At 73.2% G+C, this 56802-nt stretch carries 54 protein-coding genes (1 of these 54 only partly in view); 25 read left to right on the forward strand and 29 right to left on the reverse strand.

Going from position 1 to position 56802, the window contains the following annotated elements; all coding sequences use genetic code 11:
* Positions 1–200: 200 nt before the first annotated feature.
* The 5 genes from ACFF45_RS10315 to ACFF45_RS10335 are packed head-to-tail and all read right to left on the reverse strand — an operon-like array spanning position 201 to position 5656.
* Positions 201–998 (reverse strand): type III pantothenate kinase, encoded by a 798-nt coding sequence (locus ACFF45_RS10315; protein WP_381344912.1) that lies wholly within the window; start codon positions 996–998, stop codon positions 201–203.
* 11 nt (positions 999–1009) lie between these two features.
* Positions 1010–1981: a carboxylating nicotinate-nucleotide diphosphorylase gene (gene nadC, locus ACFF45_RS10320; protein ID WP_381344914.1), complete on the reverse strand. Its 972-nt coding sequence runs from the start codon at positions 1979–1981 to the stop codon at positions 1010–1012.
* Positions 1982–1986: 5 nt separating this feature from the next.
* Complete coding sequence (locus ACFF45_RS10325) at positions 1987–3717, reverse strand: L-aspartate oxidase (protein WP_381344917.1); 1731 nt, start codon at positions 3715–3717, stop codon at positions 1987–1989.
* The gene (gene panC, locus ACFF45_RS10330) at positions 3714–4727 is read right to left on the reverse strand and encodes a pantoate--beta-alanine ligase (RefSeq protein ID WP_381344919.1); all 1014 of its coding nucleotides are present in this window, start codon (positions 4725–4727) and stop codon (positions 3714–3716) included. The genes ACFF45_RS10325 and panC overlap by 4 nt, the downstream gene beginning before the upstream one ends.
* Entirely contained in the window at positions 4724–5656 is a 933-nt protein-coding gene (locus ACFF45_RS10335) for a Rossmann-like and DUF2520 domain-containing protein (protein ID WP_381344922.1), read from the reverse strand. Before ACFF45_RS10335 ends, panC begins: the two co-directional genes overlap by 4 nt.
* 153 nt (positions 5657–5809) lie before the next feature.
* Here ACFF45_RS10335 and ACFF45_RS10340 point away from each other — a divergent pair, with 153 nt between their 5' ends.
* Entirely contained in the window at positions 5810–6988 is a 1179-nt protein-coding gene (locus tag ACFF45_RS10340; RefSeq protein WP_381344925.1) for a threonine aldolase family protein, read from the forward strand.
* A 198-nt stretch (positions 6989–7186) separates the two neighbouring features.
* Here ACFF45_RS10340 and ACFF45_RS10345 read toward each other — a convergent pair whose 3' ends face one another.
* Together ACFF45_RS10345 and ACFF45_RS10350 are read right to left on the reverse strand one after the other, a co-directional pair.
* Positions 7187–7858: a response regulator transcription factor gene (locus ACFF45_RS10345; protein ID WP_381344928.1), complete on the reverse strand. Its 672-nt coding sequence runs from the start codon at positions 7856–7858 to the stop codon at positions 7187–7189.
* Between the two features lie 93 nt (positions 7859–7951).
* Positions 7952–9154 (reverse strand): sensor histidine kinase, encoded by a 1203-nt coding sequence (locus ACFF45_RS10350; protein ID WP_381344931.1) that lies wholly within the window; start codon positions 9152–9154, stop codon positions 7952–7954.
* Between the two features lie 320 nt (positions 9155–9474).
* Here ACFF45_RS10350 and ACFF45_RS10355 point away from each other — a divergent pair, with 320 nt between their 5' ends.
* Complete coding sequence (locus ACFF45_RS10355; RefSeq protein ID WP_381345153.1) at positions 9475–10413, forward strand: SAM-dependent methyltransferase; 939 nt, start codon at positions 9475–9477, stop codon at positions 10411–10413.
* 122 nt (positions 10414–10535) lie between these two features.
* On the opposite strand, the gene ACFF45_RS10360 is transcribed toward ACFF45_RS10355, so the two are convergent.
* Positions 10536–11687 (reverse strand): NADH-quinone oxidoreductase subunit D, encoded by a 1152-nt coding sequence (locus ACFF45_RS10360; RefSeq protein ID WP_381344934.1) that lies wholly within the window; start codon positions 11685–11687, stop codon positions 10536–10538.
* A 283-nt stretch (positions 11688–11970) separates the two neighbouring features.
* On the opposite strand from ACFF45_RS10360, the gene ACFF45_RS10365 reads away from it, so the two are divergent.
* Positions 11971–12465, forward strand: a complete 495-nt coding sequence (locus ACFF45_RS10365) for a PH domain-containing protein (protein ID WP_381344937.1) — start codon at positions 11971–11973, stop codon at positions 12463–12465.
* Positions 12462–13796 carry a PH domain-containing protein gene (locus ACFF45_RS10370; RefSeq protein ID WP_381344940.1) on the forward strand — a complete coding sequence of 445 codons (1335 nt, stop codon included), beginning with the start codon at positions 12462–12464 and terminating at the stop codon, positions 13794–13796. Before ACFF45_RS10365 ends, ACFF45_RS10370 begins: the two co-directional genes overlap by 4 nt.
* A gap of 78 nt (positions 13797–13874) precedes the next feature.
* On the opposite strand, the gene ACFF45_RS10375 is transcribed toward ACFF45_RS10370, so the two are convergent.
* A complete protein-coding gene (locus tag ACFF45_RS10375) occupies positions 13875–15107 on the reverse strand; it encodes a hypothetical protein (RefSeq protein WP_381344943.1) in 1233 nt (410 codons plus the stop codon).
* Between the two features lie 538 nt (positions 15108–15645).
* Here ACFF45_RS10375 and folP point away from each other — a divergent pair.
* The 5 genes from folP (at position 15646) to ACFF45_RS10400 (ending at position 18871) form a co-directional block, all read left to right on the forward strand.
* Positions 15646–16581 carry a dihydropteroate synthase gene (gene folP / locus ACFF45_RS10380; RefSeq protein ID WP_381344945.1) on the forward strand — a complete coding sequence of 312 codons (936 nt, stop codon included), beginning with the start codon at positions 15646–15648 and terminating at the stop codon, positions 16579–16581.
* A complete protein-coding gene (locus tag ACFF45_RS10385; RefSeq protein ID WP_381344948.1) occupies positions 16578–17081 on the forward strand; it encodes a nuclear transport factor 2 family protein in 504 nt (167 codons plus the stop codon). Before folP ends, ACFF45_RS10385 begins: the two co-directional genes overlap by 4 nt.
* Positions 17082–17359: 278 nt before the next feature.
* Positions 17360–17719 (forward strand): dihydroneopterin aldolase, encoded by a 360-nt coding sequence (gene folB, locus ACFF45_RS10390; RefSeq protein ID WP_381344951.1) that lies wholly within the window; start codon positions 17360–17362, stop codon positions 17717–17719.
* Positions 17716–18327 (forward strand): 2-amino-4-hydroxy-6-hydroxymethyldihydropteridine diphosphokinase, encoded by a 612-nt coding sequence (gene folK / locus ACFF45_RS10395; protein ID WP_381344953.1) that lies wholly within the window; start codon positions 17716–17718, stop codon positions 18325–18327. Before folB ends, folK begins: the two co-directional genes overlap by 4 nt.
* 55 nt (positions 18328–18382) lie before the next feature.
* Positions 18383–18871: a DUF3180 domain-containing protein gene (locus ACFF45_RS10400; RefSeq protein ID WP_381344956.1), complete on the forward strand. Its 489-nt coding sequence runs from the start codon at positions 18383–18385 to the stop codon at positions 18869–18871.
* Positions 18872–18914: 43 nt separating this feature from the next.
* On the opposite strand, the gene folE is transcribed toward ACFF45_RS10400, so the two are convergent.
* The 6 genes from folE to dacB form a co-directional block, all read right to left on the reverse strand.
* On the reverse strand, positions 18915–19520 hold the full coding sequence (gene folE, locus ACFF45_RS10405) for a GTP cyclohydrolase I FolE (RefSeq protein ID WP_381344958.1): 606 nt from the start codon (positions 19518–19520) through the stop codon (positions 18915–18917).
* 140 nt (positions 19521–19660) lie between these two features.
* A complete protein-coding gene (ftsH, locus tag ACFF45_RS10410) occupies positions 19661–21700 on the reverse strand; it encodes an ATP-dependent zinc metalloprotease FtsH (RefSeq protein WP_381344960.1) in 2040 nt (679 codons plus the stop codon).
* Positions 21701–21906: 206 nt separating this feature from the next.
* A complete protein-coding gene (gene hpt, locus ACFF45_RS10415) occupies positions 21907–22467 on the reverse strand; it encodes a hypoxanthine phosphoribosyltransferase (RefSeq protein WP_381345155.1) in 561 nt (186 codons plus the stop codon).
* A 97-nt stretch (positions 22468–22564) separates the two neighbouring features.
* Positions 22565–23611, reverse strand: coding sequence for a tRNA lysidine(34) synthetase TilS (gene tilS / locus ACFF45_RS10420; protein ID WP_381344963.1), 1047 nt, complete (start codon positions 23609–23611; stop codon positions 22565–22567).
* Between the two features lie 194 nt (positions 23612–23805).
* Positions 23806–24933 carry an Rv3626c family coenzyme F420 biosynthesis-associated protein gene (locus ACFF45_RS10425; RefSeq protein WP_381344965.1) on the reverse strand — a complete coding sequence of 376 codons (1128 nt, stop codon included), beginning with the start codon at positions 24931–24933 and terminating at the stop codon, positions 23806–23808.
* A gap of 82 nt (positions 24934–25015) precedes the next feature.
* Positions 25016–26590: a D-alanyl-D-alanine carboxypeptidase/D-alanyl-D-alanine endopeptidase gene (dacB, locus tag ACFF45_RS10430; protein ID WP_381344968.1), complete on the reverse strand. Its 1575-nt coding sequence runs from the start codon at positions 26588–26590 to the stop codon at positions 25016–25018.
* 79 nt (positions 26591–26669) lie between these two features.
* Between dacB and ACFF45_RS10435 the strand changes: the two genes are divergently transcribed.
* Both ACFF45_RS10435 and ACFF45_RS10440 read left to right on the forward strand, forming a co-directional pair.
* The gene (locus ACFF45_RS10435; RefSeq protein ID WP_381344971.1) at positions 26670–27161 is read left to right on the forward strand and encodes an inorganic diphosphatase; all 492 of its coding nucleotides are present in this window, start codon (positions 26670–26672) and stop codon (positions 27159–27161) included.
* Positions 27162–27270: 109 nt separating this feature from the next.
* Complete coding sequence (locus ACFF45_RS10440; RefSeq protein ID WP_381344973.1) at positions 27271–28941, forward strand: threonine/serine exporter family protein; 1671 nt, start codon at positions 27271–27273, stop codon at positions 28939–28941.
* Between the two features lie 39 nt (positions 28942–28980).
* On the opposite strand, the gene ACFF45_RS10445 is transcribed toward ACFF45_RS10440, so the two are convergent.
* From ACFF45_RS10445 to ACFF45_RS10465, 5 genes are all read right to left on the reverse strand, one after another.
* Positions 28981–29925, reverse strand: coding sequence for a DedA family protein (locus ACFF45_RS10445; protein ID WP_381344976.1), 945 nt, complete (start codon positions 29923–29925; stop codon positions 28981–28983).
* Between the two features lie 204 nt (positions 29926–30129).
* Complete coding sequence (locus ACFF45_RS10450) at positions 30130–30891, reverse strand: MerR family transcriptional regulator (RefSeq protein ID WP_381344978.1); 762 nt, start codon at positions 30889–30891, stop codon at positions 30130–30132.
* 99 nt (positions 30892–30990) lie between these two features.
* Complete coding sequence (locus ACFF45_RS10455; protein ID WP_381344980.1) at positions 30991–31632, reverse strand: PadR family transcriptional regulator; 642 nt, start codon at positions 31630–31632, stop codon at positions 30991–30993.
* Positions 31633–31715: 83 nt separating this feature from the next.
* Positions 31716–33176 carry an aldehyde dehydrogenase family protein gene (locus ACFF45_RS10460; RefSeq protein ID WP_381344983.1) on the reverse strand — a complete coding sequence of 487 codons (1461 nt, stop codon included), beginning with the start codon at positions 33174–33176 and terminating at the stop codon, positions 31716–31718.
* A 92-nt stretch (positions 33177–33268) separates the two neighbouring features.
* Entirely contained in the window at positions 33269–34105 is an 837-nt protein-coding gene (locus tag ACFF45_RS10465) for a Sco1979 family transcriptional regulator (protein WP_512701185.1), read from the reverse strand.
* Between the two features lie 353 nt (positions 34106–34458).
* Here ACFF45_RS10465 and ACFF45_RS10470 point away from each other — a divergent pair, with 353 nt between their 5' ends.
* Positions 34459–34965, forward strand: a complete 507-nt coding sequence (locus tag ACFF45_RS10470; protein ID WP_381344986.1) for an ATP-binding protein — start codon at positions 34459–34461, stop codon at positions 34963–34965.
* 94 nt (positions 34966–35059) lie between these two features.
* On the opposite strand, the gene ACFF45_RS10475 is transcribed toward ACFF45_RS10470, so the two are convergent.
* From ACFF45_RS10475 to rpmG, 6 genes are all read right to left on the reverse strand, one after another.
* Positions 35060–35359, reverse strand: coding sequence for a DUF397 domain-containing protein (locus ACFF45_RS10475; protein WP_381344989.1), 300 nt, complete (start codon positions 35357–35359; stop codon positions 35060–35062).
* Positions 35360–35505: 146 nt separating this feature from the next.
* Positions 35506–35937, reverse strand: coding sequence for an SRPBCC family protein (locus tag ACFF45_RS10480; protein WP_381345161.1), 432 nt, complete (start codon positions 35935–35937; stop codon positions 35506–35508).
* 412 nt (positions 35938–36349) lie between these two features.
* Positions 36350–36736, reverse strand: coding sequence for a VOC family protein (locus ACFF45_RS10485; protein ID WP_381344992.1), 387 nt, complete (start codon positions 36734–36736; stop codon positions 36350–36352).
* A gap of 121 nt (positions 36737–36857) precedes the next feature.
* Entirely contained in the window at positions 36858–38108 is a 1251-nt protein-coding gene (locus ACFF45_RS10490; protein ID WP_381344994.1) for a CobW family GTP-binding protein, read from the reverse strand.
* Between the two features lie 3 nt (positions 38109–38111).
* Positions 38112–38360, reverse strand: coding sequence for a type B 50S ribosomal protein L31 (locus ACFF45_RS10495; protein ID WP_381344996.1), 249 nt, complete (start codon positions 38358–38360; stop codon positions 38112–38114).
* A 9-nt stretch (positions 38361–38369) separates the two neighbouring features.
* Positions 38370–38534, reverse strand: coding sequence for a 50S ribosomal protein L33 (rpmG, locus tag ACFF45_RS10500; protein WP_381344999.1), 165 nt, complete (start codon positions 38532–38534; stop codon positions 38370–38372).
* Positions 38535–38595: 61 nt separating this feature from the next.
* Between rpmG and rpmB the strand changes: the two genes are divergently transcribed.
* The 4 genes from rpmB (at position 38596) to ACFF45_RS10520 (ending at position 40710) form a co-directional block, all read left to right on the forward strand.
* On the forward strand, positions 38596–38832 hold the full coding sequence (gene rpmB / locus ACFF45_RS10505; RefSeq protein ID WP_381345002.1) for a 50S ribosomal protein L28: 237 nt from the start codon (positions 38596–38598) through the stop codon (positions 38830–38832).
* A 50-nt stretch (positions 38833–38882) separates the two neighbouring features.
* Positions 38883–39188: a 30S ribosomal protein S14 gene (rpsN, locus tag ACFF45_RS10510; RefSeq protein WP_381345004.1), complete on the forward strand. Its 306-nt coding sequence runs from the start codon at positions 38883–38885 to the stop codon at positions 39186–39188.
* A gap of 391 nt (positions 39189–39579) precedes the next feature.
* On the forward strand, positions 39580–40086 hold the full coding sequence (locus tag ACFF45_RS10515) for a hypothetical protein (protein WP_381345007.1): 507 nt from the start codon (positions 39580–39582) through the stop codon (positions 40084–40086).
* A gap of 90 nt (positions 40087–40176) precedes the next feature.
* Complete coding sequence (locus ACFF45_RS10520; protein ID WP_381345009.1) at positions 40177–40710, forward strand: DUF4232 domain-containing protein; 534 nt, start codon at positions 40177–40179, stop codon at positions 40708–40710.
* A 3-nt stretch (positions 40711–40713) separates the two neighbouring features.
* Here the strand turns inward: ACFF45_RS10520 and ACFF45_RS10525 are convergent, their stop codons facing one another.
* Positions 40714–41886 carry a DUF2786 domain-containing protein gene (locus ACFF45_RS10525; protein WP_381345012.1) on the reverse strand — a complete coding sequence of 391 codons (1173 nt, stop codon included), beginning with the start codon at positions 41884–41886 and terminating at the stop codon, positions 40714–40716.
* A gap of 80 nt (positions 41887–41966) precedes the next feature.
* On the opposite strand from ACFF45_RS10525, the gene ACFF45_RS10530 reads away from it, so the two are divergent.
* Entirely contained in the window at positions 41967–42725 is a 759-nt protein-coding gene (locus tag ACFF45_RS10530; protein WP_381345014.1) for a Clp protease N-terminal domain-containing protein, read from the forward strand.
* Positions 42726–42922: 197 nt separating this feature from the next.
* Positions 42923–44614 (forward strand): bifunctional 3'-5' exonuclease/DNA polymerase, encoded by a 1692-nt coding sequence (locus ACFF45_RS10535; RefSeq protein ID WP_381345017.1) that lies wholly within the window; start codon positions 42923–42925, stop codon positions 44612–44614.
* Between the two features lie 351 nt (positions 44615–44965).
* Here ACFF45_RS10535 and ACFF45_RS10540 read toward each other — a convergent pair whose 3' ends face one another.
* Positions 44966–45511 (reverse strand): pyridoxamine 5'-phosphate oxidase family protein, encoded by a 546-nt coding sequence (locus ACFF45_RS10540; RefSeq protein ID WP_381345020.1) that lies wholly within the window; start codon positions 45509–45511, stop codon positions 44966–44968.
* A gap of 132 nt (positions 45512–45643) precedes the next feature.
* Positions 45644–47110 carry an MFS transporter gene (locus ACFF45_RS10545; RefSeq protein WP_381345022.1) on the reverse strand — a complete coding sequence of 489 codons (1467 nt, stop codon included), beginning with the start codon at positions 47108–47110 and terminating at the stop codon, positions 45644–45646.
* A 194-nt stretch (positions 47111–47304) separates the two neighbouring features.
* Between ACFF45_RS10545 and ACFF45_RS10550 the strand changes: the two genes are divergently transcribed.
* From ACFF45_RS10550 to ACFF45_RS10580, 7 genes are all read left to right on the forward strand, one after another.
* Positions 47305–48246, forward strand: a complete 942-nt coding sequence (locus tag ACFF45_RS10550) for a LysR family transcriptional regulator (RefSeq protein WP_381345025.1) — start codon at positions 47305–47307, stop codon at positions 48244–48246.
* A 1508-nt stretch (positions 48247–49754) separates the two neighbouring features.
* The gene (locus tag ACFF45_RS10555) at positions 49755–50768 is read left to right on the forward strand and encodes a 3-oxoacyl-ACP synthase (RefSeq protein WP_381345028.1); all 1014 of its coding nucleotides are present in this window, start codon (positions 49755–49757) and stop codon (positions 50766–50768) included.
* On the forward strand, positions 50765–51034 hold the full coding sequence (locus ACFF45_RS10560; protein ID WP_381345031.1) for an acyl carrier protein: 270 nt from the start codon (positions 50765–50767) through the stop codon (positions 51032–51034). Before ACFF45_RS10555 ends, ACFF45_RS10560 begins: the two co-directional genes overlap by 4 nt.
* Entirely contained in the window at positions 51018–52247 is a 1230-nt protein-coding gene (locus tag ACFF45_RS10565) for an acyl-CoA dehydrogenase family protein (RefSeq protein ID WP_381345034.1), read from the forward strand. The genes ACFF45_RS10560 and ACFF45_RS10565 overlap by 17 nt, the downstream gene beginning before the upstream one ends.
* Positions 52244–53293, forward strand: a complete 1050-nt coding sequence (locus ACFF45_RS10570; RefSeq protein ID WP_381345037.1) for an HAD-IIIC family phosphatase — start codon at positions 52244–52246, stop codon at positions 53291–53293. Before ACFF45_RS10565 ends, ACFF45_RS10570 begins: the two co-directional genes overlap by 4 nt.
* 23 nt (positions 53294–53316) lie before the next feature.
* A complete protein-coding gene (locus tag ACFF45_RS10575) occupies positions 53317–55212 on the forward strand; it encodes a non-ribosomal peptide synthetase (RefSeq protein WP_381345039.1) in 1896 nt (631 codons plus the stop codon).
* Positions 55213–55234: 22 nt separating this feature from the next.
* Positions 55235–56802: the beginning of a condensation domain-containing protein gene (locus ACFF45_RS10580; protein ID WP_381345042.1), read on the forward strand. It continues 3760 nt past the right edge of the window; 1568 of the gene's 5328 nt are visible here — the first part of the coding sequence; it begins with the start codon at positions 55235–55237; its stop codon lies off the right edge, out of view.

Consider the following 56802-nt stretch of genomic DNA (forward strand, 5'->3'; position numbering starts at 1 on the left):
GCGGGCAGCGCGCCACAGGGGTCCGCCCCTTCCCGCCGTGGGCGGGTGCCGCCTCCGGGAGGCGGTTCCGTCCCGCCGTGGGTGGGTGCGGGCCTCCTCGCGTCGTACGGGGGTGCGGGCAGCGCCTCCCCGGGGGCTTCCCTTTCCGCCTTGGGCGGGTGTGGGCAGGAGCCTGCTGGGGTGGTGGGTGTGGGCGGTCGTTACATGCGGGAGACGTTGCGTTCGTAGACCAGGCGGAGGCCGATCAGGGTCAGCCAGGGCTCGTGTTCGTCGATGACCGAGGATTCGCCCAGGACCATGGGGGCCAGGCCGCCCGTCGCGATCACGGTGACGTCGTCGGGGTCGGTGGCCAGTTCGCGGGCCATGCGGTTGACGACTCCGTCGACCTGGCCCGCGAAGCCGTAGACGATGCCCGCCTGCATGGCCTCGACGGTGTTCTTGCCGATCACGCTGCGGGGGCGGGCCACCTCGATCTTGCGGAGCTGGGCGCCCTTGACGCCGAGGGCCTCCACGGAGATCTCGATGCCGGGGGCGATGACGCCGCCGACGTACTCCCCGCGGGCGCTCACCGCGTCGAACGTCGTCGCCGTGCCGAAGTCGACGACGATGGCCGGGCCGCCGAAGAGCTCGACCGCCGCCACCGCGTTGATGATGCGGTCGGCGCCGACCTCCTTGGGGTTGTCGGTGAGGATCGGGACGCCCGTCTTGACGCCCGGTTCGACGAGGACGGCGGGGACGTCGCCGTAGTAGCGGCGGGTCACCTCGCGGAGTTCGTGCAGGACCGAGGGGACCGTCGCGCAGATCGCGATGCCGTCGATGCCGTCGCCCAGGTCGTCGCCGAGCAGGGGGTGCATGCCCATCAGGCCCTGGAGGAGGACCGCCAGCTCGTCCGCCGTGCGGCGGGCGTCGGTCGAGATGCGCCAGTGTTCGACGATGTCGTCGCCGTCGAACAGGCCGAGCACGGTGTGGGTGTTGCCTACGTCGATCGTCAGCAGCATGGCCCCGCTCCCTACTCCGCCGCTCGCAGGTCCAGGCCGATGTCCAGGATCGGGGCGGAGTGCGTCAGGGCGCCCACGGCCAGGTAGTCGACGCCGGTGTCGGCGTACGCCTTGGCGTTGGTGAGGGTCAGGCGGCCGGAGGCCTCCAGGGCGGCGCGGCCGTGGACCAGGGCCACCGCCTCCTCGCACTCGCCCGGCGTGAAGTTGTCCAGCAGGATCAGGTCGGCGCCGGCGTCCAGTACCTCGCGGAGCTGGTGCAGGGTGTCGACCTCGACCTCGATCGGAACGTCCGGGAAGGCCTCGCGCACGGCCTGGAAGGCCTGGGCGACGCCGCCCGCGGCCACCACGTGGTTGTCCTTGACCAGGGCCGCGTCGGAGAGGGACATGCGGTGGTTGACGCCGCCGCCGCAGCGGACCGCGAACTTCTCCAGGGAGCGCAGACCGGGGGTGGTCTTGCGGGTGTCCCGGACCCTCGCCGTGGTGCCTTCGAGCACGTCCGCCCACGCGCGCGTGGCGGTCGCGATGCCCGAGAGGCGGCACAGGAGGTTCAGCGCGCTGCGTTCGGCGGTGAGCAGGTCGCGGGTGCGGGTGGTGAAGGAGAGGAGCTTCTGGCCGGCGGCGACCCGGTCGCCGTCCTCCACGTGGCGTTCGACCTCGAACTCCTCCTCGCAGACGATCGACATGACCGCCTCGGCGACCCTGAGCCCCGCGACGACGCCCGCCTCGCGGGCCACGAAGTCGGCCGTCGCGACCGCGTCCTCGGGGATCGTCGCGACCGTCGTGACGTCCACGCCGCCCGCGAGGTCCTCCTGGATGGCCATGGTGGCGATGTCCTCGACCTCGACGGGGTCGAGTCCCGCGTCGGCCAGGAGCTGGGCGAGCGCGGGGTCGAGGCCGCACTCCAGGTACTCCTCGTCGGCGCCGCAGGCGCAGCCGTCGCCGCAGCCGTCGGACGGGACGAGGGGAAGGTCGGGGGTGCTCACTGCTCTCACTGCTCCTGGGGACGGTGCGCCGGGTGGTGCGGCCGGACTGGGGGGAAGTCTGCGGTATCGGTGGTGCGTACGGCGAGTGTGCGGTCCGGATTCAGCCGTACGACGATGTGGCGGTGCCACGCGGTGTCGTCGCGGTCGGGGCGGTCCTCCCGCCAGTGGCAGCCTCGGGTCTCCTCGCGCAGCCGGGCCGCGGTCACCAGGACGCGGGCCACGCACAGGAGGTTGGTGGTCTCCCAGGTGTCGACGCCGGGCTCGGCCGTCTTGCCGTTCTCGTGCAGCGCGTCGCGGGCGTCGGCGTGCAGGCGGTGGAGCTGTTCGGCGGCCTCGGTGAGGGAGCCGGCCGAGCGCAGGACCCCGGCGCCCACGGTCATGATCCGCTGGATCGTGAAGCGGTCCTCGGGGACGAGCAGGGGGTGCGCGGGCTGCTCCGGGTGCGGCACGGGGGCGGGCACGCGCGCGTGGAGACCGCTTCGGCGGTGGGCCACCGCGATGTCGTGGGCGATCCGCTCGGCGTAGACCAGGCCTTCCAGGAGGCTGTTGGAGGCGAGCCGGTTGGCGCCGTGCACGCCGGTGCAGGCGACCTCCCCGCACGCGTACAGCCCGGGGACGGTGGTACGGCCGTGGGAGTCGGTGCGGACGCCGCCGGATGCGTAGTGGGCGGCCGGGGCGACCGGGATGGGCTCGTGGACCGGGTCGATGCCGTTGGCGCGGCAGGCGGCGAGGATCGTCGGGAAGCGCTGCTCCCACATCTCGGCGCCGAAGTGCCGGGCGTCGAGGAACATGTGCTCGGCGTCCTGCTCCTGCATGCGCCGCATGATGCCCTTGGCGACGATGTCCCGGGGGGCGAGTTCGGCGAGCTCGTGCCGGCCCACCATGAAGCGCACGCCGTCGGCGTCCACCAGGTGCGCGCCCTCGCCCCGTACCGCCTCGGAGACCAGGGGCTGCTGGCCCTCCGCGTCGGGGCCGAGGAACAGCACCGTGGGGTGGAACTGGACGAACTCCAGGTCGCTGACCTCCGCGCCCGCGCGCAGGGCGAGGGCCACGCCGTCGCCCGTGGAGACCGACGGGTTGGTCGTCGCCGAGAACACCTGGCCCATGCCGCCGGTCGCGAGGACCACCGCGGGGGCGTGCACCGCGCCCACACCGTCGTGCTGGCCCTCGCCCATGACGTGCAGGGTGACGCCCGCGGCGCGGCCGTCGGCGTCCGTGAGCAGGTCCAGGACCAGGGCGTTCTCGATCGTGCGCAGGCCACGCGCGCGGACGGCCTCGACCAGCGCCCGGGAGATCTCGGCCCCCGTCGCGTCGCCGCCGGCGTGGGCGATGCGGCGGCGGTGGTGGCCGCCCTCGCGGGTCAGCGCCAGCCGGCCCTCGGCGGACTCGTCGAAGTGGGCGCCGGTCTCGATCAGCCGGCGGACGGCGCCGGGACCCTCCGTGACGAGGATCCGTACCGCTTCCACGTCGCACAGGCCGGCTCCGGCGACCAGGGTGTCGTCCAGGTGCTGCTCGGGGCTGTCGCCCTCGCCCAGGGCCGCCGCGATGCCGCCCTGCGCCCAGCGGGTGGAGCCGTCGTCCAGGCGCGCCTTGGTGACGACGACCGTGCGCATGCCGGCGGCCTCGCAGCGCAGCGCGGCGGTGAGACCGGCGACGCCGGAGCCGACGACCACCACGTCGGCGGCGATGGACCAGCCCGGGGCGGGGGCGTGCAGTCGTATGCCGGTGCTGGTCACGAGGCGGCTCCGAAGGTGAGGGGGATGTTGTCGATCAGCCGGGTCGTGCCGACCTTGGCGGCGACCGCGAGGACGGCCTCTCCCGTGAAGTCGTCGTCGATCTCGGTGAAGTCGTCGGGGTCCACCAGGGCCAGGTAGTCCAGCACCAGGGGCGGGTCGTGGCGGACCGCCTCGTCGAGGACCAGGCGCGCGGCGGCGCGCACGGCGGACGGGCCGCCGGGGACCGCCTTGGCGACGGCGTGCGCGTCGGCGGCGGCGCGGGACTCGCCGATGGCGCTCAGCGCCTCGGCACGCGCGCGCGTGGCGGGCACCTCGCGTGCCCGGGCGCGCAGCGCCTCCTGCGCCGCGTGCCGGTCCCGTCCCGCGAACAGCGCGCGGGACAGCGCGAGCGCCGTACGCCGCTCCTGGGGCGAGAGGTAGCGGTTGCGGCTGGACAGGGCCAGGCCGTCGTCCTCCCGCACGGTCGGGACGCCGACGATCTCGACGCCGAAGTTCAGGTCCCGCACCATGCGGCGGATCAGGGCGAGCTGCTGGGCGTCCTTCTGGCCGAAGAACGCCACGTCGGGGCGGGTGAGGTGGAGCAGCTTGGCGACGACCGTGAGCATGCCGTCGAAGTGGCCGGGGCGGGAGGCGCCCTCCAGGCGCTCCCCCATGGGGCCGGCGCTGATCCGCACCTGGGGTGCGCCGCCCGGGTAGACCTCGTCCGCGGCGGGGGCGAACACGGCGTCCGCGCCGGCCTGCTCGGCGATCTTGAGGTCGGCCTCCAGGGTGCGCGGATAGCGGTCGAGGTCCTCGCCCTCGCCGAACTGGAGCGGGTTGACGAAGACCGTGACGACGACGAACCCGTCCCGGCCGACGTGCCCGCGCGCGGCGCGGATCAGGGTGGCGTGGCCGTCGTGCAGGGCGCCCATGGTCATCACCACGGCGGCGCGGCCGGGTACGGCGGCGTGTTCGCGCACGTACGTCAGGTCGTCCGGCGTGGGGACGAGTGCGAAGCTCCGGCGGCTCATCGGTCTCCCCCGTTCTCGGGCAGGGTGGTGTCTGCGGCGAGTACCCCGAGCAGGTCCTCGGCGAGTTCCGGTTTCAGCAGCCCGTGGGCGAGTGCCCGGTCGGCGGTGGCCCGTGCCATCGCCAGATAGCCGGCGACGGTCTGCGGGGCGTGCCGGCGCAACTCCGTGACGTGCGCGGCGACCGTTCCCGCGTCCCCGCGGGCGACGGGGCCGGTGAGGGCCGCGTCGCCGGAGCGCAGGGCGTTGTCGAGGGCGGCGCCGAGCAGCGGGCCCAGCATCCGGTCGGGGGCCTCGACGCCGGCCGTGCGCAGCAGCTCCATGGACTGGGCGACCAGGGTCACCAGGTGGTTGGCGCCCAGCGCGAGGGCGGCGTGGTAGAGCGGGCGGTTCTCCTCGGCGATCCACTCGGGCTCGCCGCCCATCTCGATGACCAGCGCCTCGGCGGCCAGCCGCAGCTCCTCGGGTGCGGTGACCCCGAAGGAGCACCCGGCGAGGCGCTGGACGTCCACCGGGGTCCCGGTGAACGTCATCGCGGGGTGCAGGGCCAGCGGCAGTCCGCCGGCGCGCAGGGCGGGCTCCAGGACGCTCGCGCCGTACCGGCCGGAGGTGTGCACCAGGAGTTGCCCCGGCCGTACCGCCCCGGTGCCGGCGAGGCCGTCGACGAGGCCGGGCAGGGTGTCGTCCGGGACGGTGAGCAGGACCAGGTCGGCGTGCTGGAGCACCTCGGCGGGCGGGACCACGGGCACGTCGGGCAGCAGCAGCGCGGCCCGCCTGCGGGAGGCGTCGGAGACCGCGGAGACGGCCACCGGTCGGTGCCCGGCGAGCTGGAGCGACGCGGCGAGCGCCGGGCCCACCCGGCCGGCGCCGACGACGCCGACGGTGAGCCGCGCGGGGCGGCCCCTGGGATCTGGCTGTTGGCTTGTACTCACGCGACGGCGGCCTTCCCGTTCCAGTCCGCTCCGGGTACCGGACGATTTCTCGTCATGTTAACGCGATCGGTTCACAGGGGCGTTCGGTCGTCCACAGGCTGTGGGTGGGGAAATTTGGTGGGCACCCCGGACGCGGCCCGGCATCATCCGGGCATGACGGAGACGGCGGAGCAGGGCGTGGGGGAATCGGTGGCGTCGGCCGAGGAGCGGCGCGAGCGGCTCTTCGAACGGCGCAGGGCGGCGTATCGGGGCGCGCGGCGGGTCCTGGCGCGCTCCAGCGTCCTCGGCACGCTCCGGGAGCGCCTGGCGCTGCTGGAGAACGCCGAGGAGCTGTACGACCTGGACGAGTCGGCGGACCTGTACGGCACCGGCATCGTGGAGGCCCTGGAGGCGAAGGTGGCCGGGCTGCTCGGCACGGAGGCCGCCGCGTTCTTCCCGACCGGCACGATGGCCCAGCAGGTGGCCCTGCGCTGCTGGGCGGGCCGCACCGGCGACCCGACCGTCGCGCTGCACCCGCTGGCCCATCCCGTGGTGCACGAACGGGATGCGTTCACCCAGGTCAGCGGTGTGCGTCCGGTCCATCTGAACCCTGCGCCACGGCTGCCGACCGCCGCCGAGATCCGTGCCTTCGAGGAGCCGTTCGGTGCGCTGATGCTGGAACTTCCCCTGCGGGACGCCGGGTTCGTCCTGCCCTCCTGGGAGGAGCTCACGGAGGTGGTGGAGGCGGCGCGGGAGCGCGACGCGGTGGTGCACTTCGACGGCGCGCGCCTGTGGGAGACGACCGTCCACTTCGGCCGCCCCCTGCACGAGATCGCGGACCTCGCGGACAGCGTCTACGTGTCGTTCTACAAGTCCCTGAACGGCTTCGGCGGCGCGGCGCTGGCCGGCCCGGGAACGCTGGTGGAGCAGGCCAAGGCCTGGCGGCACCGGTACGGCGGTCAGGTGTTCCAGCAGTTCCCGACGGTGCTGTCGGCGCTCGCCGGGCTGGAGCGGGAGCTGCCCCGGCTCCCCGGCTACGTACGGCACGCGCGCGTGGTGGCCGCCGCGCTGCGCGAGGGGTTCGCGGCGGCCGGCCTGCCCTGGGCGCGCGTCCACCCCGAGGAGCCGCACACCAACGAGTTCCGGCTCTGGCTGCCGTACGACCGCGACGTCGTCGCCGAGGCGGCGGTGCGGCAGGCCGAGGAGACGGGGGTGCTGCTCTTCGGCCGCTCCTGGGACGCGCCCGGCCCGGGGCTCGCCGTCACGGAGATCGACGTGCGGGCCGCGGGCCTGGAGTGGACCGCGGACGACGTACGGGCGGCGGTCGCGGAGTTCGCCTCCCGTCTGCCGTGAGGGCCGGCGCGTCTCCCGGCGGCCGTGGAAGTTCCCGGAGGGGGTCCTCCGGCAGCCGGAGGCGGGCCGGCCGGAGGCGGGCCCCTCCGGTGACCCGGCGACCCGGTCCCCTGGTGAGACCGGTGCCGCTGCCGGACGGGCGGCGCCGGGGCCCGGGGAGGGCGGTGCCCACCGGGGCCGCTGCGGCCGGTCTGCGGTTCAGCCGTGGCCCCCGGCCCGTACGAGCCCCGTCTCGTACGCCAGGACGACCACCTGGACCCGGTCCCGCAGCCCCAGCTTGGTCAGGATGCGGCCCACGTGGGTCTTCACGGTCGCCTCGGACAGCACCAGCCGGGCCGCGATCTCCCCGTTGGACAGCCCCTGGGCGACCAGCACCATGACCTCGCGCTCCCGGTCGGTGAGCCGCTCCAGCTCCTTGTGCTGGGGCTGCTTGCCGACGCTGGGCAGCATCGGCGCGAACCGGTCGAGCAGCCGCCGGGTCGTCGACGGGGCCACCACCGCGTCGCCGCTGTGCACGGAGCGGATGGCCGCGAGGAGTTCACCGGGCGGCACGTCCTTGAGCATGAAGCCCGAGGCGCCCGCCTTCAGCCCGGAGAAGGCGTACTCGTCGAGGTCGAAGGTGGTCAGGATGAGCACCTTCGGCGGGTCGGGGTCCGCGCAGATCCGGCGGGTCGCCTCCACGCCGTCCAGCTTGGGCATGCGGACGTCCATCAGCACGACGTCGGCCTCGGTCGAGCGCAGCACCTGGAGGGCCTCGACGCCGTCGCCCGCCTCGGCCACGACCTCCATGTCCGGCTGCGCGGCGAGCACCATCCGGAACCCGGTGCGCAGCAGCACCTGGTCGTCGACGAGCATCACCCTGATCTTCATCGTGGCCTCTTCCGTATCCGTCTCGAAGGTCGTGCTCGCGCGGTCGCGTGGCGGTGGGGGGCGTGACAGGTGTCACGCGGGCGTGCGCAGGCGTCAATGCGCTGGTTTGAGCGGCAGCAGGGCACTGATGCGGAATCCTCCGCCGGGGCGGGGCCCGGCGTCCAGAGTGCCGCCGACCATGCCGACCCGCTCGCGCATACCGATCAGCCCGTGGCCCTGGCCATCCAGACCGCCCTCCTCGTACAGCTCGTGCGGGGCGCCCTTGCCGTCGTCCTCCACGAGCAGGCCGAGGCCGTCGTCGAAGTAGACCAGCCGCACGCTCGCGCCCGCGTCGGGCCCGCCGTGCTTGCGGGTGTTGGTGAGCGCCTCCTGCACGATGCGGTACGCGGTGAGCTCGACGCCGCTGGGCAGCGGGCGCGGCGTGCCCTCGATCCGGAAGTCGACGGGCAGCCCGGAGCCGCGGCACTGCTCGACGAGGTCCTCGATCTGCTGGACGTCGGGCTGCGGAACGTACTCCCCGCCCTCCTGGTGCTCGCCGGTGCGCAGTACGCCGAGCAGGCGGCGCATCTCGGCGAGGGCCTGGCGGCCGGTGGAGGAGATGGTCTCCAACGCCTTCTTGGCCTGGTCGGGCGCGGCGTCCAGGACGTACGCGGCGCCGTCGGCCTGCACCACCATCACGGACACGTTGTGCGCGACGACGTCGTGCAGCTCGCGCGCGATCCGGGCGCGTTCGGCGGCGACCGCGACCTTGGACTGCGCCTCGCGCTCCTTCTCCAGCCGGGCGGCGCGCTCCTCCAGCTGCGCGAAGTAGGCGCGGCGGGTGCGGATGGAGTCGCCGAGCACCCAGGCCAGGGCGAACGGCACCGTCTGGAAGACCGCCAGCGCGATGTTGCCCGCGACGCTCGTCTGGTACTCCGGCCAGCGGAGCTGTGCCACCGGCGCGGCGCACAGACCGCCGAACAGCGCGAACCGGGAGGCCCAGCGCGCGCCGACCGCGGCCACGGTGTAGACGATCACCAGCAAGGCGAAGTCGGCGGGCAGCGGCGCCACGTCGAGCGCCAGTTGCGCCGCCCCCACCGCGGCCGCCAGGACCAGCATCCGCTCCGGCATCCGCCGGCGCAGGGTCAGCACCAGGCACAGCAGGACGGTGACCGGCACCACGGCCGCCGGGAGGTCGGTGCCGGCGCTCTCCTGGGCGACCACCCCGCCGACCACCGAGATCCCGAACAGGACGAGGGCCCAGGAGCCGTCGACCCAGGTCGGGTGTCGGCGGAGGAAGTCGTAGAGGCGCTGCACGTAACCCAGAGTAGGGAAGCGTGATGCGTGCCGGAGTCAACCGGAGGGCCGATCCGGAGGCGACACGCGTACTCCGCAAGGTGGAGGGCACGTGCCGCGGCAGGCGACGTTCGCCCCGTCGCGACGGGGCGGACGTCGCCTGCCGCGGCACTAGCCTTGCCCGGGTGACCAGGAGTGCGAAGGAGCGTACGACGGGCGGCGGCGAGCGGGACCGGCGGGGCTCGCGGGACGAGCCGGACTGCCCGCCAGGCCCGAAGGACGAGCACGACTGGCGGGACGGACGCGCCCGGCGCGGCTGGCGCGCGGCCACGGAGGCCGCCCTGTACGGCCCCGGCGGCTTCTACCACCGGCCCGAGGGACCCGCCGGGCACTTCCGTACGTCCGTGCACGCGTCGCCGCTGTTCGCCCGGGCCGTGGCGGAGCTGCTGCGCCGCGTCGACGAGGCGCTGGGCCGCCCGGCGGCCCTCGACTTCGTCGACATGGCGGCGGGACGGGGCGAACTGGTCACCGGTGTGCTCGCCGCGCTCCCCGCCGGCCTGGCCGCCCGCACGCGCGCGTGCGCCGTCGAGATCGCCGCCCGCCCGGCCGGACTCGATCACCGCGTCGAGTGGCGCGCGGAATGCCCCCGGGCCGTCACGGGGCTGCTCTTCGCCAACGAGTGGCTCGACAACGTGCCCGTGGAGGTCGCCGAGACGGACGCCTCAGGGGTGTGGCGGCGGGTGCTCGTGGCGCGGGACGGGTCGGAACGGCTCGGTGAGCCGGTCGCCGGGGCGGACGCCGAGTGGCTCGGCCGGTGGTGGCCCGGCCCGGCCGAGGAGGGGCTGCGGGCGGAGGTCGGACGGCCCAGGGACACGGCGTGGGCGTCGGTCGTCGGGCGCGTCGAACGGGGGCTGGCGGTCGCCGTGGACTACGCGCACACGGCGGACGCGCGCCCGCCCTTCGGGACGCTCACCGGCTTCCGGGAGGGCCGGGAGACGGCGCCCGTGCCGGACGGGTCGTGCGACATCACGGCGCACGTGGCACTGGACGCCTGCGCGCTGCCCGGGGGGCGCGTGCTCACGCAGCGCGATGCCCTGCGCGCGTTGGGCCTCGCGGGCGTGCGCCCCCCGCTCGCCCTGGCCACCACCGACCCCGCGGCCTACGTGCGCGCCCTCGCGACCGCCGGGGAGGCCGCCGAGCTGACCGCGCCGGGCGGGCTGGGCGACTTCGGGTGGCTGGTGCAGCCGGTGGGCCTCGACGACCCGCTGGCCACCGGCTGACCCCCGCCGGACCGCCGTGACCCGCCGAACAGCCGGCCCCTTCAGACCACCGGCCCCGCCACGGACCGCAGGCCCCGACGACCAGGCCGACCGGCCGACCCGCACGGCCCCGCGGCCGGGCATCACTTGTCGATGTCCCCCACCACGAAGAACATCGACCCCAGGATCGCCACCATGTCCGCCACCAGCGTCCCCGGCAGCAGCTCGGTCAGTGCCTGGATGTTGTTGTACGAGGCCGAGCGGAGCTTGAGCCGGTACGGCGTCTTGTCGCCCTTGCTGACCAGGTAGTAGCCGTTGATGCCGAGCGGGTTCTCGGTCCACGCGTACGTGTGCCCCTCGGGCGCCTTCAGCACCTTGGGGAGCCGCTGGTTGACCGGCCCCGGCGGCAGCTCGGCGATCCGGCCGAGGCAGGCGTCGGCGAGGTCCAGCGCGTTGTGCGTCTGCTCCAGCAGGCACTCGAACCGGGCGAGGCAGTCGCCCTCGGAGCGGGTGACGACCTTCAGGGTGTCCTGAAGCTCTCCGTACGCCAGGTAGGGCTCGTCGCGGCGCAGGTCGAAGTCGACGCCCGAGGCGCGCGCGATCGGGCCGCTCACGCCGTACGCGTGCACGGCCTCGGGCGCGAGCCGTCCCACGCCCCGCGTGCGCCCCCGGAAGATCTCGTTGCCGAGCACCAGGTCGTCGTAGACGTCCATGCGCGAGCGCACCGCGGCGACGGCGGCACGCGCGCGTGCGGTCCAGCCGGCCGGGAGGTCCTCCTTGAGGCCGCCGACCCGGTTGAACATGTAGTGCATCCGCCCGCCGGAGACCTCCTCCATGACGTTCTGGAGGACCTCGCGCTCCCGGAACGCGTAGAAGACCGGCGTGATGCCGCCCAGCTCCAGCGGGTACGAGCCGAGGAACATCAGGTGGTTGAGCACCCGGTTGAGCTCCGCGAGCAGCGTGCGGGTCCACACCGCGCGCGCGGGCACCTCCATGCCGAGCATGCGCTCCACGCCGAGGACGACACCCAGCTCGTTGGAGAACGCCGACAGCCAGTCGTGCCGGTTGGCGAGCATGATGATCTGGCGGTAGTCACGCGCCTCGAACAGCTTCTCCGCGCCGCGGTGCATGTAGCCGACCACCGGCTCCGCGCGCCTGATGCGCTCACCGTCCAGGAGCAGCCGCAGGCGCAGCACACCGTGCGTGGACGGGTGCTGGGGGCCGATGTTGAGCACCATGTCGGTGCTCTCCGCGGCGCCGCCGATTCCGACCGTGGTCTCCGTCGTAGGAGTCATGCACCCAGTCTGTCGTACGTAGGCTGGCCGTATGGAGACGGGGAGCCCGGAGGGCGGCGGGACGGCGGTCCCGCAGGGCGTGGGCGCAGGGGATCCGGGCGGCGAGGCGGTGACGGGTCCGGGCGGCCCGACGGCGGCTCCGGCAGGCCCGGCAGCCGTCGGTCCGGAAGACCCGGCGGCTCGGGAAGGCTCACCGGCGTGTCCGGCAGGCCCGGCAGCCGTTGGCCCGGAAGGCCCGGCGGTGGGTCCGGAAGGCCCGGCGGTGGCGAAGGACGGGCCGGCAGTGGCGGAAGACGGACCGGCGGTGCCGGAGGACGGGCCGGCGTGGACCGGGCTGCCGCCCGGGCTGCTGCGCATGCGGCGGCTGTTGCTGGTGGTGTGGCTGGGCCTGCTCACCCTGGCCACCGGCCTCGTGCCGGGGCTGCTGGCCGGCCCCGGATGGGCGGCGCTCGCGCTGCTGCCGCTGGCGTCGGCGGTGTGGGGCTGGTGGCTGACCGGCCGCAACTGGCGCTCCTGGCGGTACGCCGAACGCGCCGACGACCTGCTGATCAGCCGGGGCGTGCTCTGGCACACCGTGACGGTGGTGCCGTACGGCCGCATGCAGCTGGTCGAGGTGACCTCCGGCCCCGTCGAACGGCATTTCGGGCTGGCCGGCGTCCAGCTGCACACGGCCGCCGCGGCGACCGACGCGACCATCCCCGGCCTGGACCCGGCCGAGGCCGAACGGCTGCGCGACCGGCTCACCGAGCTGGGCGAGGCACGATCGGCGGGGCTGTGACGGCGGCGGGAACGGACCGGGAGGCGCCCCGCGAGGCGGCCGTGGCCGAGCGGCGGCTGCACCCGGTGACGCCGTTCCGGCGGGCGTGGGCGCCGGTCGCCGTGCTCCTCGGCTGGGCGCTGCACGACCCGGACGGGGCGCACCGCCAGCTGACCCGGCTGACCACGGCCACGATTCTGACGGCCCTGGCGGTGCTCCTCCCGGCCGCCGCGCTGTACGGCTTCCTCAGCTGGTGGTTCACGCACTACGCGGTGACCGGGACGGAACTGCGCATCCGCACCGGCCTGTTGTTCCGGCGCACCGCGCACATCCGCCTGGAACGCATCCAGGCCGTCGACGTCACCCGGCCGCTCCTCGCGCGCGTGGCGGGCGTCGCGAAGCTCAGCCTCGACGTCATGGGCACCGACCGGAAGGACGAACTCGCCTACCTGGGCGAGGCCGACGCACGCGCGCTGCGGGCCGAACTGCTGGCGCGCGCGGCCGGATTCGCGCCGGAGCGCGCGCACGAGGTCGGCGAGGCCCCGGAGCGGCGGCTGCTGCACGTGCCGGGCGGGGTGCTCGCCGTCTCGCTGCTGCTGACGGGCGCGACCTGGGGGACGCTGGGCGCCGCGCTGGTCGTACCGCCCGTGCTGTGGCTGTTCACCCACAGCCTGTGGACGGTCGTCGCGACCGCCGTGCCCCTGTTCGGGGCGGCGGGCGCGAGCAGTGTGGGCAGGTTCGTCGCCGAGTACGACTGGACGGTGGCCGAGTCGCCGGACGGCCTGCGGATCGACCGCGGGCTCCTGGACCGCGCGCACGAGACGGTGCCGCCGGGGCGGGTGCAGACCGTGCGGATCGTGGAGCCGCTGCTGTGGCGGCGGCGCGGCTGGGTGCGGGTGGAACTGGACGTGGCCGGCTCGTCCAACTCCGTGCTGCTGCCGGTCGCCCCGCGCGAACTCGCGGAACCCCTCGTCGCGCGCGTGCTGCCCGGCGTGACCGTGCCGCCCGCCCCGTCCCTGTCCCGCCCGCCCCGGCGGGCGGGACGGTGCGTGCCGCTGTGGTGGCGGGGCTACGGCCTCACCGTCACGGACACGGTGTTCGCGGCCCGGCGCGGACTGCTCCGGCGCAGCCTCGCGCTCGTCCCGCACGCCAAGGTGCAGAGCGTGCGGCAGAAGCAGGGGCCCTGGATGCGGTGCTGGCGGCTCGCGGACGTCCACGTGGACACCGGCGCCGACAAGACCGTCACGGCCCGGCTGCGGGGCGCCGAGGAGGCCGCCCGGCTGCTGCACGCACAGGCCGAGCGGTCCCGGACGGGCCGCAGGGACGCGCGCCCGGACCGCTGGATGACGTGACGGCGGCGGTACGGGCTCGCCGCGCCCGGCTCGGGAAGCCGCCCCGCGCCCGGCTCGGGAAGCCGCCCCGCGCCCGGCTCAGGAGGCCGCGCTGCGCAGCCCCTGGACGTCGATCTGCTCGGTCTCGTCGTGCGCCGTCAGGTCGATCACCTGGCCGACACCGCGCGACTCCGCGGTCGCGGGCTTGAACTCCGCCTCGGCCTGCGCCTTGTGCAGATCGAGCGCCTCCTGACCGACCACGTCGGCGAGGTCCTCGTTCTGCACGGCCTCCAGGGCGGCGGACGCCGCGCCCTTCGCCTTCGTGCCGAAGAAGTCGAACCCGCCCTCGGCCGTGGGACGCCGCACCGGCGCGGGCGCCGGTACGACCGCCACCGCGGTCGGCACGGTGTAGTGGCCGGAGGGCTGCTGGACGTGCGCCGGAGGGGTAGCGGCCGCGTGCTCGTGCCCGTCGGCCGCCTCGGGCTTCCCCCGCGCGTCGTCCTCCCGCGCGGCCTCCGTCCCCGCACCGCCGCCGGCGCCGGCCGGCGCCGGCTCCACGGCGGACGGTTCCGGCGCGGCGGCCGCGTCCTGCCCGGCGCGGCCCTTCGGGCCGGCGTCCAGCCGGACCAGCGCGGCCCGCGCCCGCAGGAACAGCCGGGACCCCTCCGGGGAGAACAGCCGCGATGCCTCCGGCCTCCCCTCGGCGGCAGCTGCCTCGGCCACCGTCTCTCCGACGGCGACCCCCTTGGCAGAGGTCTCCTCGCTCGATGCTCCTCCGGCGGCGGCCCCCTGGTGGGCGGTCCCCTCCGCGGCGGCCTTCCCGCCCCCGGCAAAGCCCCTGGGCACCGGCACGGGCGGCAGCGCACGCACCGGGGTGGTCGCCTCGATCTCCAGCAGGCGGCGGCCCTCCAGGGCGCTCGCCCGCTCGGTCTCGGCGGTGGCGTACCGGCGCAGCAGTGCCGCGTGCTCGTTGCGCAGCCCGGCCAGTTCGGCGCGCTTGGCCCGGAGCCGCTGCTCCAGCTTGCCGCGCAGCTCGCGCGACTCCTCCAGGTCGGACTCCAGGTCGGCGACCCGCTCCTCGTGCCGCCACTCGTCGCTCACCCGCGCGCGCGTGAGGTCGGCGACCTGCTTGCCGGCCTGGATGTCCCAGCGGCGCATGACGACCGCGCCGGCGACGGCCGTCACCGCGGCGGCCGCCGCCAGCCCGCGGAGCACCATCGGCTCCGCGAACACCCAGGGGCCGAGGGCGCAGACGAGCGAGACGCCCGCGATCGCCGACGGAGGCAGCAGCCTGTGCAAGGGCGGTGAATGGCGATGACGTCCACGTGGCATGGCCAGAAACTTACCGCGCGTGGGCGAATCATGGTGCTCGCGACGGTAAAAACACAGCCACCGCAGAGCCTTGGGAACGGCCTCCCGCGACGGAGCAGAGCTCACCTGCCGACTCACCGCCGCAAAGGGCGCTTTGCCGCCGGACATCCGAATCGGCGTCAGATCACCTTGTTCGTACGGAATGACGGCATGTGACGTCCGGCAGGGAAGCGGGCGGCACGAGCCGCCACCGACCGCGCGGGCCACGCTCCCCGGGTTCCGGGCGCAGCTGGCCGCGGGCCCCCGGCCGAGGACGCCGAGGCCCGGCCGGGGGCCCCGCGGGAGCGGTCCCGCCGCCCCGCCACGACGTGCCGCGCCGCGACACGGCCGCCGTCTTCTCACGACCCGGCGGCGGGGCGTCGCGCACCGGACCGGCCGCCCCGCGGACGCGGGGCTTCCGCCGGCCGAAGGCCGCGCCCTGCCGCGCCCCCGCGGGGCCGCCCGACCGGGAGCGGCCCATGTGAGGAGCCCGGCCCCACCCTGGGCCTACGCTGAACGTATGAGCAATCACAGCGGACGCGGGCGGATCGCGGGCCTTCCGGAGTGGGACCGCTGCGCGGTCATGGGGGTCGTGAACGTCACCCCGGACTCCTTCTCGGACGGCGGCCGCTGGTTCGACACCACCGCCGCCGTCAAACACGGCCTCGACCTCGTCACCGAGGGCGCCGACCTCGTGGACGTCGGCGGCGAGTCCACCCGCCCGGGCGCCACCCGGGTCGACGAGGCCGAGGAACTGCGCCGCGTCATCCCCGTCGTGCGCGGCCTCGCCTCCGAGGGCGTGGTCGTCTCCGTGGACACCATGCGCGCGTCCGTCGCCGAGCAGGCGCTCGCCGCCGGCGCGGCCCTCGTCAACGACGTCAGCGGCGGCCTGGCCGACCCGGCGATGATCCCGGTCGTGGCGCGCACCGGTGCCCCCTTCGTCGTCATGCACTGGCGCGGCTTCCTGGAGGGCGGCAACGTCAGGGGTGTCTACGACGACGTCGTCACCGAGGTCGTCGACGAGCTGCACGCGCGCGTGGAGGCCGCCCTGGAGGGCGGCATCGCCCCCGACCGGATCGTGATCGACCCGGGCCTCGGCTTCTCCAAGCAGGCCGAGCACGACCTGGCCCTGCTCGCCCGCCTGGACCGCCTGCACGAGCTCGGGCACCCCCTGCTGGTCGCCGCCTCCCGCAAACGCTTCCTCGGCCGCGTCCTGGCCGGCCCCGAGGGTTCGCCGCCCCCGGCCCGGGAGCGCGACGCGGCGACGGCCGCCGTCTCGGCCCTGGCGGCGCACGCCGGCGCGTGGGCGGTGCGCGTCCATGAGGTGCGCGCCACCGCGGACGCGGTACGCGTCGCGCGCGCCGTGGAAGGAGCGCGTACGGACCGGCCCACGCCCGGCCCCTCCGGGGACCCCGCCGCCCCGTCCCCCGCGAACGGCGCGGAAGGAGCCCGGTGAGCGCCCCCCACACCGATGTCGAGCAGGTCGAACTCGCCAACACGGCCTTCTACGAGGCACTGGAGCGCGGCGACTTCGAGGAGCTGACGACGCTCTGGCTCACCCCGTCCGACCTGGGCGTCGACGAGACCTACCACGACCCGGCGGACACCGGCGTGGTCTCCTGCGTGCACCCCGGCTGGCCGGTGCTGACCGGCCGCGGCGAGGTGCTCCGCTCGTACGCCCTGATCATGGCGAACACCGACTACATCCAGTTCTTCCTGACCGACGTGCACGTCTCGGTCACCGGCGACACCGCCCTGGTCAGCTGCACGGAGAACATCCTCAGCGGCGGCCCCGCCCCGGAGGACGGCGACGGGCCCGGCCCGCTCGTCGGCCAGCTGGTGGTGGCCACGAACGTGTTCCGGCGCACACCGGCCGGCTGGAAACTCTGGTCGCACCACGCCTCCCCGGTCCTGACCGAAAGCGCCGAGGACGAGGACGAGGACCCGACCGGCTGAGCGGGTAGGCGGACGGCAGGGGCCGGAAAGGACCCGGCGGGGCCCGAAGGGACCAAGAAGTGGTTGGAATCACGAACCCGGGGTATGGGCGGCTACCAGCCCGTGAGCCGCCGGATTCCCCAGGGGAAACATGCGATGAAACCTCCCGGCCCCCGCCCGGGCCCCGCCCCCGTCGGCCGGGGCTGTCCGTGCCCGCAGGTAGATTCGTTCGAGGCCGGAGTGCCGCCCGCACACGGTACGGACCGGTCACACACCCGACGATTGCAGGAGTGATTCGCGTGGATCGTGTCGCGCTGCGCGGCCTGAAGGCCCGCGGGCACCACGGTGTGTTCCCCCGGGAGCGCGAGGAGGGCCAGACCTTCATCGTGGACCTCGTCCTCGGCCTGGACACCCGCCCGGCCGCCGCCGACGACGACCTGGCGAAGACCGTGCACTACGGCATCGTGGCGGAGGAGGTGGTGGCCGTCGTCGAGGGCGAGCCCGTCAACCTCATCGAGACGCTCGCCCAGCGCATCGCCCAGGTCTGTCTGAAACACGAAGGCGTCCAGGAGGCCGAGGTCACCGTCCACAAGCCGGACGCGCCGATCACGGTCCCCTTCGACGACGTGACCGTCACCATCATCCGGAGCCGAGTATGACTGCCTCGTTCACCGAGGGTCACAGCGACCCGACCGTACAGCCGGTACCCGCCTCCGTCGTCGAGAAGGTCGACGCCGCCGACACCACCCTGCACAACCCCCAGCGGGCCGTGATCTCCATCGGCGCCAACCTCGGCAACCGCCTGGAGACCCTCCAGGGCGCCATCGACGCCCTGGAGGACACCCCGGGGGTACGCGTGAAGGCCGTCTCCCCCGTGTACGAGACGGAGGCGTGGGGCGTCGACCCCGGCAGCCAGCCGTCGTACTTCAACGCGGTCGTGGTGCTCAAGACCACCCTCCCCCCGTCCTCGCTCCTGGAGCGGGCGCACGCGGTCGAGGAGGCCTTCCACCGCACCCGGGACGAGCGCTGGGGTCCGCGCACGCTCGACGTCGACATCGTCTCCTACGCCGACGTCGTCTCCGACGACCCGGCGCTGACCCTGCCCCACCCGCGCGCCCACGAACGCGCCTTCGTCCTCGCCCCCTGGCACGACGTGGACCCCGACGCCCAGCTGCCCGGCCGCGGTGCCGTCGCCGAGCTGCTCGGCGCGGTCACCCGTGAGGGTGTCGCCGCCCGGGGTGACCTGGAACTCCGGCTGCCCGAGTAGCCGTTAAGGTCGAGACGGCCCCAGTCCGGGGCGTCCGGGGAACCGAAGGGACACCGTGAGAGAGCTGCGCATCAGGGTGCTGGTCGGCGTCTTCGCCGTCGCCGGCGTCCTGTCCTGGGCGGGCGCCCGCCTCTGGAACTCGATCGGTACGCTCCCGAGCGTCCCCCTGGCCGCCCCCGTCGTGCTGGCCCTGATCGCCGCGGTGCTGCTCGCCACGGCGCTCTCGCTGCGCGCCCGGCTGCGGGCCCAGCGCGAGCGCCGCCCCGGCGCCAAGGGCGTGGACCCGCTGATGGCGGCCCGCGCGGTCGTCTTCGGCCAGGCCAGCGCCCTGGTCGCCGCCCTCGTCGCCGGGATGTACGGCGGCACGGGCGTCTTCCTGCTGGAGTCCCTCGACATCCCGGCCCGCCGCGACCAGGCCATCTACGCCGGCTGCTCGGTCGTGGCGGGCATCGCCGTCATAGCCGCCGCCCTCTTCCTGGAGCACGTGTGCAAGCTCCCCGAGGACGACGAGACCACCGGCACGGGCACGGCCCCGGCCGCCTGACCCGGCGACCCGGCCGCGGCGCGCACCGTGCGCGCCGGACGCGTCAGCGCGCCATGATCAGGCTCATCGCCTCGTTGCGCGTGGCCATGTCCCGCAGCTGACCGCGCACCGCGGAGGTGAGGGTCTTCGCGCCGGGCTTGCGGATGCCCCGCATGGACATGCACATGTGCTCGCACTCCACGACCACGATCACGCCGCGCGGCTCCAGTATCTCCATCAGGGAGTCCGCGATCTGCGTGGTGAGTCGTTCCTGCACCTGCGGCCGGCGGGCGTAGACGTCCACGAGCCGGGCCAGCTTCGACAGCCCGGTGATCTTGCCCGAGGTGGCCGGGATGTACCCGACGTGCGCGACGCCCCGGAACGGCACCAGGTGGTGCTCACAGGTCGAGTACACCTCGATGTCCCTCACGAGCACCATCTCGTCGTGCCCGATGTCGAACGTCGTCGTCAGCACGTCCTCGGGCTTCTGCCACAGCCCGGCGAAGATCTCCTTGTACGCCCGCGCCACCCGGGCCGGCGTCTCCCGGAGCCCCTCGCGGTCCGGGTCCTCGCCGACCGCGATCAGGAGTTCGCGTACGGCGTTCTCGGCACGCTTCTCGTCGAACTCGCCGATCGTGCCCTCGCCGTCCAGCGTCACGGGGTCGGTCATGTGGTGCCTCGTTCCTCTGCCTGAAGCGCGCCTGCACGCGTCCCAACGGTGCGCATACGTCGATGCCGCGCCCCCCAGGCTAGAACCAGGGGGGCGCGGCATCCATTCCGGGCCTGCCGGGCCGCGGGGCGGCCCGGCGCTCAGACCTCGGGACGGTCCTCCGGGGCGGCCGGTTCGGCCGCCGGGGCGGACTCCGCCACCGAACTCTTGGCGGTGATCGCCGCCGTCGCGCCGTTGGCGCCGTTCGTCAGGGCGAGCTCCTTGGGGGAGAGCACCGGCGGACGGGTGGACGGCGTGCGGCGGGAGGAGCCGGTCCACGCGGGACGCGGCGGCCGCTTGACGATCGAGGCGAAGACCTCGGCGATCTCCTCCTTGCCCAGGGTCTCCTTCTCCAGGAGGGCCAGGACCAGGTTGTCGAGGACGTCGCGGTTCTCGACCAGGATCTCCCACGCCTCGTTGTGCGCGGTCTCGATGAGCTTCTTGACCTCTTCGTCGACGAGCGCCGCGACCTCCTCGGAGTAGTCGCGCTGGTGGGCCATCTCACGGCCGAGGAACGGCTCGCTGTTGTCCCCGCCGAACTTGATGGCGCCCAGGCGCTCCGTCATGCCGTACTGCGTGACCATCGCGCGGGCCAGGTTGGTCGCCTTCTCGATGTCGTTGGCGGCACCCGTGGTCGGGTCGTGGAAGACCAGTTCCTCGGCCGCGCGGCCGCCCAGCATGTAGGCCAGCTGGTCGAGCATCTCGTTGCGCGTGGTCGAGTACTTGTCCTCGTCCGGCAGCACCATCGTGTAGCCGAGGGCGCGGCCGCGGGAGAGGATCGTGATCTTGTGGACCGGGTCGGAGTTCGGCGAGGCCGCCGCGACCAGGGCGTGCCCGCCCTCGTGGTACGCGGTGATCTTCTTCTCCTTGTCCGACATGATCCGGGTCCGCTTCTGCGGGCCCGCCACGACGCGGTCGATGGCCTCGTCGAGCATCTTGTTGTCGACCAGCTTCTTGTCGCTGCGGGCCGTCAGCAGGGCGGCCTCGTTCAGCACGTTCGCCAGGTCGGCACCGGTCATGCCGGGGGTACGGCGGGCCACCGCCGACAGGTCGACGTCGGGCGCGACCGGCTTGCCCTTCTGGTGGACCTTGAGGATCTCCAGCCGGCCCTGCATGTCCGGGCGGTCGACGGCGATCTGCCGGTCGAAGCGGCCGGGGCGCAGCAGCGCCGGGTCGAGGATGTCGGGCCGGTTCGTCGCGGCGATGAGGATCACGCCGCCCTTGACGTCGAAGCCGTCCATCTCGACGAGCAGCTGGTTGAGGGTCTGCTCGCGCTCGTCGTGGCCGCCGCCGAGGCCGGCGCCGCGGTGGCGGCCGACCGCGTCGATCTCGTCGACGAAGACGATGGCCGGGGCGTTCGCCTTGGCCTGCTCGAACAGGTCACGGACCCGGGAGGCACCGACACCGACGAACATCTCGACGAAGTCGGAACCGGAGATCGAGTAGAACGGCACGCCCGCCTCGCCGGCCACGGCACGCGCGAGCAGCGTCTTGCCGGTGCCGGGCGGACCGTAGAGCAGCACACCCTTGGGAATCTTGGCGCCGACGGCCTGGAACTTGGCCGGCTCCTGCAGGAACTCCTTGATCTCCTGGAGCTCCTCGACGGCCTCGTCGGCACCGGCGACGTCGGAGAACGTCGTCTTGGGGGTGTCCTTGGTGATGAGCTTGGCCTTCGACTTGCCGAAGTTCATCACCCGGGAGCCGCCGCCCTGCATCTGATTCATCAGGAACAGGAAGACGACGACGATCAGGACGAAGGGCAGCAGCGACAGCAGGATGCTGACGAACGCGTTCTGCTCGGTCGGGGAGACCGTGTATCCGTCCGGGATCTGCTTGTTCTGGTACTTGTCCTGCAGCGTGCTGGCGAGGTTGGCGCCCTGGTCACCGATGTAGCTCGCCTGGATCTTGGAGCTGTCCTCGACCTTCTCGCCGTCCTTGAGCGTGACCTTGATGGTCTGCTCGTCACCGGTGGTCAGCTGGGCCGCTTGGACCTTGTTGTCACTGATCGCCTGGACGACCTGGCCGGTGTCCACCGTCTTGTAGCCCCCGGACGAGCCGACGACCTGCATCAACACGACCACGGCAAGGACGGCCAGCACGATCCACATGACCGGCCCACGGAAGTATCGCTTCACGTCCATCCATACGGAGCGGTGCCGCCCCGTCCCTCCTGCCATAGTGAGTTTGATAAGACAGTTCTTCTGACGGTACCCCAGCAATGGTGCCCGAAGCCGCATGGGACGGCTGGCGAACCCGTCTGCATGCTCCAACGGCGCGAGACCCGCCGGGGTTCCCGATCGTCCTGGAAGGTTCGGGCCGTCCGGCTGTCCGGCGCCGGCCGTCCGGCTCAGCCGCCGTAGACGTGCGGGGCGAGCGTGCCGACGAACGGCAGGTTGCGGTACTTCTCGGCGTAGTCGAGGCCGTAGCCCACGACGAACTCGTTGGGGATGTCGAAACCGACCCACTCCACGTCGATGGCGACCTTCGCGGCCTCCGGCTTGCGCAGCAGCGTGCACACCTTCAGCGAGGCGGGCTCGCGGGAGCCGAGGTTGGAGATCAGCCAGGACAGGGTCAGGCCGGAGTCGATGATGTCCTCGACGATCAGGACGTGCTTGCCCTTGATGTCGGTGTCCAGGTCCTTGAGGATCCGCACGACACCGGAGGACTGGGTGCCCGCCCCGTAGGAGGACACCGCCATCCAGTCCATGGTGAGCGGGGTGGACAGCGCCCGGGCGAGGTCGGCCATGACCATCACCGCGCCCTTGAGGACACCGACGATCAGCAGGTCCTTGCCCGTGTACTCCGCGTCGATCTTCGCGGCCAGCTCGGCCAGCTTCGCGTCGATCTCTTCCTTGGTGATGAGCACCTGCTTGAGGTCGGCACCCATGTCTTTCGCGTCCACCCGCATCACTTTCGGTCGTCCCACCGGCCGTCTCCGGACGCCCCGGCCGCGTGAGCGGCCCTCGTGGGGGCCGGGCGCACGGTCCGGTGGGAAGGTCCCGGATTCAGCCTTGCCGAATCACCAGTCTGCCACCCTGGCGCCGGGCGACGACTTTGCCGGGGAGGTTGATGGCTCCCTGACCGCGCCAGCCGGTGATCAGGCGGTCGACTTCCTCGATGTGCCGGGCGAACAGCGAACCGGCCGGGGCACCCGCCGCGATGGCGGCCCGGCGCAGGATCCGGCGCCGTACCGCGGACGGCAGGGCGTACAGCTTGGCGCACTGCAGGCCACCGGCGGCGTCCCGGACGGAGGCCTCGGCCCGGCCGGCCCAGGTGTCGAGGGCGTCGGCGTCGTCCCGGGAGAGCTGGGCCGTGCGGGCGAGCGCCTCGACGACGCCCTTGCCGAGGGCCTTCTCCAGCGCGGGCAGCCCCTCGTGCCGCAGCCGCGACCTGGTGTACGCCGGATCCGCGTTGTGCGGGTCGTCCCAGACCGGCAGGGACTGCACCATGCACGCCTTGCGGGCGGTCTGCCGGTCGAGCTGGAGGAAGGGGCGCCGGTAACGGCCGCCGGCCCCCGAGACCGCGGCCATGCCGGACAGGGAGCGGATGCCGGAGCCGCGGGCGAGGCCCAGCAGCACCGTCTCGGCCTGGTCGTCGCGGGTGTGGCCGAGCAGGACGGCGGCCGCCCCGTGGCGTACGGCGGCGGCGTCCAGGGCGGCGTAGCGGGCGTCCCGGGCGGCGGCTTCGGGGCCGTGGCCCCGGCCGACGCGCACGGCGGCGGACTCCACCGGGTCCAGGCCCAGCTCGCGCAGCCGCAGCACGACCTCCTCGGCGCGCAGGTCGGAGCCGGGTTGCAGGCCGTGGTCGACAGTGACGCCGCCCGCGCGGATGCCGAGTCTGGGGGCCTCGAAGGCGAGCGCGGAGGCCAGCGCCATGGAGTCGGCACCACCGGAGCAGGCCACGAGCACGAGCGGCGACGCGGGGCGCTCGCGGGGGCCGGGGGCGTCGGCGGTGCCGGGGGTGTCGGGGGTGGAGGTGTGCTCGGTGAGGATGTCGTGGAGGACGCGGCGGACCGCCAGGCGTATCGCCGCGACCGCAGGATGGGGACCCATTGTCCGGTTCCCTTCATGAAGTTTTTCGGGGGGAGCCCGAGGCTCGGTCACTCAGAGTGTGTAGATGGTGACAGAAACGGGCCGTTCCCCGAGCATTGCACGCCTACCCATGGCTCACGGTCCCTCGGACGGGTGATTGGAGGGGCGTTCGCCTGCCGTCGACCGGTTCCGGTGCGCGACGTCTCACACCACGTTCACATCTCGCTCCTGCGATGCACCCGCGCGATCCAGTCCGCCGGTTTGGCGATCTCCGACTTGGTGGGGAGGGTGTTCGGGGAGGTCCACACGCGGTTGAAGCCGTCCATGCCCGTCTCCTCGACCACGGCCCGCACGAAGCGTTCGCCGTCGCGGTACTGCCGCAGCTTGGCGTCCAGGCCGAGCAGCTTGCGCAGCGCGAGGTCCAGGCGCGAGGCGCCCTTGGCGCGCCGCTGCTGGAACTTCTCGCGGATCTCCCCCACGGTCCGCACGACGTCGGGGCCGACGCCGTCCATCACGAAGTCGGCGTGGCCCTCCAGCAGCGACATCACGGCGGTGAGCCGGCCGAGGATCTCCCGCTGGGCCGGGGTCTGCACCAGTTCCACCAGGGACCGGCCGCCGTCGTCCTCCTCGCCCTCGGGGCGCCCCCCGGCGAGGCTCTGGGCGGCCTCGCGGACGCGTTCCAGGACGGTCATCGGGTCGACCTCGGTCTCGGCGAGGAATGCCTGGATCTCGCCCTCCAGGTGGTCCCGCAGCCACGGCACGGCGGAGAACTGGGTGCGGTGGGTCTCCTCGTGCAGGCACACCCACAGCCGGAAGTCGTGCGGCTCCACGTCGAGTTCGCGCTCGACGTGCACGATGTTCGGGGCGACGAGCAGCAGCCGGCCGCCGCCGTTCTCGCCGGCCGGCAGGTCGCGGGTGGCGGGGGCGAAGGTCTCGTACTGGCCGAGGACGCGGGAGGCCAGGAAGGACAGCAGCATGCCCAGTTCCACGCCGGTGACCTTGCCGCCGACGGCGCCGAGGACGGCCCCGCCGGTGCTGTTGCCGCGCCGCTCCTGCATCTTGCCGAGCAGGGGCTTGAGCAGTTCGCGGAAGCCCGCGACGTTGGCCCGCACCCAGCCGGGGCGGTCGACCACGAGGACCGGGGTGTCGTGGGTCTCCTCGGTGCCCAGCCCGGTGAAGCCCCGGACGTGCCCCTCGGAGGCCTTGGCGTGCCGGCGAAGCTCCGCGACGACGGCCCGGGCCTCGTCGCGGCTGACTTCTGGGCCCGGCCGCACGAGCCGGGTCGCGGTCGCCACCGCGAGATTCCAGTCGACCATCCCGGAAGAAGCACCGATGCTCGTCATGCGTCAACGGTACGTGAGCGGTCCCGCTTCGGGCAGGGCGTGGCGCCCGGGGCCCGGCCGGGCCCGGCCCCGGGCGGCCGGATCAGCGGGACGCCGTCAGGGCCGTCGCCGCCCGGTCCAGGGCCGCCCGGGCCGCCGTGGCGTCGGCCGTCCCCGACGCCAGGAAGGCGAAGCCCAGCACCCGGCCGTCGCGGGTGACCGCCGTCCCGGCCAGCGTGTTCACCCCCGTGAGCGTGCCGGTCTTCGCCCGGACGATGCCGGCCGCGCCGTCGGCGTACCGGCCGCTCAGCGTGCCCGTGAACCCGGCCACCGGCAGGCCGGTGAGGGTGGGCCGCAGCTCGGGGCGGGCCGGGTCGGCGGCCGTCAGGAGCAGGCGGGTCAGCAGGTGCGCGGTGAGCCGGCCGTCGCGGTCGAGACCGCTGCCGTCCTCGAAGCGGGCGCCCTTCAGCGGCAGGCCCAGCTTCTTCAGCTGGGCCCGGATCGCCCGGCCGGCCCCGCCGAAGTCGGCGCGTTCGCCGGCCGCGCGGGCGGTGTGGCGGGCCAGGGCCTCGGCGATGTCGTTGTCGCTGTCGGTCACCATCCGCTCGACCAGGGCGGACAGCGGCGGCGACTGGACCGAGGCGAGGGTCCGCGCGCGCCCGGTCGCCCTCCCCGGCGCGGGGTCCGTGGTCCCGATGCCGTGCCCGTTCAGGAACCGCGCGAACTGCCGGGTGGCGTCCGCCGCCGGGTCCGCCGCCCGCGGCGCGGGCCCGCTGGTCGAGCCGTCGGTGCGGGCCTCGTCCACCATCAGGGCGCTGACGGGGGCGATGTTGTCGTTGACCCCGATGGGGTGAAGTTCCGGCCCCGCGAACAGGGTGGTGTCGTACGCCGGCGTCACCTTGCGCACGCCGCGCTCCTTCAGGGCGGCCGCGGTGCGGGCGGCCAGGGTGCGCAGACCGGCCTGGCCCGCGCTGTCCTCGCGGGCCGTGAGGGTGGGGTCGCCGCCGCCGACCAGCACCAGCTTCCCGGTGGCGGGGTCGTAGGCGGTGCGGGTGGTGAGGCGGTGGTCGGCGCCCAGGGCGGACAGGACGGCGACGGCGGTGGCGATCTTCGTGGTGGAGGCGGGGACGAGCGCCTTGTCGGCCCCGCTGCCGTAGAGGCGCTCGCCGGTGGCCAGGTCGACGACCACGGCGCCCCGGCGGTCGCCGAGCGCCGGGGCGGCCAGCAGCGGGTCCAGCACGCCGGCGAGGTCCCGGCCGGCCGGCGCCGGCCGGACCGCGTTCCCGGCGCCGCCGAGGCCGGTGAGGACCGAGGCGGCGCTCGGCGCGGGCCGCGGTGCGCCGGCCAGGCCCGGGCCGACGCCGTGATCTGCGCCACCCGCGCCGTCCTGGGCGGCGGCCCGGTCCCGCTCCGCCGTACGCTGGCCGGAGGAGTCCCAGGGTCCCGCGGCCGTCACCACACCGGCGGCCAGCACGAGGCCCGCGGTGGCGGCGACCGCGGTGTACGGCCACGGGTTCACCCCCACCCTTGTGACCTGCGGTTTCGTGGCCGACGCCCACCGGGTGACCCGGGGGGCGGTGGCCGCGCGAGCCCGGGCGAGACGGGGACGTACGGCGTTCGCGAACCGCGCCACATGCGGTCTCGCGGCCCGCCAAGGCCTCAGCTCGGCCACGACCACCAGCCCCTTTCGCGATCACACAGCTGCGTGAGGGACACTTAACCACCAGAACTGTGTGCTGATCATGGAGGAGCCACCGGTGGAGTTCGACGTCACGATCGAGATCCCGAAGGGTTCGCGCAACAAGTACGAGGTGGACCACGAGACCGGACGCATCCGCCTGGACCGCCGCCTGTTCACGTCGACCAGCTACCCGGCCGACTACGGCTTCGTCGAGAACACCCTCGGCGAGGACGGCGACCCGCTGGACGCGCTGGTCATCCTGGACGAGCCGACGTTCCCCGGCTGCCTCATCCAGTGCCGGGCGATCGGCATGTTCCGGATGACCGACGAGGCCGGCGGCGACGACAAGCTGCTGTGCGTGCCGGCCCACGACCCGAGGGTGGAGCACCTGCGCGACATCCACCACGTGTCCGAGTTCGACCGGCTGGAGATCCAGCACTTCTTCGAGGTCTACAAGGACCTGGAGCCCGGCAAGTCCGTCGAGGGCGCCAACTGGGTGGGCCGGACCGAGGCCGAGGCCGAGATCGAGCGGTCCTACAAGCGGTTCCAGGAGCAGGGCGGTCACTGAGACCCCGTGTTCCGGGTAGGCGGGCCGCACGCGTGCGCGTGCGGCCCGTCCGCGTGTCTGTGCGCATACTGAGGCCGTTGGGTGTGTCGTACAGGGAGTGCTGTCGCAAGTGACGGAGACGGAGGACCGCAAGCCGCAGTCGGACGAGGCCAGGACCATGTTCGACTCCGAGGTCACCTCAGAGTTCGCGATCCCCGCGGGGCTGGACGTGCCCCGGACGGGGAGCGAGCCGGAGACGACGTCCGAGTTCGCCGTGCCGGACGGGCTGGACGTCCCGGCGCCCCCCGCCGCCGAGTCCGAGGGGTCCGCGTTCAGCCGGCCGAGGACCTACAGCTCGCGCAGCGCGCCGGCCGCGTTCACGCCCGCGGGCGGGGTCCCCGCGGTCCGGCTCGTCAAGGACGCGCCCTGGCAGGACCGGATGCGCACCATGCTGCGGCTGCCGGTCGCCGAGCGGCCCGCGCTGGAGCCGGTGCAGAAGAACGAGGACGAGGGCGGTCCCGCCGTCCCGCGCGTGCTGGACCTGACCCTGCGTATCGGCGAGCTGCTGCTGGCCGGCGGTGAGGGCGCCGAGGACGTGGAGGCGGCGATGTTCGCGGTCTGCCGCTCCTACGGACTGGACCGCTGCGAGCCGAACGCCACCTTCACGCTGCTGTCGATCTCGTACCAGCCCTCGCTCGTCGACGACCCCGTCTCGGCGGCCCGCACGGTGCGCCGCCGGGGCACCGACTACACCCGGCTGGCGGCCGTCTTCCGGCTCGTGGACGACCTCAGCGACCCGGAGACCCACATCTCCCTGGAGGAGGCCTACCGGCGCCTCGCGGAGATCCGCCGCAACCGGCACCCGTACCCCACCTGGGTGCTCACCTCCGCGAGCGGGCTGCTCGCCGGCGCGGCCTCGGTGCTGGTCGGCGGTGACCTGGTCGTCTTCGTGGCCGCCGCGCTGGGCGCGATGCTCGGCGACCGGCTGGCCTGGCTGTGCGCGGGGCGCGGGCTGCCGGAGTTCTACCAGTTCACGGTGGCCGCGATGCCACCGGCCGCGATGGGGGTCGCGCTCACTCTGCTGCACGTCGACGTGAAGGCGTCCGCGGTCATCACCGGTGGGCTGTTCGCGCTGCTGCCCGGGCGGGCGCTGGTGGCGGGCGTGCAGGACGGGCTGACCGGTTTCTACATCACCGCGGCGGCGCGGCTGCTGGAGGTCATGTACTTCTTCGTGGGCATCGTCGCGGGCGTGCTGGTCGTGCTGTACTTCGGCGTCCAGCTCGGCGCCCAGCTCAACCCCGACGCGGCGCTGCACATCGCCGAGCGGCCCTGGCTCCAGATCGCCGCGTCCATGCTGCTGTCGCTGACCTTCGCGGTGCTGTTGCAGCAGGAACGGTCCACCGTGCTGGCGGTGACGCTCAACGGGGGCGTCGCGTGGAGCGTGTACGGGGCGATGCACTACGCCGGGGGCATCTCGCCGGTGGCCTCCACGGCGGTGGCGGCGGGGCTGGTGGGGCTGTTCGGGCAGTTGCTGTCGCGGTACCGGTACGCGTCCGCGCTGCCGTACACGACGGCCGCGATCGGGCCGCTGCTGCCGGGTTCCGCGACCTACTTCGGGCTGCTGTCGATCGCGCAGAACGAGGTGGACCCGGGGCTCGGGTCGCTGAGCAAGGCGGGGGCGCTGGCGATGGCCATCGCGATCGGGGTCAATCTGGGGTCGGAGATCTCCCGGCTGTTCCTGCGGGTGCCGGGCGGCGCCGCCGCGGGGCGGCGGGCCGCGAAGCGGACGCGGGGGTTCTGAGAGGCTCGTCCCCCGGCCCCCCGCACCCTCCGGAGCGCCTCAGTTCTGCCGGTAAGGGTCGTACGGGTACTGCTGCTGCGGGTGCTGCGGGGCGTACGGCTGCTGCTGCTGCGGGTGCTGCGGGGCGTACGGCTGCTGCTGGTAGCCCTGGTTGCCGTAGGCCTGGTTGCCGTAGGCCTGGTCGTCGTAGCCCTGGTGGCCGTGCCCCTGGTCGCCGTGGCCCTGCTGGTAGCCCTGGTCGCGCCGGTCGTCCGGCTCGATGCGGCGGAGCTGGGTCGTGGCGTCGTCCATCACGGGCTGGTGCGGGGCGTGGTGCTGGGGCTGGGGCTGGGGCTGCCGGGAGGCCTGCTGGGGCGGGTTCTTCTTGTTCTTCGAGCGGGCCCGCAGGAACTCGATGATGATCGGCAGGACCGAGACGAAGACGATCAGGATCAGGATCGCCTCGATGTTGTCCTTGACGAAGCCGATGTTGCCCAGCCAGGCACCGAGCATGGTCACGCCCGCGCCCCACAGAACGCCGCCGAGCACGTTGAAGATCAGGAAGGAGCGGTACCGCATGCCGCTGACGCCGGCGATGATCGGCGTGAACGTGCGCACGACGGGCACGAAGCGGGCCAGGACCAGGGACTTCGGGCCGTACTTCTCGAAGAACTCGTGGGCCTTGGTGACGTTCTCCTGCTTGAACAGGCGGGAGTCCGGGCGGGTGAAGAGCGACGGGCCGACCTTCTTGCCGAACATGTAGCCCGCCTGGTCGCCGAGGATCGCGGCGACGCAGATCAGCCCGATGGCCGCCCACAGCGGGAAGTCCAGCTGCTGGGAGGCGATCAGCAGACCGGCCGTGAACAGCAGCGAGTCGCCCGGCAGGAAGAAGCCGATGAGCAGGCCCGATTCGGCGAAGACGATGAGGAGCAGGCCCCAGATACCGAAGTTGTCCAGCAGATAATTCGGATCCAGCCAGCTCGGTCCGAGGGCAAGCGTCGTCACGGTTCCGGGCTCCTGAGGGTTCGGGAAGTACGGCGGTGCAATGCGGCCGGACAAAGCTATCAACGCAACGTGTCCGCCCCAGGTTCCACCGGTGCCTCCAGAATGCACTGTGAGCCGGCCACGACAAAGCTGTGGGGTCGCGGCCGTCCCGGCCCGGGCCCGGCGCCGGTGGCGCCGCCGCCGGGCCGGGACGCCGGCACGGCGTCAGGAGGAGTGCCGGGCCGCGTTCGCGGAGATGGCGTCCCTCAGGTGCTCGGCGAGGCCGGGGCGCAGGGCGTCGTAGTACGCCTTGAAGCGCTCGTCGGAGACGTACATGTCGCCCAGGCACCGGTGCATCTCGTAGCCGCACGCGTAGTACCAGCCGTTGATCTGCTGCCGGTGCTCCTCGGCCAGGTCCATGGCGCGCTCACCGGTGGGCGGCTCGCCGTCGGCCATCAGGGCGCCGTAGCGCTCGGCCCAGTCGGCCGACTCGGCCTGCATCCGCTGCCAGTCCTCCTTGGTGTGGTTCGCGGCGCGGCGCTGCGACTCGGCCCACGCCTCGGTGTCGCCCCAGCGGGCCTCCGCCTCCTCGGCGTGCTGCTCCGGGTCGTTGTCCCCGAAGACCTCGAACCGCTCCTCGGGTGTGAGATTGATCCCCATCCTGCGTGCCTCCATGGCCTGTTCCACGGCCGCCGCCATCTTCGTCAGCCTCTCGATCCGGGCGGTCAGCAGTTCGTGCCGGCGGCGCAGGTGCGCGCGCGGGTCCGCGTCCGGGTCGTCGAGCAGGGCGGCGACCTCGTCGAGCGGGAAGCCGAGCTCCCGGTAGAACAGGATCTGCTGCAACCGGTCGAGGTCGGCCTCGCCGTAGCGCCGGTGGCCCGCGTGGCTGCGCTCACCGGGCACGAGCAGGCCGATGGCGTCGTAGTGGTGCAGGGTGCGCACCGTGACCCCGGCGTACCCGGCGACCTGTCCCACGGAGTAGCTCACTTCCGCTCCTTTCTCGGTCGCCCTCCACGCTGAGCCCTCACGCCACGTCAGGTGCAAGCCCCGATCGGCGGGACAGGCCGTGGGCACGACCGGCCCCGGCTAGGCGGCGTCCTCGGGATGCCGCTCCCCCGTGGCGTACGGGTTCTCCTCGCCCTCGGCGAGCACGCCGACGAACGGCTCGCCCTCGCCCGCGAAGGTGTAGGCGCCGCCCTCGATCCGGCCGATCACGCCCCTGGCCCACTCGGCCTCGGCGTCGGCCGTGTGGAGCCACAGGTTCATGATCTCGCCGATGTGGCCCAGCGGCTCGGGGCCCTCCTGGGGCACGTAGTGGTCGGTGACGGTGCCGCGCCACTCCTCGATGCGCCGGATGCGCTCCTGGAGCAGCGCGACCGCCTCGTCCCTGGGCAGGTCGACCATGAAGCCGATGGCCGCCGACTTGACGTCGACCTTCTGGTCGTACGCGGTCAGCGCCTCCCGCAGGAGCGCGAAGTACTCCCGGTCGCCCGCCTCGGTGATCTCGTACTCGGTGCGCGGGGGGCCGCCCGCCGTGGACGGCGCGGTCTCGTGCGCGTGCAGCAGGCCCTGCTTGGCCATCTGCTTGAGCGCGTGGTAGATCGAGCCGGGCTTGGCGTTGGACCACTCGTGCGCGCCCCAGTACTCCAGGTCGTTGCGCACCTGGTAGCCGTGGGCCCGCCCGTGCTGGCGGACGGCGCCCAGCACCAGGAGACGGATCGCTGACATGGGGTCCAGGTTAGGCCGCCGCGCCGGGGCGCCCGGGCTCCACCCCGGTCGGTCCGGTCCGGGTGTTCCGGGGCATGCGGGCGTCAGAAGGGGAACGCGCTGCGTCCGTGCTGGACCGAGATCCACTTGAGCGTGGTGAACGCCTCCAGGGTGGTCTCGCCGTTCAGGCGCCCCAGACCGGAGTCCTTCTCGCCGCCGAACGGGACGAGCGGCTCGTCGTGCACGGTGCCGTCGTTCACGTGGAACATGCCGGTGTCGATGCGCTGGGCGAAGCGGACGCCGCGTTCGACGTCGGCGGTGTGCACGGCACCGCTCAGGCCGAAGGGGGTGTCGTTGACCAGCCGCACCGCCTCCTCCTCGCCGTCGAAGGGGACGAGGAGGGCGACCGGGCCGAAGATCTCCTGGCGGAGCAGTCCGGACCCGGCCGGTACGTCGGTCAGGACCGTCGGCTCGACCACGTTGCCGCGCGTCGCGCCGCGCAGCAGCGCGGTGGCGCCCTCGGCGACGGCCTGCTCGACCAGGGACGTGATCGCCTCGGACTGCGAGGAGTTGATCAGCGGGCCGATGACCGTCTCCCGGTCGCCCGGGTCACCGGCCTTGAGGCCCCTCGCTCTCGCGACGAACCTCTCGGTGAAGGCGTCGGCGACGGAGCGGTCGACCAGGATGCGGTTGGCGGCCATGCAGACCTGGCCCTGGTGCACGTACCGGCTGAAGACGGCCGCGTCGACGGCGTAGTCGAGGTCGGCGTCGTCCAGGACCACCAGCGCGCTGTTGCCGCCGAGTTCGAGGATCACCCGCTTGAAGTGCCGCGCGCAGACGGTGGCGACGTGGCGGCCCACCCGGTCGGAGCCGGTGAAGGAGATGACCCTGGGCACCGGGTGCTCCAGGAAGGCGTCGTTGATCTCCGCGACGTCGGTGACGACGACGTTGAGCACCCCGGCGGGCAGTCCCGCCTCCTCGAAGAGCCCGGCGATGACGGTGCCGCCGACGACGGGGGTGTCCTGGTGGGGCTTGAGGACGACGGCGTTGCCCAGGGCGAGGGCGGGGGCGACCGACTTCAGGGACAGCAGGAAGGGGAAGTTGAACGGGCTGATCACGCCGACGACGCCGACCGGGACGCGGTAGAGCCGGTTCTCCTTGCCGGGGTCCGGGGAGGGGATCAGGCGGTGCTCGGCGCGCGTCGTGAGGCTCACGGCCTCACGCAGGAACTCCTTGGCGAGGTGCAGTTCGAAGGCGGCCTTCACGCGCGTGCCGCCCAGTTCGGCGATGATCGCCTCGGTGAGCTCCGTCTCCCGGTCCTCGACCAGCCGCAGCATCTTCTCCAGGACGGCGCGGCGGGCGTGCGGCCCGGCCGCGGACCAGTCCCGCTGGGCGCGGGCGGCGGCGCGGTAGGCCTGATCTATCTCGTCGACCGTGGCTATGGTGATCGAGGCCAGCTTCTCACCGTCGTAGGGGTTGACGTCGATGATGTCCCAGGAACCGGTGCCCGGGCGCCACTCGCCGTCGATGTACTGCTGAGCCAGGTCGGTGAAGTAGGACGACATGTGACCCCTCGATCCCCGCGGTACGGCAGTGCCTGATCAGGCGTCATCGTACTGGCGCGACAAGGGAGTTGGGGTCACTCCGCGGCAAGCCCTCAGGAGAGCTGGAGCAGCCCGCGCAGCAGGTCCCGGCTCTCGGCCGGCCCCGGGCTGTCCCGCTGGAGCTCCTCCAGCGCCTTCTCGTACTGGGCGACGTCCTCCGCCTTGTCCAGGTAGAGCGCGCTGGTGAGCTGCTCCAGGTAGACCACGTCCGACAGGTCGGACTCCGGGAAGCTGAGGATGGTGAAGGCACCGGACTCGCCGGAGTGGCCGCCGAAGCTGAACGGCATGATCTGGAGCCGGACGTTGGGCCGCTCCGAGAAGTCGATCAGGTGCTGGAGCTGGCCGCGCATCACCTCGCGGTCGCCGTAGGGGCGGCGCAGGGCGGCCTCGTCGAGGACGATGTGGAAGTCCGGGGCGTTCTCGGAGACCAGGTGTTTCTGCCGCTCCAGCCGCAGCGCCACGCGCTTCTCCACGTCGGCGTCGCTCGCGCCCTTCATGCCGCGCCGGACGACGGCACGCGCGTACGCCTCGGTCTGCAGCAGTCCGTGCACGAACTGCACCTCGTACACCCGGATCAGGGACGCCGCGCCCTCCAGGCCCACATAGGTCGGGAACCAGCTGGGCAGGACGTCCGAGTAACTGTGCCACCAGCCCGCGACGTTGGCCTCTCTGGCCAGCGACACCAGTGACGTCCGCTCCGTCTCGTCCACGATCCCGTACAGCGTCAGCAGGTCCTCGACGTCCCTCGTCTTGAAGCTCACCCGGCCCAGCTCCATCCGGCTGATCTTCGACTCGGAGGCGCGGATGTGGTATCCCGCCGCCTCGCGCGTGATGCCGCGCGCCTCTCGCAGTCGCCTGAGTTGCGAGCCGAGCAGCATGCGCCGCACCACCGATCCGGGCTCTCCCGCGCTCACGTTCCAGCCTCCCCAACCGTCTTCAGGGCCCGCAGTCTGCCACTAAAACACTCCGAGCTGTACTCGTCCGATTACACAGACGGGAAGAAGCCACGCGTCCGAAGCAGGGGCAAAGGGGTCCGGCACAAGGAGAAGGCAAGTGCGCGGCGTGAAGATGGCGGAAAAAATGACCCACAAGTGGTACGCGAACGTCCAATTCGGTCGCGTGCACGTGCATCTGCCCTTGCATCTGCTGTACGCATCCGAAACCATGGTCCCGCGCCACCGCTGCATCGCAACGACCGCGAACTCCCGGGGGAGTGCCTCGCATGGGGACGAATGGATCGACCATGCTCGAGCCTTTACGGCAGGGCCTTCCGCCGCTGGATCCCACGGCCGTGTCCAACGCCGCCTCCTGCGCCCTGCCCGCCCGCTACGAAGCGGTGCGCGAGGCACGCCAGTTCACTCGCAGAACACTCGACCAGTGGGACGCGGGGCACCGTTTCGACGATGTCTGCCTGGTGGTCTCCGAGCTGGTCACCAACGCCCTGCGGCACGCCCTGCCGGCCGTCGCCCCGCGCCCGGCCCGGGGCGGCGAGCACGAGCCGCCGCAGGTGCGGCTGCACCTGATGCGCTGGACCGAGCGGCTGGTGTGCGCGGTGCGCGACCCCAGCAACGACAGTCCGGTCGCGCGCGAGGCCGACGACTTCTCGGCGGAGTCCGGACGCGGGCTGTTCCTCGTCGACTCCTTCTGCGACAGCTGGGGCTGGCATCCGCTGGCCGGCACGCTGAGCGGCAAGGTCGTCTGGGCGATGTTCCGGCTCCCCTCGGACGTCCGGTTGCGGCCCGAGGGGTGACCCGCCCCGGCACCTTGGGGTGCCGGGGCGCTACGCGCGTCACGGCCGGTCCCTCCGGAGCGGTCCCGCACCGCCGGTACGGTGCCGCGCGCGCTCAGCCCGCTATCAGGTGGTCGAACTCGCCGTCCTTCACACCCAGGAGCATCGCCTCGATCTCCGCACGCGTGTAGACGAGGGCCGGCCCGTCCGGGAAGTTCGAGTTGCGCACCGCCACTCTGCCGCCCGGCAGCCGCGCGAACTCCACGCAGGATCCCTGCGAGTTGCTGTGCCGGCTCTTCTGCCAGGCCACCCCGCGCAGCTTCGTGGCGGCCATGCCGTTGTGCACGCCGGGCGCACCGGCGCCATGGCGCACGTCACCGTCGTACACGTCACCGTCGTACACGTCGTGATCCACAGGTCGCTCCCCGGTGGTGCACTGGCTGGTGTGGCCATAGATGCAATGGTCAACTGAGGCGGATCATAGCTCTGTTCATGTGCAGATGCATGGGCAGATGCACGTGCACGGGGGGTGTTCCTGTGGTTACAGCTTTGACGGACGCTTTACGAGAAACGTTCCTGCGTCTGCCCCAGGGATCGCATGACATGCGACCGCCATCCCCCGTCCATGATCTTCCACGCCATCGACTGCGCCGGATCGTCCGGATCGAATCCTTCGTGCACCAGGAACAGACGCGTTCCGCGCCCTTCCTGTTCCAGCGTCCACGCAATGGTCCGGTCGGCGGGGTGGGCCGGATCGGCGTCCGCCCACCGGACGCGCGGCATCCGCTCGGCCTCCAGGGCGAGCACGCTCACCACCACGACGCCGGAGAAGCCGGTGTCCGGCCGGGGCACGGACGTCGTCCGGCAGCGGTGGCCGACCTCCGGCCGGAAGTCCCGTGAACCCGGAGTCTGCCACGGCGCCGGCAGCTCGGGGCCGGTCAGCGCCCGCCGGAGACGGGCGGGCGGGTGCGGGGAGAACCGCTCGACACGGATGGCCGTGAGGTCGTCATCGCCTGCGGCGTGGGGCGGGGTGCTCGTGTCGGTCCATCGTCGGGGATGCGGTCCAGCAGATCACCGAGGCCCGTCAGCCGTGCGCGCCGGAAGCGCTCGTACGAATGGAGCCGCTCCCGTACGTCGGCGGGCGGAGCCGCCTGCGGACGGCGGATGCGCTGCCGACCGGCACGCCGCTCGGAGACCAGCCCCGGCGTCCCGGAGCACCCTCAGATGCTCAAAGAGGCTGGGCCGGCGCATGGCGAAGTGGCCGGCCGGGGCCTGGACGGGCTGCGGCCCGCCGTCGCGCAGCAGCCGCGGCACCTCGCGGCGGGTGGCGTTGGCGAGCGCGGCGAGAACACGGCCGGCGGTGTCGGCGGCACCCGTCCCGGCCCCGGTGGTGCTCATGGCGTCGTCAGAGGCCTTCCTTCTCCGTCAGCAGCATCGGACCGTTGCCGTCCGGGTCCCGGAAGGCGGCCGGCCGCCCCCGCGGGTGGTCGTCCGGGCCGTCCACCTGGACGCCCGCCGCGGCCGGCCGTGCGCGGTCGGCGTCCGCATCGGCCGTGGCCAACATGATCCCCCGGGCGGAACCGGGCCGGAAACCGCCCGTGCCGGGACCGGAGAGCGTGAAGGCGGTCTGCGCGCCGCGCGGGGCCGCCCGGAGCCGGCGGCATGGCGGCGTCTCCAGGCCGGCGGTGCCCTCGAAGCCGAGCACCTCCGTGCAGAAGCGCTGGGCGCGGTCCTGGTCGGCGACGGGGAGGGCGGCGAACGAGGCGTGCGTGCGGTGCGAGGGGATGCTCATGGCGCCCGCACCGGGTAGGCGTTTTCCTACGCGCCGAACGTAGGGAAACGCCCACCCATGTCCTTCGACCAGGCACGTCGTTGTGGCGACCGAGGTCGACCGAGGTACGGCGACGCGCGGGTCAGACCTCCAGGAAGGTGTCGAAGGCGGGCGGCAGCCGCTCCCAGGCGGCCCGCCCGGCGGCGTACTCCGCGTCGGTGAGCAGGCAGGACTCCAGCACGTCGGCGAGCGTCTCGCGGTCGAGGCCGGGGGACGTGAAGACCAGGTGCTGGCAGCGGTCGCCGTGCTCCGGGTGCCAGTCCAGCGCGGCGGCGGCCCGCCGCACCGGCGGCACCATGTCCCAGGCGGCGTCGGGCAGCGAGGCCAGCCACGGGCCCGCGCTCTCCACGCACAGGGCGCCCCCGGCGGCGTCCCAGTGCAGCAGGGTGTCCGGCCGGTCGGCGAGCCAGAACCGGCCCCGGCTGCGCGCGGCGGCGCAGGTCAGGTCCTCCAGCGCCCGGTGGAGCCGCTCCGGGTGGAAGGGGCGGCGCCGGTGCCAGACGAGGGTGGAGACCCCGTGCGCGTCGGCCTCGGTGGGCAGCAGGGCGCAGGCCGGGTGCTGGGCCGCCGCGGCGGCCTCCACGTCGAAGCCGGCCAGGGCGGCGTGAGCGAGGGCGGAGTGCGCGCCGGGCACGCCCCGCGCGCCCGGGACCGCGCCCACCGACCGGGCGCGGGTCGCGCCGGCCTCGCCCGTCGCACCGGCTCCGCCGGCCGCACCCGCCTCGCCCGCCGGACCGCGGTGTGCGAGGAAGACCTGACGGGCCGTGGGATGCAGCTGGGCCAGCAGCTCGCGGTCCTCCTCGTCGGCCTCCGGGGAGTCAAGGACGGCGAGGACGGGGGCGTACTCCAGCTGCCGGGCGAAGGTGTCGGCGACGGTGCGCCGGTCGGTGGCGGCCGCGGCGAGACCGCCCTCGGCGAGGTCGTCGCCGTTGCCGAGGTACGGCAGCAGCAGCGCGGGGTCGACGGCGGTGATCACGCCGGTGACCGTGAGTCCGCCGGACGCCACCACCTCGGCCATCGCCTTCGGCTCGACGGAGTCCCACAGCTCGACGACCGCGAGCGGGGTGCCGCCGGCGTCCGCGAGCCGCCGCAGCTCGGGCACCAGGTCCGCGCGCAGCGCACAGCACGCGCAGTCGTTGACGAGGGGTGTCTCGCCGGCGTCCCGGAGGCCGCCGGCGTCGCGGACGGTCCGCACGACCGTGCCGGCCGCGGCCGTGGCCAGGTCGTGGTGGAGCACGACACTGCCGGGCACGTCGGCGAGCAGCCGCTCGACGGTGGCCCTGCGGGCGTCGGCGTGCAGCCCGCCGACGATCACGACGGAGAGCTCGGACATCGACTAGCCCCGCTTCCGGTACCAGCGTTCGAAGCGCTCGACGCGTCCGGCGGTGTCCAGGACGCGGGCGGTGCCGGTGCAGAAGGGGTGGCTGACGTCGGAGATCTCCACGTCGACCACCGGATAGGTGTGTCCGTCCGCCCACTCGACGGTCTTCTCGCCGGTCAGGGTGGAACGGGTGAGGAAGGCGTGGCCGGCGGCACGGTCACGGAAGACGACGGGGCCGTAGTCCGGGTGGATTCCCTTGCGCATGGCGGTGGCTCAGCGCTCCTCTCGGAAGTCGACGTGCCGGCCGGCGACCGGGTCGTACTTGCGCAGGATCATGCGGTCCGGGTCGTGGCGGCGGTTCTTGCGGGTGACGTACGTGTAGCCGGTGCCGGCGGTGGACCGGAGTCTGACGACGGGGCGGAGTTCGTTGCGTGCCATGCTGGTACCTTACTGAAAATGAATTCCATTTACGACACACTCACGGAGAGGTACGTCACCCATGTCCGCCCACTGCATGCTGACCGGCGCCCGCCCGGGCTTCGGCAACCGCGTCTCCCACTCCCACCGGCGCACCCCGCGCCGCTTCGACCCCAACGTCCAGACCAAGCGGTACTGGCTGCCCGGCGAGGGCCGGTACGTGCGGCTGCGGCTGAGCGCCAGGGGGATCAGGACCGTCGACGCGATCGGCGTCGAGGCGGCGGTGGCGCGCATCCGCGCCCGCGGAGTGCGGATCTGATGGGGGTGCGGGTCTGAAGGGGGTGCGGGTCTGAAGGGGGTGCGGGTCTGATGGCCAAGAAGAGCAAGGTCGCGAAGAACGAGAGGCGCCGGGAGATCGTCGCGCGGTACGCCGCCCGGCGGGCCGAGCTGAAGGAGATCGTCCGGCGGCCCGCGTCGACGGAGGCGGAACGGCTGGCCGCCCAGCGGGAGTTGCGGGCCCAGCCGCGCGACGCGAGCGCCACGCGCGTCCGCAACCGGGACCAGGCGGACGGGCGGCCGCGCGGATACCTCCGGGCGTTCGGGCTGTCCCGGGTGAGTCTGCGGGGGCAGGCGCACGCGGGGTATCTGCCGGGGGTGCGGAAGTCGTCCTGGTAGGCCGGGTTACGGGCTGGTGGCTTGCTGCGGTCGTACGGCTGTAGGGCTGTTTGATCGTGAGGCTGTAGGGCTGTGTGGTCGTAGGGCTGTGTGGTCGTAGGGCTGTGTGGTCGTAGGGCTGTGTGGTCGTCGGACGTGCGACCTTCGAGCTATGTGGTCGTCGGACATGTGGTCTTGGCACTGTGCGGTCGTCGGGCTGTGTGGTCGTGCGACAGTGCGGCTGTACGGCGATGTGTCCGTACGAAGGTGTGGCCGTACGGCGATGTGTCCGTACGAAGGTGCGGCCGTACGGCGATGTGTCCGTACGGCTGTACGGCGATGTGGCTGTACGGCGATGCGGTCATACGGCAGTGAGGCCGTGCGGTCATGCGGCTGCACAGTGGTGCCGCGTGTGCGGCGATCGGCTACCGGCTCGTCCCTGGGGGCATGCAGTGACTTCCGCGACGACTTCGGCTCGGACGCGGAGCCGCCGGGCGCCGCTCCGACCAGTTCCCGTCCCGGTCCCGGTCCCGGTTCCCGTGCCGGCGCGGGTACGTCGCCGGCGGGTACCGGCGGGGGCGGCGGTTCGCCCTCCGCGCCCGCCGGAGGGCTGGAGGGCAGCTGGCCGGCCACCAGCGAGGGCCAGGCGGTGGCGCTGGTGGTCACCGACGCGCACGCCGGGTTGTTCGCCACCGACGGGACCATGTGCAGCGGAAGCACGGGCGAGGCGTCGGGCCGCCGGACGATCCGGCTCACCTGTACGAAGGCCGAGGACGACCGCGGCACCGGCACGGTCGACTCCGTCAGCGCCACGACGTTGAAGGTGACCCGGGACGGCGGTCTCGGCACGGAGACGTACACCCGGGCCGAGGGCGGGAAGCTGCCGTCCGGGTCGCCCACGGCGGGACTCGGTTCGTGACCTGAGCCGGTCGGGGCGGGCCGGGTGACCGCGCGGCGGGGTCGTACGTGATGATCCAGGGGCATCGTCACGAACCCAGGGGATCCACTCATGCGTGCCACATCGCTCACCCTCGGCTCCACCGCTCTCGCCGCCACCCTCCTGCTGACCGCCTGCGGGGGTGGTGACGGCGGCGGCGAGGCCGGTGACGACGGCCGGGACACCACCACCGCCTGCGCGCTCGGCGAGGTCGGCGTCGAGGTCGGCCCCGCCAACGCCGCGCCCGTCGCCGGGGACACCGGCAACATCCCCGTCACCGTCACCAACCAGGGCGCCGAGTGCACCCTGGACGGCTTCCCCGCCGTCGGACTGCGGGGCGACGGCGGCTCCGCGGACGTACCGGCGGACAAGGCGGCGACGGCGCAGAGGCTGACGCTGGCCGCGGGCACGCCGGCGACGTTCACGCTCACGTACGTGCGGGGTGCGGAGGGCGGCGACGGCGGCCTCGCCGCGACGACGATGCGGATCGGCCTGCCGGGCGGGTCGGAGACGCGGAGCTTCCCGTGGTCGTACGGTCCGGTCGCGCTCGGCGCGGGCGGTGCGCCGGACGCCTCGGTGGGGGCGTTCCAGCGGGCCGGCGACTGAGCGTCAGTCCAGCCGGCGGCGGGACCGGACCTCGGCCCGGTCGGCCGCACGCGACCCCTCAGTCCAGCCCGCCGCGTCGGTCACTCCGCGCATCCGGGTCGTGGTCGTCTCCGGGAACATGTGCTCCACGCGCTCGGTGACCGCGACCTCGCGGGAGGCCAGGACCGGGAGCAGGCCGCCGCCCCCGTGGGCCTCGGTGGCGTCGCCGGCGGCCTCTGCGGCGGCCTGCCGGGCGGCCTCCTCGGCGGCGGAGGCGAGGCGGGTGCCGATGCGGTGGGCGTACGCGGCGAGGAAGGACTGCCGGAAGGTCCTGGTGCGTTTGCGGCCGCCCGCGCGCTGGGCGGCCTCGGCCTTCGTCATCGCGGTCGTGGCCTGGACGAGGAGCGAGGTGTAGAGGAGTTCGACCACTTCCAGGTCGGGCTCGAAGCCGACGACGGTGGAGAAGCCGAGGGGCTCGTTCCACACCGCGCGGCAGTGGTTGGCGGACGCGACCGCGTCCAGCAGGACCGCCTTGGCCTGCTCGTACGGCTGGTCGACGCCGATCCGCCAGGCCGCCGGCCCGTCCCCGCCGTGCGTCTGCCCGGCGAGCAGCGCCTCGTCGATGCTGTGCCGCGCCATCAGCTCCTGCGCCTTGGCGCTGAGCGCCTCCGCCTCGTCCGGGAACCCGGTCGCCTCGGCCTTCGCCAGCAGGGCGCGGATCCGGGCGAGCATGCGGGACTCGGGCCTGCCGCCGGCGGGCGGCGGGGACGGCGTCTCGTCCAGCGGTTCGAGGGTGGGCAGGCGGAGCAGGAGGCGGTAGAGCTCCAGGACGGCGCCGGCGTGCGTGAAGCGGTCCGTGCGGGCGGGGGCGGCGGACGGCGCTTCGGCGAGCCGGGCCAGCTGCGCCGCCCAGCGGGGGCCGCGCGGACGGTCGTGCGGCGCTTGTTCGAGGATCAGGGCGGTGACGAGGCGTTCGTGCACGTCGTCGAGTTCGCGGCGGACGATCCGTACGACGTCGGCCGGCTGCCAGCCCCGCCGCCAGGCCCCGGCGACGTACTCCAGCCCGCGCCGGGTGAGTTCCGCGTCCGCCGCCGGGTCGGCCGCGAGGAGGGACGCGCCGGTGTCGAGGGCGGCGTGGTCGTCGTCGGCGGCGTAGAGGGCGGCCTGGAAGGCGCGGTCGACGGTGCTGGTGTCCACGGGGGAATCGTGTCATGCGCCGCTACGGGCACTGTCAACTCAGAGTTGACACCCCTCGACTGTCAACCTACGGTTGACACATGGCGACGAACCCCGAGATCACGTCATCCATCCGTCTCGACGACCTCATCGCGGCCATCAAGAAGGTCCACGACGAGCCCCTCGACCAGCTTCAGGACGCCGTACTCGCCGGGGAGCACCTGGGCGATGTGGCCGACCACCTGATCGGCCACTTCGTGGACCAGGCCCGGCGTTCCGGCGCGTCCTGGACGGACATCGGCAGGAGCATGGGCGTCACCCGGCAGGCCGCGCAGAAGCGGTTCGTGCCGAAGGAGTCCACGGACCTGGACCCCGCGCAGGGCTTCAGCCGCTACACCCCGCGCGCGCGGCAGGTGGTCATGGCCGCGCACGAAGCGGCCAGGGCGGCCCACCACTCCGAGGGCCTGCCCGCGCACCTGGTCCTCGGCCTGCTCACCGAACCGCAGGCGCTGGCCGCGCAGGCCGTCACCGCGCAGGGCGTCTCCCTGGACGCGGTCCGCGAGGCGGCGACGGCCGCGCTCCCGCCGGCCGCGCAGGAGGGCCCGGACCTCGTCCCGTACGCCACGGACGCCAAGAAGGTGCTCGAACTCACCTTCCGTGAGGCCCTGCGCCTCGGCCACCACCACGTCGGCACCGAGCACCTGCTGCTCGCACTGCTGGAGTTCGAGAACGGCGAGGGCCCGCTGTCCGGCCTCGGCATCACCAAGGCGGGGGTGGAGGAGTTCGTCGTACAGGCGCTGGCGAAGCTGGTGCGGGAGCCGGAGGGAGACGCGGCGGAGCCGGCGGGCGGGGGCGGTTGAGCGCGGGTCCCCCCGGGCGGCGGGCCGGGGCGGTTGAGCGCCGGTCCCCCCGGGCGGCGGGCCGGGGCGGTTGAGCGCGGGTCCCCCCGGGCGGCGGGCGGCGGTCCCGGACAGCGGACGGCGGTTCGGACAGCGGACGGCGGTCCCGGGCGGCGGACGGCGGCGCGTTGTCAGACCCTGGTGCGACACTCGCGAGCATGGCCGACCGGTGGGCGCTCGCTCCGGCCGAGGACGGCGGCGTGGAGGTCGCCCCCCTCGGTCCCGACGGGCTGCCCGCCGGGCCGGTGCGGCGGGAGGGGGACCTGGCGGAGGCCGTGCGCAGCCGTCCGTACGTCACGCGATGGGTGTGGCGCTCGACCCCCGAGGTGTACCCGACGCTGCTCGCCACGGGGGTGCGAGTGGAGCGGTGCTACGACATCGAGGACGCCGAGACCCTCCTGCTCGGCCACGAGGGGCGGCACGGCGAACCCCGTTCGGCCGCCGCCGCGCTCGCCCGGCTGCGCGGCGGCCCCGTGCCGCCCGACCCCCCGCCGCGCCCCGCCGCACCGGGCGCGCAGTCCCCGCTGTTCGAGCCCCCGGGCACGCACGTCCCGCTCGAAGACCTGGTCACCGTGTACGCCGAGCAGCAGCGGCGGCACGACCGGGCCGCGCACCCCGACCGGATGCGGCTGCTGACGGCCGCCGAGTCGGCGGGCATGCTGGTGGCGGCCGAGCTGAACCGCACGGGGGTGCCCTGGCGCGCGGACGTGCACCGCGAGGTGCTGCACGAACTGCTCGGCGAGCGGTACGCGGGCGGCGGTGAGCCGCGCCGGCTGGCCGAGCTGGCGGACGAGGTGTCCGCCGCGTTCGGGCGCCGGGTGCGGCCCGATCTGGCGGCCGAGGTGATCAAGGCCTTCGCGCAGGCCGGGATCAGGATGGGTTCCACTCGACGGTGGGAGATCGAGCGCGTCGACCATCCGGCGGTGAAGCCGCTGCTGGAGTACAAGCGGCTGTACCGCATCTGGGTCGCCCACGGCTGGTCCTGGCTTCAGGACTGGGTGCGCGACGGGCGGTTCCGGCCGGAGTTCCTGGCGGGCGGCACGGTCACCGGCCGCTGGGTGACCAACGGCGGGGGCGCCCTGCAGATCCCGAAGGTGATCCGGCGCGCCGTGGTCGCCGACCCCGGCTGGCGGCTGGTCGTCGCCGACGCCGACCAGATGGAGCCGCGCGTCCTCGCGGCGATCTCGCGCGACCCGGGCCTGATGGAGGTGGCCGGCCGCGAGAGCGACCTGTACCAGTCCGTCTCCGACCGCGCCTTCTCCGGCGACCGCGACCAGGCCAAGATCGCCGTTCTCGGCGCGATCTACGGCCAGACCTCCGGGGACGGCCTGAAGAACCTCGCCGCCCTCAGACGCCGCTTCCCCCGGGCGGTGGCCTATGTCGACGAGGCGGCCCGCGCGGGTGAGGAGGGGCGGCTGGTGCGCACCTGGCTGGGCCGTACCTGCCCGCCGGCCGCCGGATCGGGCCAGGACCCGGCGGAGGAGGCGGGACTTCCGCAGGACGCGTCCCCGGACGCCGCCGGCGGTCGGGAGGGGCTTCCCGGCCACACCTCCACCGGTGCCCGCGCCCGCGGCCGCTTCGCCCGCAACTTCGTCGTCCAGGGCAGCGCAGCCGACTGGGCCCTGCTGCTGCTCGCCGCGCTGCGCCGCGCCTGCGCGGACCTGGCGGCCGAGCTGGTCTTCTTCCAGCACGACGAGGTGATCGTGCACTGCCCGGCCGAGGAGGCCGACGCGGTCGTGGCGGCGATCCGGGAGGCGGCGGCGCTGGCCGCCCGGCTGACGTTCGGGCAGACGCCGGTGCGGTTCCCGTTCACGACGGCGGTGGTGGAGTGCTACGCGGACGCGGAGTGACCGGCGGCGGGGCCGGGGCCGGGGCCGGCGGGGACCAGGGACCGCAGTTCGGTGACGACCGCGCGCTCGTCCGTTCCGTCCAGGTCGGCGAGCGCGGCGCGCCACGCCCGGTGCGCGTCGTCCTCGCGCCCCCCGGTCGCGCAGCAGCAGGCGCGTACGTCGCGTCACTCGGGGGAGTGTCGCCGCCGCGGCCGGATCGGGGATGCCCACGGGCCCCGGTCGTCAGAGGTGGATCAGAGGTGAACGACGAGGGCCCGCGTCCGCACGCGTTCGGGACGCACACCGGTGCCCCAAGACCCCGGGACCTCGGTGGGCCCCGGGACCTCCGTGGGCCCCGGGGCTCAGCGGCCGTCAGGGCCGCCGCGACGCCCGGGCGAGCCCGTCGGCCGCGTCGGGGAGCGCATCCCCGCCTGCCGCCGCCGGCCGCCAGATGGTGCTCCGCAGGTCCGAGCCGCGGACCAGCTGGACGCGCCACGGGTCGATGCGGATGACGTGGTACCCGGGGTCCTCGGGGCCGCCCCGCCAGAAGTGGACCGGGTCGTAGCCCACGCCCGGCGGGCTCCCCTGGAGGTAGAGGTCCCAGGCGTGACGCCTGTCGGCCGGCGCTTCGGCCCAGGTGGAGAGGGCGTCGACGTGGACGGTGTTCTGGCGGGGGTTCCAGTAGGAGTACGTCGTGTGCGGGCTGTGGGCCAGATGAGCCGTCTTGACGGGCGTCCTGTAGACCGCCAGCCAGCCGACCGGACGGCCGTCGACGACCTCCCAGACGGGGAGCAGGACCCGTGCCCGCGGCCGGTTCCTCCGGTCGACCGTGATCATCGTGGCGTACTTGATGTCGCGTACGTAGCTGAAGAACGTGTCCTGCAGGTCGGTGAAGCTGTCGACTTCGACGGTGGGCACGGAAGGGCTTCCCTTCGCGGTGGCGGTCGGGATGTCAGTGCGTGGTCGCGGACCGCGCCTCAGTACGCGGTGGCGGACGGCGCGTCAGTAGCGGTGGCGGACGGCGCGTCAGTAGCGGTGGCGGACGGCGCGTCAGTACGCGGTGGGGAGTTCGGCGGCACGGTCGTCGGCGGGACGTTCCCCCGTGCCGGTCGCCCGGCTGCCGGCCGGCCGGCGGGAGCGCACCCCGAATGCCGCGATGAGCGCCGCGAGCAGGGCCGCGGCGAGTGGCACCCAGAGCGCCGCCCGGTACCCGTCGAGCAACGCGGCCGGTGCGTCCGACGCGGTGGCGGCGACGTTGACGGTAGCGGCCGCCGAGAGCCCCAGTGCCGCTCCGAACTGGAACGAGGTGTAGAGCAGCCCGCCGGCCAGGCCCTGCTCCTCCTCCACGACGCCTTCGGTGGCGACGATGGTGAGCGGACCGTAGGCCAGCGCGAAGGCGACGCCGAGCAGGAGCAGGCTCGGGAGCATGACCAGGTAGGTCCAGTCGGCGCCGACCGGCAGGAAGAGGGCGTACGACAGGGCGGCGAGGACCAGTCCGGCGAGGATCAGTCGGGGGTTGCCGAAGCGGGCGACGAGTCTGGGCACCAGGACCGGCGAGAGGATCGCGTCGATCCCGATGACGATCATCGCGAAGCTGGTCTCCACGGTGGACCAGCCGCGCAGCTCCTGGAGGTAGAGGACGACCAGGAACTGGAAGCCGAAGAAGCCCGCCGCGAAGAGCAGCGCGGAGGCGTTGGCGCGCACCAGGGCACCGCTGCGGAAGATGCCGAGGCGGACCAGGGGCGCCGTCGCGCGGCGTTCGACGGCGATGAACACGGCGAGGGCGGTGAGGCCCGCCCCGAAGGTGCCGAGGGTCCAGGCGAGCGAGGTGTGGCCGGCGCGCTCGACGCCGAGGACCAGCAGCACGATCGCCGCGGTGATGGTGAGGCCGCCGGCGAGGTCGAGGCTCTGGCCCGTCCGGTCGGGCCGCGGCGACCGGGGGACGAAGGCGAGCGCGGCGACCAGGATCAGCACCGAGAGCACGACCGGGGCGAAGAACACCCAGCGCCAGTCGACCGAGGCGAGCAGACCGCCCACGACCAGGCCGATCGAGAAGCCGCCCGCCGCGGTGCCGGAGTAGAACAGCAGCGCCTTGTCGCGCCGGGGGCCCTCCTCGAAGCCGGTGGTGATGACGGACAGGCCGGCCGGTGTCATGAAGGCCGCCGCGACACCGGTGACGAAGCGGGCCGTGACCAGCATCCAGCCCTCGGTGGCGAATCCGCCGAGTCCGGAGAAGACCAGGAAGACCGCGAGCCAGAAGACGAACATCCGGCGCCGCCCGAAGAGGTCTGCGGCGCGTCCGCCGACCAGCATGAAGCCGCCGTATCCGAGGACGTAGGCGCTCATGACCCACTGCAGCGAACCGGTGGACAGCCCGAGGTCGGCGCGGATGGCGGGCAGGGCCACGTTGAGCATGGCCACGTCGATGCCCTCCAGGAAGATCGCGCCGCACAGGACGAGCAGCACGCCCCAGTCGCGGGCGCCGAGCGGGGCGTCCGCCGCTTTCTGCACACTCATGTCAGTTCAACTCCTGGACCATGGGGAAGTGATGGAAGGGGTGGAGGGGGTGGCGCGCCGCGGTGCCGGTGTCCTCACCGGGCCCTCCGCCGGGCGGCTCCCTCACCATCGGCCAGGGCGCCTCGCCGGAACAACGGCGAAGATCTCGACGTTCGTTCAGTCGGGCTTACCGATCCGGTTCACCTGGGGTGTCGATGGAGCGCGACGAGATCGAGTGCTTTCTGCTGCTCGCCGAGGAGCTGCACTTCGGCCGCACGGCCGACCGGATGCGGCTCTCCCGCGCCCGGGTGAGCCAGCTGGTGCGGCGCCTGGAGCGGCGCGTCGGCGCGCCGCTGTTCGTCCGCACCAGCCGGCGTGTCGCCCTCACCGCTCTGGGCCGGCAGCTGCGTACGGACCTGGAACCGCACCACCGCGCGATGGAGGCCGCCCTCGCCCGGGCCGCCGCCACCGCGCGCGGCATCGACACGGTGCTGCACGTCGGGTTCTCCAACCCGCTGGCCGGCGAGATCGTGCTGAAGGCGGCGGAGTCCCTGCGCGGCAGCCACCCCGGGCTCGCCGTGGAGATCTGCGAGGTGCCGCTGTCCGATCCGTACGGGCAGCTGCGCAGCGGCCGGTTCGACGTCCAGCTCCAGGAGTTCCCGGTGCGCGAGGACGATCTGGGCTGCGGCCCGGCGCTCCTCGCCGAGGAGCGCGTTCTCGCCGTCTCCTCGGCGGATCCGCTCTCCGCGCGGGACTCGGTGTCCATGGAGGACCTCGCCGGCATCCCCCTGCTCACGATCGAGGGCGAGCTGCCGGACTACTGGCTGGAGCAGCACGTTCCCACGCACACGCCGGGCGGCCGGCCGATCGCCCGCGGGCCGTCGGTGACCAACATGCAGGAGGCGCTGATGCTGGTCGCGGGCGGCAAGGGCGCACTGCTCGCGGCCGCGCACACGACGACGTACTACGCGCGGCCGGGCGTCGCGTACCTGCCCTTCGTCGACGCGGAACCCGTCGGCTACGGCCTGGTGTGGCGCGCCGGGCACGACACCGGCGCGGTGGAGGCCTTCGCCGGGGCGGCCCGCAGGGTGGCGCGCGAGGTCACGCAGGCGGATCCGCGCACGGCACCGCCGTCCCGCGAGACGTCGGCGGTGTGACGCACCAGGCCCCGGGGGGACCGCCCCTGGGGCCGGTCCGGGACGCTTGCCGAGGAACGGCAGCCCACCACCGGCCGAAGACCGCCCCTCCGCGCACCGGATCCGGGCGGGCTCCAGCAACACCGGCGCAGCTTGACCGGCATTCCGGGAAGGGACCGCTGCGAGGGGACGCTGAGACGACAGCGCGGCCGGGCGCGGCCGGCCCGAGGGGCCGCTCTGCCTGGCCGTCGAGGATCCGCTCTCCCGCTGGGGTGTCGCGAATGCTGTTCGTTCCCGACGACGACAACATCAACTCACTCGCCGGACGACGCGACCCCGCACATCACGACCCTCCGCACGACTTCTGCACCACTGCGCTCCCCTGGCGCACGCCTGCTCCGGCCACAGGTGACCACGCATCAGCCAGTCCACGGAAAACACCAGGTCATTCGGTGTTCAAAGACCCTCGGACCGCCCTCCAGTCGAAACCCCGAACCTCTGACCGACGCATTTCGACACCCAGGCGGGAAAGTACGTCCAGCACCGGACCACTCAGCACGAAAACAAAGAAACCCCAAGTCAGATCCCTGACCCGGGGTTTGAAGAGAGCCGCAAACGCGCAGTTCCAGCGCGGGACTGACCACCCCGGGCACGAAGAGCGAGAAGTATGGGGCGAACTCCCCCGGTCCGAGGCATGCGGCCAGTTCCTTGCAGTCCCGCGGCAGCGCGGTACCGATGTCCGGCTCGATCAGGTGCCAGTCCACCGAGAACCGGCGAGACCAGGGCAGCCCGACGACGCTGATGGCGCCATGTCCTCTACCTGGCTCGTTCCATTGCTCCGTCACTCCATTGCTGTCTCGCGCCGCCGGATGACCAAGTCGAATCCACGGGGTGGTGCTCTGGGCCCCCGCGTCCCCTCGAAACCCGTGGGTTCGCACCGCGGTGATGACGCGACCTCCTCGGATATCGGATCGGTGGCGTTCGCACAGATGGGTCAGGGCTTCGGCACGGCTTCCAAGATCATGAAATTCTCTACGCCACGCCCCGATTGTCGCGGTGGTCCTCGCGGGCGCAGACAGGCCGAATCCATGGGGTCTCGACCCGTAAGCAACGCCGAGAAACGAGCCGCCGCCCCGGCCACCTGGTGTTTTTGCCGCCCGCTTAAAGACATGGCGGCCATGCGGCTCCGAGGGCAGGCTGAGGCCACTCCCCTCTCGCGACCACGGCTCCACCCGGAGCACCACCGTGCGGCGCCACCAGCGTGACATCCGATCTTCCCGATGCAGGTCACACAAGCATGGAGGCAAGACCATGTCCGAACAGAACCAGGCCCGACGCGTCTCGTGCCGCATGCGACGGGGCATGTGATGTCCCGCCGGGAACCGGAGGAGATCACCGAGCGGTGCGGGCGGTGAACGTGGCACTCATTTCCGACGAGCCGTACGCGGACTTCGCCTTCGAACACTCCGGCCCTGACGGCTGCGCCGCGCCAGGCCTGGACATCCCGCCTCAGACGAGAGGGAACGACCGTGTCCCAGCAGGCCCTCCAGCACGGCGCAGCACCCATCGCCATCCGCAGCGCCGCCTGGTATCTGCCCGAGCACACTCTGCCGATCACCGATGTACGGACGCTCGACGAGACCGAGCGCGCCACCCGCGACGGTCTGGGTATCGACACGATCCGGGCGGACGACCGGCTGAGCTCCGTCACTCTCGCGGAACGCGCCGCGCGCCGGGCTCTCGAGAAGGCGGGCCTTGACGCGAAGGATCTGGGCGCTCTGGTGATGGTGGAGTCCCGGGTCCAGGAGACGTTCCTCAGCTCCGAGGTGACGCGGCTCCAGCAGCGGCTCGGCGCCGACAACGCCGTCACCTTCTCGGTGGGCGGGCTCGGCTGTGTCTCGATCACCCCGGCCCTGCTGACGGCCCGCGGACTGCTGGCCGCGGACCCTGCCCTGGACGATGTCCTGGTCGTGCACGGCAGCAAGCCGGCCGCCGCCCTGCGCTACCGCCACCCCGTCACGGTGAACGGTGACGGCGGGCAGGCGCTGCTGCTCTCCCGCAGCGGGCGGATCCGGGTACGCGACATCGCGCAGCTGACCAACGGGCGGTATTGGGACCTCTTCCACGTCGACTACCGGGACCGCCCCACCGCTCAGTGGCGCGAACAGTGCACGGAGCCCAGCACCTACTCCTTCCGCCTGGCCATGGAGACCCGCAGCCGGCTCTCCTCGATGCTGGGCGACCTGCTGCGGCGCAACGGGATCGACCGCGGGGACGTCAGCGGCTTCGTCAGCCAGAACCTGTCCGCCGGGAGCTTCGCCTTCCTTGAGGACTCCCTGGGCATCGAGCTGCTATCGGCGTGCCGGGAGAACCTCCGGACGTACGGACACCTCGGTCCCAATGACGTCTTCCTCAATCTGAGCACCGCACTCGACCGCGACGACCTGGCCCCTGGTGACCTCGCGGTCCTGATCAACGTCAGCCCGGTGGCCGCCTGGAGTCTGCTGCTGGTCGAGACAGGCCTACCGGAGGACATGGCATGAGCGACATCACCGAGCAGATCACCGACTTTCTGAGCGCGGCGCTTCGCCGGCAGGTCGGGCCGGACGACGACTACTTCGCACAGGGCCTCGTCGACTCACTCTTCGCGCTGGAGCTGGTGACCTTCGTCGAGAACCGCTTCGCCCTCACCATCGAGGTCGAGGACCTGGATCTGGACAGCTTCAGGACCGCCGGCCGCATCACGGAGTTCGTCCGGCGCAAGACCGATGCGCCTGAACGGGGAGAGGCGCATGCCGAAGGTCCCTGAAAGCGGCCCCGCCACCGCGTCGGCGGATTCGCCGCCCCTGCGCCTGTCCCGGGTGGCGGACGATGTGGCGGCCCACGCGCGTGCCTGTGCCTCTGGTTGGGACCAGGACGGCGGACTGCCCGATTCGGTGCGTGAGGAGGTCGCCGCGTCGGGACTGCTCGCCGCTGACCTGCCCGTGCGGTACGGGGGCGCGGGCCTCGGTCCCCTCGCACTCGGGGAGATCACCGCACGGATCGGCGGTGAGTGCGGCGCCCTGCGCGGGCTGCTGACCGTACAGGGCATGGTCGCGGCGGCACTGCTGCGCTGGGGAACGGCGGAGCAGCGGGACGACTGGCTGCCCCGGCTGGCCGGTGGCGAGCTGACCGCCGGCTTCGCGGCGACCGAGCAGGCCGCCGGCAGCGCGCTGGGCTCGGTGCGGACCCGTATCGAGGCGTCGGGCCGGTCGGACCACCGGGAACTGGTCGTGAGCGGCCACAAGAGGTGGGTCACCTTCGGTGCGGTCGCCGACGTGTTCCTGGTGCTCGGCAGGTACGAGGGAAGGCCGGCCGCCGTCCTCGTGGACGCGGACCGTGCCGGTGTCGAGCGGGAGCCGGTGAACGGCCAGCTCGGCATGCGGGCCGCCCGGATCGCCCATCTGTCCTTCGACGGCGTGCGGGTGCCCCGGCGTCAGCTGGTCGCCCCTCCCGGCCTGGGTCTCTCTCATGTCGTCGGGACCGCTCTCGACCACGGCCGCTTCACGGTCGCCTGGGGATGCGTGGGCATGGCGGAGGCCTGCGTCGAGGACGCCGCCACCCACGCGGCGGTCCGTCGGCAGGGCGACATCCCGCTGGGCGACCACCAGTTGGTCCGTTCGCTGCTGGCCAGGGCGGCGGTGGACGCCGCCGGGGCCCGCGAACTCGCCCGCAGGGCCGCCGAGGCACGGGCCTCGGGCCCGGGCCACGGGGTGCCCGAGACGCTGGTGGCCAAGTACGCGGCGGCTTCCGCGGCGGCGACGGCAAGCCGCGACGCCGTCCAGGTCCTCGGCTCGGCCGGCTGCGCGCCCGACAGCAGGGCGGGCCGTCACTTCCGGGACGCCAAAGTCATGGAGATCATCGAAGGAGCCCAGCAGGTGGCCGAACTACACATAGCCGAACGGTTGTTACGGCGTTTCGGTGACGCGGCGCGCGGTACGGACCGCCCCGTCGGACCCCGTCTCCCCAAGGGCGCGTCGTGACGGCGGCGGTGGGCGCTCCCACCGTCAAGTGCCTCGTGTGGGACCTGGACGACACTTTGTGGGACGGAGTGGTGCTGGAGGGCGATGATCCCGTCCCCTTCCCCGCGGCGCTCAGGACCCTGGCCGAGCTGGACCGCCGCGGCATCCTGCACGCCGCCGCCGGCCGTGGCGAACGCGCTGTCAGCGCCCGGCATCTGACGGAACGCCGACTGGCCGACTGGTTCTGCGCGGTGCAGGTGGGCTGGGGCGCCAAGTCCGGTGCGGTGCGCCGGATCGCGAAGGCCCTCAACATCGGTCTGGACACCATCGCGTTCGTCGACAACGACCCGGTGGAGCGGGCTGAGGTCGGCAGCGAACTCCCCATGGTCCGCTGTTACCCGGCGGCTCAGGTCGGACGGCTGCCCCAGTTCCGGGACTTCCGGCCCGAGCACATCACCGCGGAGGCCACCGGACGACGCCGGCTCTACCAGGCCGAGTGGCGACGCCAGGAGGCCCAGGAGAAGTACACCGAAGGCCGCCAGGCGTTCCTCGACTCGCTCGACCTGGTCATGGAGCTGCGCCCGGCCACCGGGGAAGACCTTTCCCGGGCCAGCGAGCTGACCGTCCGCACTCATCAGCTCAACAGCACGGGGCTGACCTACGGCATCGACGAACTGCGCCGGCTGAGCTCCTCACCGGACCACCAGGTGCTGCTGGCCACGCTCCGCGACCGCTTCGGCGACTACGGGATCATCGGTCTGGCCGTCACCGAACTCGTCGGACGGGACTCGGTCCTGCGGCTGATGCTGATGTCCTGCCGAGTCGTCTCGCGCGGTGCGGGGAGCGTGCTGCTGCACCATCTGATCCAGCAGGCCCTGGCGGTCGGCCGGCGCCCCGTCGCGCACTTCGTCCCCACCGAGGCCAACCGGAACATGCTGGTCACGATGCGCTTCGCCGGCTACCGGGCGACGGCCACCGACGAGGAGCGCCTCGTGCTCACCGTGGACCCGCGGCGCCCGCTGCCCAAGGCCCCCGGCCACACACGCGTGATCGCCGGTGCGGCATGACCGGCAGAGGAAGCGAGGCCGCGATGACCCGACGTCCCCTTGACACCGACGAGTTCGTCCCCGCGGGCGCCTCGGCGCAGGTACGGCCAGTGTGGGCCGCCATCCGAAGCCAGGTGGCCAGGGCGCCCGAGGCGACCGCGCTCGTCATCGGCGGGGTCTCGCTGACGTACCGCGAGCTCGACCACGCCTCGGCCGGTCTCGCGCGGCTGCTGTGGCGGCACGGGCTGCGGCCGGGGCGGGTCGTCTGCGTCCGGACGCGGCAGAGCGCCCTGTCCGTGGTCGCCATGCTCGCCGCACTGCGCACTGGTGCCACCTGGGCGGTGCTGGAACCGGACCTGCCCGTCGGGAGGTTCCAGGCGCTGTGCCGGGACGTCGACTGCGCAGTGGTCCTGAGCGAGGGCGGCGACGCGGTGCCGGCCTCGGCGCTCTCGGCGATGCCCGCCCCGCCGACGGTCGTGGACGCGTCGGAACTCCCTCTGGCGCGGCTCGTCGAGGCGGGCCAGGAGCCGCTCACCGGCCCGTACCCACCGGTCCCTGAGCACAGCCCCGCTTACGTCGCCTACACCTCGGGATCCACCGGCGTACCCAAAGGCGTCATGGTCAGCCGGGGCCAGCTCGCGGCGTCCATCAGCTGCCGGGGGCCGGTGTACGGCACCGAGCACTCCGTCTTCCTGATCGCGCTGCGGCTGTCCTTCGACGGGATTCTCGGCGGAATGTTCTGGTCGCTCACCGGCGGTCACACGCTGGTGCTCCCCGACCCCCGACAGCTCGTGCGGGTGGCCGAGTTCACCCGGCTGGCCAGGGAACACCGTGTCACCCACCTGTTCAACATTCCCTCCTACTACCGGGCGGTGCTCCGGGATCCCGGCGGCCTGCCCGACACTCTGCGGCTGGTGGTCGTGGGCGGTGAGGCGTGCACCCCCCAGCTGGTGGCCACGCACAACGAGCGACTGCCCCGGACCCGGATCGTCAACGAGTACGGGCCCACCGAGACGACCATCGCCTGCACAGTGGAGACCGCCCCGGACCCGGCCCGGGAACGGATCCCCATCGGACGGCCCTGGCCGGGAGCGCGGACCCTGGTACTCGACGAGCGGCTGCGGGAAGTCCCGGCCGGGGAGCGGGGCGAGCTCTACATCGGCGGCCAACTCGTGGCACTCGGCTACGCGAACCAGCCGGCCCGCACGGCCGAGCGGTTCGTCGCGGACCCGTACGGGCGACCGGGCGGGCGCATCTACCGCACCGGGGACATCGCCAGCGTCGACGAGCGGGGCGCGCTGCACTACCACGGCAGAACGGACGACCAGGTCAAGATCCGCGGTACGAGGATCGAACTCGGCGAGATCGAGAACGTGCTGGAACGCCATGCGGACGTGGCGCAGGCCGTGGTGCTGTGCGAACGTGCCGGGCAGGACGAGCCGCAGGTGATCGCCTTCGTCCTACCGACACCCGGCAGCGGGCCGCCGGACGCCTCGACGCTGCGCGCACACTGTCGAGGCCGGCTGATGGAGCAGGCCACACCGACCCTGTTCGTCCCGGTCGACCGCATGCCGCTGGACCGCAGCACCAAGGCGGACCGGGCCGCGCTCCGCACGCTGATCCCGACGGACCGGCAGGCATCCGGGGGCACCGCGGGCGGGGACTGGAGCGGGTACCGGCTCGCCGTCGGCCGGATGTGGGCGGAGGTCCTCGGGCACTCCGGCGCGGGCCCGGACGACAACTTCTTCGCCGTCGGCGGGAGTTCGCTCAAGGTCATCGACCTGCACGACAGGCTGGACAAGCGATGGCCCCAGGCGCTGCGGGTGGGCGAGCTGTTCGACTGCATCACCATCGCCGCCCAGGCGCAGCGCATCGCCGACCGCCTGGGCGAGCGCACGCGAGGCGAGGAACACGCCCCACCGGCCGCATACGAGCTCTGACACGCGTGAACGGAGAGGTGACATGAGCGGTACGGGCGTGACACACGGCAGACCGGCCGTCGCGGTGATCGGCATCGCCACGAGGTTCCCTCAGGCGGACTCCCTCGCCGCCTTCCGGGCGAACCTGCGGGCGGGAAGGGACTCGGTGCGCCCGATCCCTCCGGAGCGGATCCGCAGCACCGGGCTCGACCCCCGGCACGACTATCCGGAGCAGGGCTACCTCGAGCGGATCGACCTCTTCGACCACCAGCGCTTCGGGATGTCCCGTCGCGAGGCGGAGGTGACCGACCCGCAGCACCGGCTGGCCCTGCAGCTCACCCACGAGGCGCTGGAGAACGCCGGACACGCCCCGGCCGGGCTCCGGGACAGCCGGACAGCAGTGGTCTTCAGCTCGCCGAACAACGGCTACGCGCCTCTGGTGCGCGAACACGGCACGCTCAGCATGAACGGGAACATCCCCTGCGCCCTGCCGGCCAGGATCTCCCACCTCTTCGGTTTCACCGGCCCCTGCTACGGCGTGGACACCGGCTGCAACGGCTCCCTCGTCGCCGTCCACCAGGCGTGCCGTGAACTCGGCGACGGCGACGCGGACTACGCCGTCGTGGGCGGGGTGAGCCTGCGCCACGTCGTGCCGCCGGCGGCCGCGGTGGCCGACTTCCCCGGCATCGTCTCGCCCACCGCCCGGTCCCGCGCGTTCGACCGGGCCGCTGACGGCGCGGGCGCCGGCGAGGGCGGCGCGGTGGTAATCCTCACCACGCTGGAACGGGCGGTGGCGGAGGGCTCGTTCATCCACGCCGTGATCCGCGGCAGCGCCGTGCTGCACAACGGAAGGCACTCCGCGACCATCAGCACTCCGAGTGCCCGCTCGCAGGCCGAGGTCATCAAAAAGGCGTGGCGCGGTGCCTCGCTGGACCCGGCGACCGCCGGATACATCGAGACACACGGTTCGGGCACCCGGCTCGGCGACGCGGTCGAGGCCGAGGGCCTGGCCCTCGCCCGCCCCGGCGGCGACCGTACGGTGAAGGTGGGCTCGGTCAAGACCAACATCGGGCACCTGGACCACGCCGCGGGAATCGCCGGGCTGGTCAAGGCGATACTCAGCGTGCGTCACGGCGAGCTGTATCCCTCGCTGCACTTCGAGGAACCCGCCGACGAGGTCGACCTCGAAGGCGCCCGCCTCGAAGTTGTCACCTCGCTCCAACGGTGGGACGACGAGACGCGCCGGGCGGGCGTGAGCTCGTTCAGCCTCGGCGGCGTCAACGCGCACTGCGTGGTGGAACAACCCCCGGTGACCGCCCCGGTACGCCCCGCGGTCAGCACACCGCAGCTGGTCGCGGTGTCCGCCCGCAGCCGGGCGGATCTGCTCTCCCAGTGCGAGCGGCTGTCGCTCGCACTGCGCCACACCACCCACCCGCTGGCCGACGTCGCGCGCACGCTGAACGAGGGCAGGGACCACGACGCCCACCGTGCGTCCGTGGTCGCCCGGGACACCTCCGAGCTCGCGGCACGTCTGGCCGCCGAGGTCACCTGGCGTCGGCTCGACGCGCCCGGGGCGCCCGAGGCGGCCGGGACGGCCGCCACCACCCCGGT

Origin of the sequence: Streptomyces cinereospinus, from assembly GCF_042430725.1 — a bacterium.
Lineage (GTDB): Bacteria > Actinomycetota > Actinomycetes > Streptomycetales > Streptomycetaceae > Streptomyces > Streptomyces cinereospinus.

Coding starts and splice junctions, on each gene's coding strand:
- ACFF45_RS10315 (WP_381344912.1), bottom strand. CDS start 998: ATGCTGCTGACGATCGACGTAGGCAACACCCACACCGTGCTCGGCCTG.
- panC (WP_381344919.1), bottom strand. CDS start 4,727: ATGAGCCGCCGGAGCTTCGCACTCGTCCCCACGCCGGACGACCTGACG.
- ACFF45_RS10340 (WP_381344925.1), top strand. CDS start 5,810: ATGACGGAGACGGCGGAGCAGGGCGTGGGGGAATCGGTGGCGTCGGCC.
- ACFF45_RS10345 (WP_381344928.1), bottom strand. CDS start 7,858: ATGAAGATCAGGGTGATGCTCGTCGACGACCAGGTGCTGCTGCGCACC.
- ACFF45_RS10360 (WP_381344934.1), bottom strand. CDS start 11,687: ATGACTCCTACGACGGAGACCACGGTCGGAATCGGCGGCGCCGCGGAG.
- ACFF45_RS10375 (WP_381344943.1), bottom strand. CDS start 15,107: ATGCCACGTGGACGTCATCGCCATTCACCGCCCTTGCACAGGCTGCTG.
- folP (WP_381344945.1), top strand. CDS start 15,646: ATGAGCAATCACAGCGGACGCGGGCGGATCGCGGGCCTTCCGGAGTGG.
- folK (WP_381344953.1), top strand. CDS start 17,716: ATGACTGCCTCGTTCACCGAGGGTCACAGCGACCCGACCGTACAGCCG.
- folE (WP_381344958.1), bottom strand. CDS start 19,520: ATGACCGACCCCGTGACGCTGGACGGCGAGGGCACGATCGGCGAGTTC.
- ftsH (WP_381344960.1), bottom strand. CDS start 21,700: ATGGACGTGAAGCGATACTTCCGTGGGCCGGTCATGTGGATCGTGCTG.
- hpt (WP_381345155.1), bottom strand. CDS start 22,467: ATGCGGGTGGACGCGAAAGACATGGGTGCCGACCTCAAGCAGGTGCTC.
- tilS (WP_381344963.1), bottom strand. CDS start 23,611: ATGGGTCCCCATCCTGCGGTCGCGGCGATACGCCTGGCGGTCCGCCGC.
- ACFF45_RS10425 (WP_381344965.1), bottom strand. CDS start 24,933: ATGACGAGCATCGGTGCTTCTTCCGGGATGGTCGACTGGAATCTCGCG.
- ACFF45_RS10455 (WP_381344980.1), bottom strand. CDS start 31,632: ATGTCAGCGATCCGTCTCCTGGTGCTGGGCGCCGTCCGCCAGCACGGG.
- ACFF45_RS10460 (WP_381344983.1), bottom strand. CDS start 33,176: ATGTCGTCCTACTTCACCGACCTGGCTCAGCAGTACATCGACGGCGAG.
- ACFF45_RS10470 (WP_381344986.1), top strand. CDS start 34,459: ATGCTCGAGCCTTTACGGCAGGGCCTTCCGCCGCTGGATCCCACGGCC.
- ACFF45_RS10485 (WP_381344992.1), bottom strand. CDS start 36,736: ATGAGCATCCCCTCGCACCGCACGCACGCCTCGTTCGCCGCCCTCCCC.
- ACFF45_RS10490 (WP_381344994.1), bottom strand. CDS start 38,108: ATGTCCGAGCTCTCCGTCGTGATCGTCGGCGGGCTGCACGCCGACGCC.
- ACFF45_RS10495 (WP_381344996.1), bottom strand. CDS start 38,360: ATGCGCAAGGGAATCCACCCGGACTACGGCCCCGTCGTCTTCCGTGAC.
- rpmG (WP_381344999.1), bottom strand. CDS start 38,534: ATGGCACGCAACGAACTCCGCCCCGTCGTCAGACTCCGGTCCACCGCC.
- rpmB (WP_381345002.1), top strand. CDS start 38,596: ATGTCCGCCCACTGCATGCTGACCGGCGCCCGCCCGGGCTTCGGCAAC.
- rpsN (WP_381345004.1), top strand. CDS start 38,883: ATGGCCAAGAAGAGCAAGGTCGCGAAGAACGAGAGGCGCCGGGAGATC.
- ACFF45_RS10520 (WP_381345009.1), top strand. CDS start 40,177: ATGCGTGCCACATCGCTCACCCTCGGCTCCACCGCTCTCGCCGCCACC.
- ACFF45_RS10530 (WP_381345014.1), top strand. CDS start 41,967: ATGGCGACGAACCCCGAGATCACGTCATCCATCCGTCTCGACGACCTC.
- ACFF45_RS10535 (WP_381345017.1), top strand. CDS start 42,923: ATGGCCGACCGGTGGGCGCTCGCTCCGGCCGAGGACGGCGGCGTGGAG.
- ACFF45_RS10545 (WP_381345022.1), bottom strand. CDS start 47,110: ATGAGTGTGCAGAAAGCGGCGGACGCCCCGCTCGGCGCCCGCGACTGG.
- ACFF45_RS10550 (WP_381345025.1), top strand. CDS start 47,305: ATGGAGCGCGACGAGATCGAGTGCTTTCTGCTGCTCGCCGAGGAGCTG.
- ACFF45_RS10560 (WP_381345031.1), top strand. CDS start 50,765: ATGAGCGACATCACCGAGCAGATCACCGACTTTCTGAGCGCGGCGCTT.
- ACFF45_RS10565 (WP_381345034.1), top strand. CDS start 51,018: ATGCCGAAGGTCCCTGAAAGCGGCCCCGCCACCGCGTCGGCGGATTCG.
- ACFF45_RS10575 (WP_381345039.1), top strand. CDS start 53,317: ATGACCCGACGTCCCCTTGACACCGACGAGTTCGTCCCCGCGGGCGCC.